Raw genomic sequence first — 56,585 nt, 5'->3', positions numbered from 1 at the left:
GCGACCTGGACGGCGTCAGCCTCGGCATGGCGGACGAGTTCTCGGACTGCACCAGCGACGGGCCGGCCAAGCTCACCTGCACCACACCCTGGGAGACCTGGATCAGCCCGGACGGTGCCATCGGTGACTTCGTGGTCGGCATCACCGCCACCAACGCCGCGCTCGGCAAGAACGGCACCGTCAAGGTCACCTTCTCTGCCGACGGTGTCGCTCCGATCACCCGCACGGCCGACGTCACCGTCGCCGAGGGCGTGGACCTCGCGGCCGGCGCACCCAAGGAAATCAGCGTCAAGCCTGGCAGGTCGTTCGAGGCCGCGCTGCAGGTCCACAACACCACCGACAAGGTGGTGCACGGGACCGCAGTCATCTTCGACACCGATTACCCGTTCCTGTCGACGAAACAGTTCGCCAACTGCTTCTACTCCCAGAGCCAGGTGAACGCGTGCACGTTTGACCAGGACCTGGAGCCCGGCGCGACCTACCAGATCGTCCTGCCGTACCGGCTGCGGGCGGACACGTACGCGCCCGGCACGGTGGCCGGCGAGTTCGAGTGGCTCACCGCGGGCGACTACGCCGACCTGATCAAGTTCCTCGACGACGCCGGCTACGAAGGCCCGGGGACCGTCGGCAGCGGCGGCACGCTCGAGATTCGGAAACTGCCGGCGGCCTCGTCGCTCGCGAGGCAGCAGCAGACCGACACCAATCCGGACAACAACTGGCAGTCGCTGACCATCAATGTTGCGGGCAAGCAGGGCACCGACTTCGCGGCGATCGGCGCCACCGTGTCCGGTGGAGCCGGCGACAACGTCAAGGTTCCTGTCGGCGTGCGCAACAACGGCCCGGCGACCCTGGACCGGAGCCGCAGCGGCAGCTCCGCCGTGGCCGCCATCATCACCATCCCGACCGGCACCACGGTCACCACCGTTGCGGACGGATGCAGCAAGTCCGAGGACGACAGCGTGAAGACCAAGCCCGATGCCTTGCAGTACGTCTGCTTCAGCAACCCGCTCTTCCCGGCGAAGACTCAGTTGATCTGGGAGTTCGGCCTGAAGATCACCAAGGTGGTGCCGAACGCTGTGGGCGCGGTCGAGGTCAACCCGGCATGCGAGTGCGACCGGTTCAGCCGCGACATCAACAAGTCCAACGACGCCGCCAAGATCGTCGTGAACCCCGCCGACACCGGCGGCTCGGGCGGCAGCCTGCCGATCACCGGCCCGCAGACCGGGTTCATCGGCGCAGCTGGGGCGCTTCTGCTGGCGGCGGGCATCGCCGGGTTCATCGTGGCCCGTCGGCGCCGCACCCGATTCGTAGCCTGATCATTGAGCGGGGGCGGGCCTTCACCCGCCCCCGTCAACCAGGCGCGCGAATGCCGTCTCATCAAACCGTTGCCTGTCGTATTCGTCGGTCGGCGAGCGGCCTGGCGAAACGGATCGAGAGCAATCCCGACACCGCGCCCCAGGCCGACTCAACCCTATGATGCAGCCGGTATCCAAACGGGGAGATTATTCGATGTCACGCAAAGTCTGGTCGGCCGTCATTCTCTCGGCCGCCACCACCATTGCTGCCACGGCCGTCGCCGGCCCCGCCGCGGCGTCGAGCTACGGACGGGTGACCGCGGGCGCCACCACGGTCTCGTTCGCGGCCGACACCAAGGTCAAGAACAAGGTCGTGATCACCCGTTCCGGCCGGACCGTCACGATCGACGATCGGGTGGCTGTCAAGCCTGGCAAGAACTGCAAGCAGGTCAAGGGCGACAAGACCCGGGTCCGCTGCAAGACCACGAAGACACCCGCCAAGGTGATCGTCGATCTCTACGACCGGGACGACTCGGTGGTCAACAAGAGCGACCTCAAGATGGAGGCGTACGGCGGCTCGGGCAACGACAAGCTCGTCGGCGGCCCGAAGGCCGATGCCCTGCACGGCGAGGACCCCTGCGATCGGTCGGCCGGCAACGACAAGATCTACGGCAAGGGCGGCAACGACCTCATCTACGCCGGTGACGGGTCCGACTACGTCTCCGCGGGTGACGGCAACGACCACGTCCTGGGCGACAGCGACTGCATCAACGCGCCCGACCGCGCCGGCAACGACGTGATCCACGGCGGCAACGGGAACGACAGCCTCTTCGGCGACAACGGCAACGACAAGCTGTACGGCGGCAACGGCAACGACTTCCTCGTCGCCTGGTCCGGCGCGGACCGCATCGAGGGTGGCCCCGGCAACGACGAGCTGTACGGCGACCCCGACGACCGCAAGCTCTACGCCGACGTGCTACTCGGTGGCGCGGGCCGGGACTCGGTCGACTACCAGCGCTACAAGAAGCCCCTCACCATCTCCCTGAACGGGGTGTCCCGCGACGACGGTGCGGCCGGCGAACACGACACCGTCGGCGCCGACGTCGAACACCTCACCGGCGGCTCGGGCAACGACCGCCTTGTCGGCAACGCGGCGGCCAACATGATCGACGGCTTCGGCGGCAACGACACCATCCTCGGTGGCAGCGGCAACGACGACTTGCGCGCCGGCGACGGCGACGGCCACCACGAGCTCTACGGCGAGGCCGGCGACGACATGCTCTCCGTCTACAACGGTGTCGGCCTCCTCGACGGCGGCGCCAACTACGACGTGTGCAACGGCCGATACGATTCCGTCACCCTGATCTCCTGCGAGACTCCAGCCTGATGACACGTCGCCGATAACCACTGCTCGGGGCCCGCACGTCAACGCCGGTGATGACTGCGGGCCCGTATCACGGCGCTGCCCCGGCACGCCCGCACCTCGCCCGGCAGCCGATGGCCGGCCGCGCTTGCGCGGGTGAGGTCAGCGGTGGGATCCGGTCCAAGCCGCGGTGTGGTCAGGGTCCGTACATCTTGGACGTGCGGGCGCCTCGCCGTCACCGGTCGCTGGCCAGTCTCGTTGCTCCGTGGTTGCTCGCAGCTTCGGCAATGGGCCTTCGTCATGCCGTTGAGGTTCAGGATGCTCGAGGGAGCGACGTTGGCCAGCAGTGTGCTCACGAGGTCCGCAGCCCTGCGACCAGCGCAAACATCGACGCGCCCGGGACGGGCTCTTGTCGTCAGCCCTGTGCAGGTACCGCGATCGTCGTGGGCTGCTAGCTCAATGGCAGAGCTGAGGATCTTTATCGTCGTTGCGGCGAATAACTCCGTGTCCGATACGCCAGTGAGCTGCACAAAACTTCGGAGCCTAATCCATTATGGACGTCGAATACTCCCTGGGCGCTCCGTTAACGGCCGGATGTCATGCCACGACTGCGGAGAAGCTAGTAACCCGCACGACTATCCCCTGAGGCGTCGGTAACGTTGATCGCTGGATGCCGGGCCCCGTCGAGAGCTAAGCCATTTCGGGCGTCATGCCGGCGGCTTCCGCGCATGACGGTCCGTTGCGCTGAGTGGTCCACCCTCGGTGTCCTCGCGCGGCCGTTCCTCTGGCCCGGGCGTGAAATTCCCAGGGCTACCCGGCACTGATCAAGCTAACGATCTCGTATCAGTCGATTTAAGTCTGGCGATGAACATGTGCACTTGATGCAAGATCTTTCATATATGCCGCGATCATTGATCTTGTGCTTGGAGAAATCTTGAAAACGGGGATTCGAACTCGCGCCGGTGTGCGAGCGTTTTCGCTGGCCACGGCGGCTGGCGTCCTATCCGGAGCGGTGGTGTTGGCGCCACTGCCCATGACTCCCGCGATGGCTGCATCGCCGGGGCCCGCCGTCGACGCCGACCTCGACGGCGACAATCTCACCGACCTGGTCGCCATCGGTGGTGACCACGACATCGCGTCCGGCCTCTGGCTCGCGTCGGGTAAGGGCAATGGGCGGATCGCGCCCGCCGCAGCCAACATCGGATCCCACGGTAACGGCGTGTTCAGCCCCGGCACCGTGGGAAGCCCGACTGACTTCGATGGCGCGCAGGTCCTCACCGGGCACTTCTCCGGCAGCGACCTGCAGGACGTTTTCGTCTACTACCCGCCCGCCCACACGAGAAATCCGGGTGGGGCAGTCGTCCTGCGCGGCAACGGGGACGGATCGACGATCGAGGCCGAATTCGACCAGAACTACCACAACATCAATGCGGGCACCTTCACCGGCTTTGACTGGGACGACTTCCAGACGATCAACAACCCGATCCAGCTCGCCAATGCCGGCGCTCATGACACGACCTATCCGGATCTGATCGGGATCGCTGGTAAGGACGACGGCAGCAGCTTCCTCACCTATTACCCGAACAACGGAACCACCGGCGGTTACGGCGAGGTCTTCGCCCTGTCGGTCCCGACGCCGACCGGCGGTACCGACTGGAACACCTGGACCATCGCAACGGCCCAGACCGGGTCCGGAACCGCGCTGTTCCTCCGGCAGGCCTCCACCGGCCAGCTATTTCTTTGGAACGATTTCACCCGGACGGCCGCCGGCACCGCCGGATACACGCCCTACCTGCTGTCCGACACCTTCCACACCGGCGAAGACGTCACCCTGTACGCCGCCGACGTGGACAGCGATGGCACCGGCGACCTCTGGACCGTCGGCGACCGCGGCGTAGCCGTCGCGTGGCTGGTGAACAACCTCGACAGCGGCGCGTCCACCGGTACCGTTACTGCGCAGAGGAGCCAGAAGTTGCGCACCGAATGCCTCGGCAAGCGCGTCAGGTCGAAGTTAAGAACCTGACGACGCGGGCAGAATCGGGCCGTGCCGCCGAGGGGCACGGCTCCGAGGTCAAGGCAGAGCAGCGTATCGACGGCAAATGTCTGCTGCCCTGCTCCGACCCGAACTGTCCGCCGAGGACATCGCCCTGGTGGTGTGCAGCACTCAGAGTCGAAGGCCGGGCACGCGCGGACGGCTCGAAGGTGCGTGGGGCCAACGGCGTGCCGCGCCCCACCAGGGGTTCAAATCCCCCTTCGGCCCGCAAGGTACTGTCTGCCGCGATCCGGCGCGATCTCAGGTCCACCGATTACACATCGTGAGTGGTGAATTTAGGTCGGCGGGCCCGCCGCCGAGCACACGGTGACCAGGAACGCGAGTACGTCGATGTCAAGGGTCGGTCGGCGGCGGCCGACCAGGTCGGTGAATCAGGTTGGATCCGGTCCAGGCCGCGGTGTGGTCGGGGTCCGGCGTGCAGCCGGCCTACTTCTTGGACGTGCGGGCGCCTCGCCGTCACCGGTCGCTGGCCAATCCAGTTGCTCCGTGGTTGCTCGCAGCTTCGGCAACGGGCCTCGTCACGCCGTAAAGGTTCGGAGATGCTCGAAGGAGCGACGTTGGCCAGCAGTGTGCTCACGAGTCCGCAGCCCTGCGACCAGCGTAAACATCGACGCGCCCGGGACGGGCTCTTGTCATCAGCCCCGTGCAGGTACCCTGATCGTCGCGGGCTGCTAGCTCAATGGCAGAGCTGAGGACTTTTAATCGTCGTTACGGCCGGTATTCTCATTGCAGCCATGCCCGTGAGCTGGCCAAACAATAGAGCCTTTGTCCCATGTGGATTTCCGTCGCTCCGTTACTGCTCCGTTGACGATGGGATGACGGGCCGGCGATGGCACTACAGTATCGGGGCATGGTTTCGACGCGACCAGCGGTTCAAGAGTCCCCTATGGGCCGTGCCGCCCGGTTAATTTCTGTGCCGTTTGGTGCCAGCATCTAGGGCTCTATAGGCTCACGGAAGTCGGGCTTCTGCCGACTAGTGCCGGGCAGGGGTGACCCGCGCCAGAACCGTCGATCACACATGGATCACGTCGTTGGGCAACGGAATCGTCAGCGGCGGGCACGACCTGGTGCTGCGACCTGTGTCCAGCGTCCTGGCACGGCGACTGCGTACGGACGTGTCGACCACGGATGCTGGTCGGGCGACCACCCTGCCGACGGACGAGGAGCCTCGACGTGTCCGCAACCACGGCGTTGTCTTTGCCTACGCGTTCATCTGCCGAGATGAGTGCGCCGCTCCATACTGGCGGACTGCATCTATGATGGCAACTGATGAAGCACTTCACTAGCGCTTTGGGGCAGGCGGGAGCTTTTGCATTGGACGAGTGGGGATTCAACCCCGCAAGTGTTGAAGCAGTGGCTACCGCATCTGCGGTATTTGCGGTTATCTTCGCCTGGTTGTCGTTGCGTGAATCGAAGGAGCAAAGGCGGGCAGTCGAGGACGAGATAGGCTCACGAATGCGGCCATGGATCGGCCTCTTCGCATTCGAGTTCTCCGAGAGTGAAGATCGTAAGCGGATCTTGCGAATCCAATTGCGCAACTTCGGAGCGCTACCTGCACAGAAGGCACGCCTAAGCTTGGTCATCTGCCCAAAAGTTCCACTGCAGGAGGAGGTATTTGACGCGATCACGCGCCAGGAGCCTGAGTATAAAGTGCTTATGCCGGGGGAAGAGGGAAATTACCCCATTGACTTTTCCTCAAGCCCGGAGCTCAGCGAGTGGATCGGCGCGGCTCGCGATGTTTTGGTGAAGGGATCGTTCGAATATGCCCTAGGTGACCGGGATTTCAAGTCCGAGTTCGAGGCAACGATTTGGTTCAGTCGCGCGCCGACGGTTGACACAAACTGGCGAAATACTATGAGTAGCTAAGGTGCCCCCCTCTCGTGCCGCCGACCGAGCGAGCGAGCTATTTAACCGGCGAGCACGCAGGTTGCCGACCTTCGGGCCTGCCCCGCGTGCTGAACTGCCGATGAGAGTGCGCTCATAGCGGTCCGTGATTTGCGAGGCAAACTTGCCCTAACAGGTGGCCACTTTAGCTGACAGCGCCAGAAGTGTACGCCGGTTGAGCGGTCCTAGCTGTAGACGCTCGACAAGTTGACGGCACAGCTCCGTCGCAGTGAATGCCTCGGGGGCTTGGTCGTCAGCCCGTCGTCGCTCAAAGTCACATACGGATGCCCTCGGCAACAGGCGTGCCTAATTGTCCCGCACCCATACAGTCAAACCACTTCAGACACGCCACACTATAACCCGCGGCTTCGGGGAGAAATGTTTAACCTGCCTCCTGGGCCCAAGTTTTGTTTTTGACACGAAGGGCCTCAGTTTCCATCCACCGTTGGGTTACCTTGTGGCTCGAACGCTTCCTGAGAAATGTCGACAAAGTGGTTTGAGCTCGCTCGGTAGCCAAGGCTTTTGCTTATGCGAAGTACAATGAAGAAAGAATCCCGCTGAAGGCGATATAAGGCACCATAATGAGTCGAAAGATAGTTGGCGCTAGCCAAGGTGCCGATTCCGTGATGACCCCAAAGCATGAACACCGGTCCGTCGAGGCCGGTCATCTTTGGGCTGAGCTTCACCAAGAACCCGTGTGCTGTGTCCTTGTCGTCCTGGAAGACACTGCCGCCACACTCGTAACGGATACTGTCGAAGTTTGTAAATTCATTTTGCCGGTTGATGACAATGAATCCTCGACAGTACACTCGAAGGAGGGAGTCGCTAACTGCGTTGCCTGACCATCCGCCTATGCATATGGCGTTAGCGCCGAGCTCCACACCGGTTGCCGACGTGACGAGGGGATCGCTCCCTGCTCGTCGCGAAACCTCAATCGCTAAGGCGGATGCAAAGAGATCGTCGGCGCCGATCATCGGAGTGGGTGGCAGCTCGTATGGTTGGGCGCCATACACGCCACCATGTAAGGGAAGGTTGAATGTCGCTGTGACAATGTGAGACGGTTTGCCGTTGAAAGCAAGAACACCGCGCAACTTTCGACGACCGGCCTCTCGACGCACTCGAAGGTAAATTTCAACCAAGGCGACAGCGATGAGGCTCGACAGTATGCCGGATGCCAGCTCAGTCCACTCTCCCGAGAGTAGAGATACTCAGCAACGCCACATGTCCCGGTGGCCCTTACTCGTACGTATGACCTCCTCGTGATCATCTTCCGGGCCAGCAGAATGATCTACCTGAGATCGCGCGATGCCCCGGAAACAGCCACGACGCTTGGCGGCTGCAAGGATCGCGGCCTCTCACCCTCAGGACGACCCCAACGGTTCGACCGCGCAGGTGACGGCGAGTTCAGCCGGTCGTAGCATTTTGATCTTGGTTGTTTGGTGGGACAGGATTCCTGCCGTGCGTGTGATGTAGACAGTGCTCGATCGTGAAGAAATATCTCGTGGTCTCGCGGAAGGTTTGCTGTACAAGGAAATCGGTGTGCGAGTAGATCGAGATCCGTCGGTCATCTCGCGGGAGGTGAGCCGGCACGGCGGCCGGGCCGGCTACCGCGCGACGGCCGCAAGCGCCCGCAAGATCCGGCCGGGAACGCCCGAAGCGCCACACGGTCGCACGGTCGGTGCGGCTGCGGGCGGTGGTCACCGGGCTGCTGCGTGCGGGCTGGTCACCGGCGTCGATCGCGGGCCGGTTGCCGTACGACTACCGTCACGATCAGGCTGTACGGGTGTCCCATGAAGCGATCTACCAGTGGATCTACGCCCAGCCGGTGTCGACCCTGGCCCGCGAGCTGATCCGGCTGCGGACCGGGCGCCCGGCACGCCGATCAGGGCCACGGCCAGTGCCCGCGCCACGGATCCGTGAGCCTCGCTACCTGGAAGAACGTCCCGCTGAGGTAGCCGGGCGGGCGGTCCCAGGACATTAGGAAGGTGACCTGGTCATCGGCAAGGGCGGCAAGAGCGCCGTCGCGACGCTGGTCGAACGCACGTCACGGTTCCTGATCCTGGTCCCGTTGATCGGCCGGGACTCGCTGAGCGTCGGCGAGGCCGTCATCGCCGCCACACATGGCCTGCCGACGCAGATCCGCCGGTCGCTGACCTGGGACTGCGGTGCGGAGATGGCCCGACACGCCACGATCACCGCGACCGGGCTGCCGGTGTTCTTCGCTTACCCGCACTCGCCATGGGAACGCGGCAGCAACGAAAACCTGAACCGGATCTTCCGGGAGTTCTTCCCGAAGGGCGTCCCGATCACCTCGGACCCCAACTATTTAGCGATGGTGGCTTCCGATATCAACGACCGACCCCGTAAGATCCATAATTGGAAGAAGCCCTCCGAGATATTCGCCGAACTCGTCGAGGCAAATGCTTCCACTGATTGAATTCGCCGTGTGGTGCTCTTGCTGTCCGTAACGCACCGTCAGTCATCACTATCTCTCTGTTTCCGATCGGCCTGCTGTCATCGTCGACGGTGATGTCTCCGCCATTGGACCGGACCGCCTTACCCAAGGAGGAGAAACCGGGCCATGCCGCCGAGGCACGCGCACAACCTGAGCGAGATCGATCAGCACTTGAGTCCATTCGAAGCTGTGAACGGACCTCGAGTCGGCCAGACACGCTGCGCGCCTGGAGGTCGATCACCCATGCCGCGGTAGCTGTGCCTGTGTGCACACAAGATCAATCATGGGTCGCGCTGAAGCCCCGATCCGACGACCACAGGCTGCCGAGCGCGGCCGATTAGGAAAGCACGTCGATGGCCAGTTGACGCAGGAGCTTTTGAGCCTCCACGATTGCCGTCACCGCGGCCTGAACAGTCTCCTTTGAGACCTCCTCGATGCCGTTGTCCTGCCGCTCCGCCGCGATCATGTCGTACCGGAGCAGCGCCTCCGACCATGCCTCCCGCAGCACCTCACTTCCGTACAAATCTACGCGGACGGTCAGTCGCTCACGCGGCGGGACCTCGGGAATCGAACCTAGGTTGCGGACGTCGTCATCGTCGGTAGTCAGTTGATTGAACAGGTTCTCGAGGTACTCCATCAGGTCCAGGTAGAGCTGCCCGCGGGTGTCGCGGAGCCGGTCGGCGCGTTGCCGCTGCCAGTTCTGTTCGTCGCGCTGGTTCGAACGGTGCTGGGTCAGCCAGGTGCCGCCGAGAGCGCCGGCCACGCCCATCGCCCCGGAGACGAGCGGGACCCACCATGAGCTGTCTGCCATCGGGCCATCGTGCCTTCATGTCATCTGGAGCGGAATGGCGGGTTCGCGGCGGACGGAACCCGACCGGGTGAGAAAGCAGTTCCTCGAGGGCATCGCACAGCCCTACAGCGACTCGTCGTCCAAGCCCAGCTTTGGAGCACGAGGTGAAGCGTCGGATACGGTGCCAGAGGTCTGACGGGAGATAGCCGATGCGGTTCACCATTGATGGCGATGTGGTCGAGCTCGACGCAGAAGCGGTGGCGGCGCTCCTGCGCGAGCAGGTCCCCGAGCCCGTACGGACACACTGGGTCGATGTCGCGGGCATCCGTTTCCCAGTTAAGCAGGCGCTGGAGGCGGGTTCAGGGATCTCCCGAGATCGCTTTAGGTCGCACGCCGCCAGCTCAGTGCTGACCCGGCTCGGGTTCGTGACCAGTTCCTCGCCTAACTCGCCGACCGGCGCATCAGGTCCAGAGCCACAAGCACGGCCGGCTCCGCACGTCAGCGCCGAACAAGCCGGCGCCGCATTCTCCACCCTGGTGACCTTCCTGCGGGGCAGCCCACTCACCGACGGAGTCAGCGCACTCGAACATCAGCTCGTCAACGCCGATCGGCACACCGTCGCCGCCGTCACCGCGCAGGCTGGCCTCACTGACGACCTGCTACGCGCGGCACTGATCGTCCGGCGGGACGTCGGCCGAGTTAGCGACGTCATACACGCCGCGGTAATCGCACTTGCGCTGCCCGCCATCCTCAACGAGGGCGAAACCGTGATCAACCGGCCATCGTTGGGGCCCGGCAATGACAAGTCGCGGCCCTACGACTTGGAGACGAATCTGCGCGTCGCTGAGTTCAAGGTCGCCGTATGGTCGGGCGGCGACATGATGCGCAAGCGGACCCTGACGGCAGATCTGGTGCACCTCGCGCTAGACGAGTCGGGCCGCCGTCCCGAATTGTGGGTCGCCGGCGAACAACCACTGCGGTTCCTGCGTACCAGCACCACGCCGGTCGCCGACCTACTATCCCGCTCGTCGAAGCACCTACGCGCCCGCTATCAGACCCACTACGGTTCAGAGCCGATCTCGCTGCAAACCTTCACCGCCACGCACGCCGGCCGGGTGCGATTGTTTGACCTAGCCGACGTCCTCCCAGCCATCGCCTCGGCATTGCTCTAGCAACCCGTCCTCACAGGGGAATGGGTCCCCCCGGTGATTCATGGTCAGCTCATCGCTCAAGTTGATGCCGGTCCGTCATCACTTCCAACAAAGCAGATCGAGGAACGGTCGGCCGTCCAAGCTGAGCCGCCTCAGCCTTGTACCTGCTGAAATGCATCAGCGCCGGTCAGCGGGGAGCGCATCGCGGAAGAGGCGATACGCGCTCAATTGCCGCGAGTTGCGCACCTTTGGCGTTGGCGGAAGCACGACACGCCGACGGCCGACGTTCCCGGACTTTCTACGAGCGCTCAACGAGTGCGCCTTCGGTGACGTTGAACGTCGTCCGGCCATCCTGGTCCTCGACATGGAAGTGCAGTCGGACGCGGGCAGTCCGCTTGCCACCCTGCTTCACCGTCCAGCCGAGCAGGTCGCACGGGATTTCAATACCTATCGGAAGATCGGTTCCCGGTTTCAACCGATCATCGGAGTCGAAAACCGGGATCTTGTCGACAAGCATTGCCACAGTGCCGTCCGACTCGGCGAGGCACACCTGCACCCGTCCCGGCCACTCTTCATCGACCCAACGGACCACCTCGGCGTGGACGTAGTACATGCGGAGATAATGAACGGTGCGGAGCGGCCGGACAAGCTCACGGGCGCCGCTTCGCGGCTTCCTCTTCTGCCGCAATCCGCGCATGAAGAGTCAGGGGCCCCGTCGACGGAGCTACCGAGGGTCGGCAGTGTCCCAGGCGTAGAGGAACTGGTACGGGTTCAGCAGCCACGCACGCACGATCGTCAAGAGCTCCGACTCATCGGCTGCGGCGTCACTTCGCAGCAGCACAGCTCCGATGTCGTAGTCGAATCCGTCAATCAGATCGGCGTCGTACTCCCAATGTTCGACCTGAAATGTCCGGGCAGTGCTCCTGTGGGTCCATCCTTCGCGGCGAGACTGCGCGTCGGTTGCGACTTTGCCCGGTGTGATGTCGATGAAGGCGCGTCGTCCTGGCTGCGTGGCCTGCACCTCGACCGCCAAACGCCTGCCCAGCCGTAGGGCGGACAGTTTCTCCAACGGCCAGGCGGGCTCGTCCGTCATGGTGATCCTCGATGCCTAGGGAACAGAACATCACGGTAGGGCAGGATCGTATGCGCACTGACGTGACGTCCTCTGCCGCATACCGGGCGCTATTGAGAGTCACCGCAGCAGTGGCACGGGTGACGTCCGTGGTGCCGACGAGAGTACATCGGGTCGCTCCGTCCGGGCGCCGTCGTATCGTGTCACCGGGCACGGGGAGGGTGATGCGGTGGTTCGGCTGGAACGAGGAGTGACAGGGTTCCGCTCTGGCAAGGAGCCGAAACTCCCGGAGGTCCCGGTCCGCACGTTCCGAGGTGGTTGCCACGAGGCCGCACGGGCCGCCGGTGGCGCCGTCGAACAGGTCGTCGAGAGCGCCTATCCGCGCAACTTTCACTCCGCTGTAATCGTCGCGCCGAATGAGCGGCTCGCGATCCTCTGCAACGCCATGTACCCGTGGATCGCCTTCGCGGGAGAGGACACCGGGGACCTTGAGCCGAAAGCCTTCGTTGACCCTCCGGCCTGGGCCGCCGCCTTCGCCGAGATCGGCTTCGTCGTGATGAGTCGTCATGTGCTCGACTCGCCGCTCGGCGCCGTGGACACTGCTGCGCTGGGAAAGGCGGATTGGCTGCAGATTGATTCGTGGCGCCCGGCAAGCGTGGGCGAAACGGTGTTCAACTTCTGCGATTGAGCTTGAAGCGCCGACGCACGCTCGTGCCGCCGATCGGACACGTTGGCCGGCGAAGGTCGTCACGCTTTGTGTGTCGGAAGGTGGCCGGCCAAATTCCGGTCCTGCCGGTGATGGCGAAGCGCAAGGCGTTGACGGCGGACGACATGCGGGCGCTGGGCTTGGTGACGAATCTCGTGACGGCTGGGCAGATCTCCGGCATCGGCAGCAGTTCGGCCTACAGGAGGGCCCGAACGACGCGTTCCCCGTCAAGATCAGCGAGTCGGTCGCTGCTGTCGCGTCGCGGTGCCTGCCAAGCTCGCTCACCTGGAGTTGGGCTGACACAAGTGCTACCAGCGCAGCCCCGCGTCGCGTCACCGCTCGTTCACTGCCGGAGGCGCACTCTTGGTGCCGTGGTGCCCGTACAGCGTGGTCGCCGCACGGCCTGGCGACGTGCCGCCCATCGACCAAGGCTCGGGGGCCTTCCGTCGCGGTCTTCACGTGTGGCGGGTAGAGCTTGTCGACACTGAGCACGCCTCGATGTGACGAATGACGTGTTCCGATCCGGGATTGCCTTGAGTTGACCGGGTGGCGGGCCGATTAGAGCAACTGGTACGTCCCGGCGAAGCCTGGCGGCCAGCAGACCCTGGAGAGCAACTCATGCCGAGCCGTCAGTTCGTGACTTTCGAGGTAGCGAACCAGTTCCTCGGGGTCCCCGTAGAAACCGTGCAGGAAGTCCTCCTCAACGAGATTTACACGCCGATGCCGCTCGCCCCGGACGAGTGCGGCGGACTGTTCAACCTGCGCGGCGAGGTCATCGGGACGGTGGACCTGCGGGTCCGGTTCGGGCTGCCGCCCAGGTCGATGTCGGGTTCGGTCATCAACGTGGTCGTGCTGACCGGCGGTGAACCGGTGAGCCTGCTGGTGGACCGGATCGGATTGGTCGCCGACCTGGACGATACGGCGTTCGAGCTCCCACCGGACACACTGACCGGGCCGACCCGGGCGATGATTGTCGGGTCGTACAAGACCGAGGATCGGCTGCTGCTGGTGCTCGATGTCGACGAGTGCGTCAATACCGCCCGTGCCGCAGTTTGAATGAGCCGGCGGGAGCGCCCGGACATCGACGTCGGCGACCGGAAGACATACGACGGTCGCCTCAGCCCGGGCCATTGACAAGCCGACCTACAAGCGACGGCGCAGAACCGGCGAATGGTGTTCAAGTGAACATCCGGCCACCCAAACTCATGGTCCGCTCCGGCCAATGTTGAGTTCACTCAACTGCCGCCGATAATGCGCGCACCCCAGAAACGCCGGCAGCACGTACGTGCTCGTCTGGGTCGCTGCTGGGTTCGGTCCGGCGTCACGGGCCACCCCGGCCTGTACGGTGTCGACTCGGCTCTGCACCATCACGCCGGGTCAGGCAGTAGATACGACGTCTAGGAGCGGATACGGCGCGTGTAGAAGACTTCGCAGGCCATGGTCACCATATGTTGTTTGATCCCCGATAGCTATCCGCTCATGACGGCCGAGCTCAGTGTTGCCCGCTTCCGTTGATGAGGATTTCGAGGGCGTGGCTGACGTCGGGGGCGGTCGAGGGTTTCTGGATGTAGAACTTCTTGGTGATGTTCTCGTTGACGTGCCCGAGCTGGGCGGCGGCTTCGGTGACCAGGCCCTGTCCGCTCAGGACGGTGGCGACGGTCTTGCGGAATACGTGGGGGCTTACCCATTTGAGATCGGCCTGTCGTTGCAGGGCGCAGCGTAGTGAGCGGCGCATGTTGTCCGGCTGTACGAACGTGCCGGCGCGGCTGGCGAAGAGGGGGTCTGCCCGCTGATGGGGTTCCTCGGATCGGCGGCGGCGAAGTATGGCTAGGGCGAACGGTGGTAGGTGGATCGTGCGTTGCCCCGCGAGGGTCTTGGGGAAGTCCTGGCGTTCCCAGCCGGTGTTCCTGAGATAGACCATGGTGCCGGCGACGGTGAGGGTCCCAGCGGGCAGGTCGATGTCCTGCCAGCGCAGAGCGCACGCTTCGCCGATACGGCAGCCCGTGGCCAACAACAGGTCGAACAGGTCGGTGCAGGCGCGGCTCTTCTTGGGCCCCACGGCCTTGGTGGTGCGCCACAGGTGCAGGGCGTGGCGGACCCTTTCGATCTCGTCGAAGGTCATGGCCTGGACGATCTTGTGTGGTTTCGGTAGCCGGCCGACGTCGCGAACGGGGTTGGCGGGGAGTGCGCCGTGGCGGACGGCCAGGCTGAACATCTGCAGCAGGGTGCCTTTACAGCGTTGCGCCCCAGCAGGATGGGTTCTGGCGAGGGTCTTGAGGTGGCGGTCGAGCGCACCGACGGTGGCCTCCCGGAGGGTCATGTCCCCGAGGGCAGGCAGGATCAAGTAGTGCAGGTTGTCGGAGTAGTGGCCAACGGTCTGTCGCTTGACCCGGTTCTCGACGAGGATCTCGTCGATCCAAGCGTCGGCGAGCTGCTCAACGGTCATGTCTGCAGTGACATCGCCGCTGACGTCGCGTGATGCTGATCGTAGGTGCTCGAGATGTTCATGCTCGCCGCGCAGCGCATTGCACAACACTTGGTTTGCGCCTCTGAGGAGGCGGCGCTGCTCATCAGTGAAGCCGTGGGCGCGCCTGGCGAGGGTGACGGTGGCTTTGAGCAGGTGGATGTGAGCGGGGCTCATATTAACAAGGGTCACTCCGGCAAGCTAACCACCCGCGAGGCACCAGGAGATGAGATTCCAGAACGTTGGCCACCCGCTTGTTGGGATCGTCTATGAACGCTGCGTCGACCCGAGCGCTGTTCTCCTTCGGCAGCACGGTCCCGATCCCGAACTCGCTTGGACGCGGTGCCGTCATGCAGCCGGTACCCTCTCGTCTCGGCTGACCACCAGCCGGCGGCAGAGCTTCGCCAACGACCTCACCCGACCGCAACTGATCGCCGTCACCGACAACATCAATCAGTCCAAGGGCGACCAGGACCCCTCGGCCTGGCAACCGTCGATCACCTCCTACCGGTGCACCCACGCCAAGATGTGGATCGCCGTGAAGTCGTACTGGGCGCTCACGCTGCAGGCTCGGAGGAGACGGCCCTGCAGGCAATGATCAAAACCTGCACGTCCTGAGCCCGTACCAGCGGGCCGGACCAACGGGGAGGGGCCGCTGAGCCCGCCTGACGTGACCGGGGCCGCTACCGTGTTCGCATGCCGCTGCCCGTGGTCCTGGTCGTCGTGGACGGTGGTGTCGAGTTCCGGTCTCTGCCGAACCGGCTGGGCAGGGTCGGCGCGATCCGCGTCGCCGAGACAGACGTGGCCACTCTGGCCGACTACTTCACCCAGGCTTTCGGGTTGCCGCAGACCGGCACGTTCGACCGGCTCCAGGCCGCATTGGCCGTGTTGGCCGAGCGGGGTGAGATCAAGGATCAGTACATCGGCAATGACGGGCAGGTCGCGACGCATTGCCGGCGGGCCGGTGTCGGCTACGAGCAACGGTGGTTCGATACCGAGCGGTGGCGCACGCTCCGGCGGCGGGTGCCGCTGTTCGCGGCGATCGAGCCGAACGGGTTCCGACGCACGCTGTCGGTGGAGCTCAAGGCGGCCGACGCCTACGACTCGGCTTTCGATGTGTTCCTCCAGGAGGAGTTCTCCGATCCGAGTGCCGGCTACCCGGATGTCGTCTACTCCGGGTACAGCAACCACGTCCACATCGACTACGACACCCTGGCAGCCGTCGCCGACCGGTTCGCACTGCGGCACACCGCCCAGCCTGATGAGAGCGCCGCGACGCTCCTGACGGAGCTGGTCGCGCGTGGCGAACTCGGGCCGCACCTACCGCCAGGTGGCAACCGGGACCGCCTCATCTCCTGGTGCGCGGACGTCGCCGTCGTCGCCCGCGGCGACGGCCGGCCCCGCAAACACGAGATCCTCCGGGCCGGTGGCATGGTTCTCGAGGTGGTGTTCTGGGCCGACTGGCGGCCCCCGGTCCTCTGGTTCACCGAGGCATACCGTGCGCCCGACGAACGGTGGGGCGGTACCGAGTACCGCGTCACCGTGCCCATCGAGGACCTGCCCGTACTGGTGGACCGTTTCGAGCAGCGGCTCGGCCTGTCACCCGGCACCGGACGCGTCGATGACCGGTTGATCGTCTGCTTCGACGCCATGGCCGCCCAAGGCCATCTTCATGGCGGGGACGCCAGGCAGGGCAATCGGTATCGGGTGGCGGCGTGGATCACCGATGCCGGCGTCACCGCCACGGTGGAGGGCTTCGCCCGCACCGAGGAGATCCTCAAGCTGTACCGGCCCGGCAGCGACTGCCTGTTCGAGTTGGTCCTGACCATGGACGCCTCCGTCCCCGGCGACCGCGGCGTCGTGTTCCGCGAGAAGTACGAGTACCTGCCGCAGACCGGCGACGCCGGACGCGAATACAGCTACAGCGTCATGACGCCCTACACGTCCTTGCCGGCCCTTGTCGCCGACCTCGAGACCAGCCCCGGCGAAGGGGATCTCGAAGAACGCCTGACACGATGCTTGAAGCACCTGGTCCAAACCGGTGAACTCTCCGGGGACCTCCACACCGAGGCAGCGCGGGACCGCGTCGCAGCCCGCTTCGTCCACGCCGGTGTCCCCGCCATCACCGACTCCTCACACTGGATCAACAGCGACTGAGCCACCGCGTTGTCGCTCCGCGCTCACCGGCACCGTCGGATCCAGGCGGACATGGGCTGACCGGCGGCTGATCACCACGTACGCCCTCCAGCAGCGGGATCGCAAACTGTAGTCGTCTGTCTATAGTCGTGTGCATGGCAGAGCGGTCGCTTCGGCTTATGGGCGCACACGAGATCCGGGTCCGGCTCGGCGGGGTCAGCAGACAGCGGGTCTATCAGATCACCAGTCGGGCGGATTTTCCGAAGCCGGTAGCTGATCTAGTTCAGGGCCAGGTCTGGCGGGCTGAAGACGTGGAGGGATGGATCACGGCAAAGCGGCCACAGGCCAGTGACTCCGGCCCGTGACAGTCACCGCCCTCGGCGGCTGACGGCCTATCGGGGCAGGTCGGGATGGCTGCGCGACCGATGGGGTGCGGGCAGGCGCATAGGGTCACGGCTCTGTGTGTCTGGGATCGGTGTTGTTGGTGCTGTGGGGGTGCAAGGTGGACCTACTCGCATTCTGGGTGGGCTGACCCAACTGGCCCGAAACTACGAGCATGACCGGCAGTGTCCGAAGAGATGGTCCGCTGCTTCGACGAACGGCAACGATCGCCCTGGGACGGAGATCCGGGCTGCGAGTATTCGGCGGGCTTTCAGAGGCGAAGTCAGTCGGCGGAACGGGCGCCCCAAAGCCATATCGCATCGTCGTGGCACTCGAGGCTCGGCGACCGGGCGGGAGGGGTCGACCGATCGTCATGCTGTTGCGTCGAGTCACCCGAGTAGGGACCCAGGTTCCTGCTGTGCGTTGCATGACGATCGGAGGCGGACCCGTCGATTTCAGCGGTTCTTGTGGAACGCCTCGACGACGGAGCTCGGGATCCGGCCGCGGTCGGACACCTCGTAGCCGTTCTTGCCGGCCCATTCGCGGATTGCCTGGTTCTGGTCGCGGTTCGACCGGCTCGTGGGGACGGCGCTACGAGCAGGGATACGGCTGGTGGTGCTGCGTCCGACGCGGGAGGCGACGTTCAGGTACGGCTCGAGGGCCTTGCGGAGTTTGCCGGCGTTCTTCTCCGATAGGTCGATGGTGTAGTTGATACCGTCGAGGCCGAACTCGATGGTGCTGTCGGCTTCGGTGCCGTCGAGGTCGTCGGTCAACAGGGTGACGATCTGTTTTGCCATGTGCGGTCTGCTCCTGGAAATCGGCATAGGCGCATCCGATGTATGCCCCGTGTCTCAATACGATAGCTGCTGGCAGGAATGGGATTGTCACGGGTGATCGAAAGCAGGCCCTTGGTATGAGCCGTATGGCCTGATCCATTCGCTGGCGTAACGGTGGGTGTCGGCTGGAACGCAGTTCGCAGTGGATGATGTTTTCGACGTCTGTGCTCGTGGCCCACCGATTTGCCGATGCAGCGGGCAGTGTCCGGGTATCCGATCGGCGGACCTTCAAGGAGTCAACTCTGACGAAGGGCCAGACCGCACTGCACGTTGACGGCGAGGGCAGGGTCACGTGACGGCTGCCAGGCCGCATGTGGTGACGGGTACGCGGGGCGGGTCGTGGGCGTGGTCGGGTGGGCTCCGCCGGGAGCGGTCGGCGCGTGGCGGGTCACGTGTGGGAGGGCGTCTGGGCCAGGCTGGCCTGCACGGTCTCCATGTCGTTGATGTCGTCGGGGACGAAGATTTCTGGTGCCCTTGCTCAGGTCGCGCTGGTGTGTCGGCACCCTGCACAGCAGGGACGAACCGTTGCCACTGGTGGAAGGTGTCGCTCCAGCCGGGCACCGCTACGAACTGTCGTCCGCCGTCCATCGCTGGTGGCGGTGTGCAGGTTCGCGAGCATCCCGGAGGACACAGCGAGAGGCGATCCGCTGACAGGCGGCGACGTGGCTACGGTCGGGGAATCCATTGTGCATTGGGCGATGAGATGATGGCGGCGAGGCGACGCCATTGGGGCAAGGGGAGGCCGCGGAAGTCGGGGTCGAGGACTTGCAGGCAGACGTGGTCGGCGCCGGCTTGCCGGTGCTGGCGTACCCGGTTCGCGATCGCTGTTTCGTCGCCCCAGACGATCAGGGCGTCCAGGAGACGGTCGCTGCCGGCGTGGTCGAAGTCTTCGGTGGTGTAGCCGAGCCGGCGCAAGTTGTCGGTGTAGTTCGGCAGGCTGAGGTATCGGCGCAGGTGGCGTCGGCCGATCTCGTGGGCTGTGGCTTTGTCGCTGTGCAGGACGACGGCCTGTTCGGGGACGAGTAGCCGGTCGGGGCCGAGGATGTGGCGAGCTCGGGCTGTGTGTTCCGGGGGCACTAGGTAGGTGTGTGCGCCGCCGGCCTTGTCGGCGGCCAGGCTCAGCATCCGGGGGCCGAGGGCGGCGAGCAGCCGGATCGGGTTGTCGGCCGGTGTGGCCCGGTAGCGCTGGGCGAGGGTGTCCATGGCGGTGAGGTAGTCACGCATGGCCTTCAGCGGCTGGTGGTAGTGCAGTCCGCGGGTTTCGTTGACGAGTTTCGGGTGGCTGACGCCGAGGCCGAGGATGAATCGGCCGGGGTATGCCTCGCTCAGGGTGTGGTGGGCTGCGGTCATGGACAGCGGGTCGCGGGCCCAGAGGTTGGCGACGGCGGTCGCGACGGTGAGGCGTCGGGTGGCGGCGAGAAGGATGCCGGATTGGCTGATGGGTTCGCGGCCGATGTTCTCACCGGTCCACAACGAGGTGTAGCCGAGGTCTTCGAGTTCCTGAACGGTGTCCCGTACAACGGCGGCGGGCTGGAAGTCGAACTGGGCGGTCCAGAGACCAAGACCGGTCAGCTTCATGATCTGTTCGCCCGGCTCGCGACGGTAGTCATAGCCTGGCTGAAGTCAAGCAGCGCGGCATCGAGGTGACCGCACTCTGCGGGACGACGTTGCGTGACGAGCCGCTGTATCCGGCGGCCTTGCTGCAGGATCGGCATGATGGGCTGCTCGACGGTGGATGTCAGGGCCTGTCGTGTGAGTTCGACGGCTTCGTCGATGTTGTCTTGCTGTACCGCGGCGTCGGCAAGGAACAGGCTCAGGACTGCCCGGGCTTTGGTGTGGGACTCGGGTAGGTCGGCCAAGGATCCGGTCAGTTCCGGCTCTGCCTTCTCCGGTTGTTGCAGCAGGAGTCGGCTGGTGCCGTGGTAGTACCGCAGGTCGAGGGCGCCGTGGGCGAAGTCCATGCCGTGGCGGCGGTCGCGCTCGTTGGAGTATTCGGCGGCTTCCTGCGCAAGGGCGTAGGCGGCTTCAAAGCCGCCGGTGTTACCCATTCCGGCGTGGCTGCGGGCGTGCAGCGCATGCAGCCAGGCACGGGTCGTTGCGTCCGACCCTTGGCTGGCGAAGTAGATTCCGCGCTCGATCAGTTTGACCGTGCGTCCGAGGTCACGACGGTGCCATGGGATCAGACTCTGGGCACCCAGCAGCCACGCGCCGAGCCCCCACGCTCTGGTCTGCTGTGCGGCAGTTACTGCTCCGTCGTACCAGCGTTCGGCTGTGCTGTGGTCGTCGATGTCGAAGCAGGCCCAGGCTCGCAATCCTGCGAGCCTGGCTGCTAGCCGGACGAGGCGTTCGTGGTGGCCGAGCGGTTGCGGCTCTGACAGACGGGCGCTGACGTGCCGGATTAGCATCCGTACCTTAGCGAGGAGTTCGTGCGGCGGTGTCCGCGCGAAGTCGTGATCGAGGCGTTCACAGGCCAGCTCGACGGCGGTCAGCTCGGCGGAACTGATTCCGTGCTGATCGAGCACTCTCGCGAACTCCACCAGGTCCAGATCCGGATGGTGCCCGTCTATGTGGTTGCTGGGTGCGCCCGGATCGGTGTCACCAGCCACGCGGTCGGGTTCTGCCGCGTCGCCATCGTGAGGACTCGCCGCCCGCGTGGGTTGAGGCAGATGTCGGAGGATGTCCGCGCTGGTGCCGCGTAACGCCACGCGGGGTTTGTACAGTCCGATTTCGTCGTCAGTGGCCGCACCGGTGACCGTGCGCAGTGCGGCCCGACGTTCGGCACTGGACCAGTGGTGCTCCCCGCGTTCGAGTTTGCCGACCCACCGGTCATCGACGTAGTGGCTCTTGATGCCTTTCCGATCAGGGTAGAGCCTCGCGAGGACGGTGTTGACGGCGTCGGCCATCTCGGAGCGGGACATGGGTTGTCCCCGATGGTGCGCAGACGTCAACCGTGCACGAGCAGCGATCAGCTTGCCGTTCGGTGTGTGGTTCGCCTTTGTCTCCGGGTGCTTCGGCATCACACCTCCGTTGATGCGCTTGGACCGTTTCGTTGGCGTCGTGGTGAGCGTTCGGTCGGACGGTGCGCGGCGAGCAGGGATACGGCGCTACAGCAGATGTCGACGTCTCCCGCGGACACGCGATGAAGTCGTACCATGCGCGGCCGGTGAAGTGCAGGGTGCTGTCGTTCCGATCCTTGCTGTCGCGCACGCCGCTACTGGCGTACCCGGCGTCAGCTTCGCCGCAGTTGCCGTCCGCGTCGCTGCGGGTGAACTGGCACCAGGTGATGTAGCCAAGCTCAGTCATGAGCGCGGGCCGCGGTCGCAGTGACCGGATCGAACTACTCGCTTTCGGCTGTGGCATCGCTGCGCATACGGTCCCAGGTAGTGCAATCTGGTGTCTGCAGAAAGACCGGAATCTGTGCCAAGGCGTACTTGACGATCACCTGCGTGCGCTTTCTCGGCCGGGGTAAGGAGCTTACGACTGTCCGAGACGAGCAGCATCGAGTTGCCACCCACCACCCAACCTCCGCACAGTTTCCAGGACGGCCCCGGGCGATATAAACCCAACCGGATGCGCCGAGTCTAGCCCTTGAATCCAGCAGCGGAAGCCCTGCGAGGATCCATGCTTGCCATCAAACTTGCAGCTAGAAGCCTGATCGGACATGCGGTCAGGACGGTAGGTCGGTCCCCGGGTCGGTATTCCCAGGCTTTCACCATTGCGTGACTGTTGTCTTGCCACGAGTCATCCATCAATGGACGACCGTCGGCGAAATACCCGCGGCCTCCCCGGCCGTACGGGCCATTCCATGGAATCGGACAGATCTGTCCGTTCATGCCACAAGATCTGAGGAGCGAAAGTCATGGCATCGGGGTTGATGTTATCGCTGGACACCATGAGTTGCCGTATCTGATGCGGGTTTCGCGTTGGTGGTCACTGAAGGCCTGCGCCGGTCGCTATTCGAGCGGCATCGGTACAGCGGCATCGGCCCGCCGCAGCGGCTGGCGGCGGTGTGTCGATGTAGGTGATGTGGCGCGACCCGAGCCGGTCGACCCTCTGTGAATTGCTCCCCCTGTGGTGCGGCACCCGAACCGCGGCACAGCGGGTGAGCCGGGCCACCTGGCCGTCACGGTCGGGTGGCCGGGGCTGGGCGTGCCTCCCTCCGATGCCCACCGCATGGCCCGCCCAGCCCACCCAATCACGAACCCGTTTGCCTGTCCGGACTCAATCGCTTGATCACATTGGAGTGCATCAGCATGGCGAAGCAACTACTGCCTTCCATCGCGCCAGGAGCGTCGGCCACGGCCCGGCCGAGGACGGCGTACCTGGTCGGGGTTGTCACGGCTGTGGTCACGCCGCTGACGGTGTTCGTCGAGAACGCCGGTCGTGCGTTCCGTGGCGGGCACCGCAGGAGGGCCCGTGTGCTGGCTGCCGCGCAGCGGGCGGACGCCGCGGAGCGTGCCCGGGCGTTCGGCCGGCTCCTCACCGCCTGTGGCGACCGGCCCGCCTGAGTTCCTCACCCGTCGTGTCGTCGCCCCCGTGAGGTGCGGCGAGTGAGGCCTGCGGTACCCGACCGACACCGGATTCACCGTGGTCGGTCAGGTCTCGGGCTAGGCGTGCCGCCTGGCGCCGCAACGTCGTCGGCTCGCCCCAGCTCTTCCTCTCGCCGCGCCCGGCCCGTCCTGGTGAGCGTCCGCAGCTTGCTCGTGACGCCCGGCAGCACCACCCGGCGATCGCCCGACGATGAGGGCCTTGTGCCTGGCCTGTTGACCCATTCAGGAACGGAGTGCACCGGTGACTGACCTGCAGCCGGGCGGTGGCGACACCATGGACATCGACACGCCGAACGTCGCGCGGGTCTGGGACTACCAGCTCGGTGGCAAGGACAATTTCCAGGTCGATCGGGTCGCCGCGGAGCAGCTGAACCAGGTGTGCCGGGCAGCGAACGCACCGACCGGGTGCGAGGTAGCTCGGGAGAACCGGGCGTTCATCCGCCGTGCGGTGACCTACCTGGCCCGGCAGGGCATCGATCAGTTCATCGACCTGGGCGCCGGTCTGCCCACCCGGGGCAACGTGCACGAGGTCGCCCAGGCGGTCAATCCCTGGGCGCGGACGGTGTACGTCGACTACGACGCGCTCGTCGCGGTGCATGGTCGTGCTCTTCTGGCTGACAATCCCGAGACCGTCATGGTCCGAGCCGACGTGCGCCAGCCGGACAGTGTTCTCGGTAATTCCCAGTTGAGGAGTCATATCGATCTGGGCAGGCCCGTCGCGGTGCTCATGGTGGCGCTGCTGCACCTGTTCACCGCCGACGAGGCACCGGCCGGGATCGTCGCGCGGTTCCGCGACGCGCTCGCGGTCGGCAGCTATGTGGTGATCACGCATGTGAGCGGTGACAGCCGGCCGGAGGCGGCCGGCGTGCTCGCTGCGGAGTTCACACGCCTGGGTGTCACCACGCCGCTGGTTCCCCGCACCGCGGCGCAGATCGGCGGGTTCTTCGACGGCCTGGAGCTGGTCGAGCCGGGCCTGGTGTCGCCGGCACGGTGGCGACCAGACCCGGCTGACGTCGACCCGGGCGAGGACACCCGGTGGATGTGGGCCGGCGTCGCCCGCCTGCCCGCCCGCTGAGCGCTCGGACAGGGGCACGTTCGGTCGGGCCCCGTTCGCGCTGTACCTGACCGCGAAATCCGTCACGGAGGAAAGGACCGATGTCATGTTGTCAGCGGAGTCGACGCGGCTCACCGACGATCTGTGGCTCGCCGCGCACGACGGTGTCAAAGGCGCTCGCCTGATCGGTGACTGGCCGCTCGGGGTCGGGCTGGCCGCCGGGCTGCTGGCCGAGCTGATCCACGGTGGATGTCTGGAGCTGCGTGATGGCGAGCTGTTCCGCACCACGAAGGCGGCGGCCGCCCTGCCGACAGACCCTGCGCTGCGGCCGCTGCTGGTCACGATGCACGCCGAAGAACAGACCCGGCCCGCCACGCCGGCGAGGGTGCGGGTGACAGCCCGGGCGCGCGAGGAGCAGTGGGGGCCACGGGCCTCGGAGTGCGGTGGCTGGCCACCGCCGGTCCTGCAGGAGACTCGGCACCGTCGGCCCGGCCACCAGCTCCACGCGTGGATTTCTTACCTGGCCTACGAACGGCGTGCGGAGGCCAGGGTCCTCGACCGGCTGTCGCGCACAGGTCTGGTGCAGCGTGAGGACCGCCGCCGGTTGTTCGGCGGCACCACGGTGCGATACGTGCCCTGTGATTCCAACGCCTCGGGGACACCGGCGAACACGATCACCCACACAGTGCAGGCCGGCCGCGCGTTGCCCTGCTCCGGTGTCGTGCTCGCCGGGCTGTTCCTGGCCACCGGGCTGCATCACCACGCGCTGGCCACGCTGAGCCCCTCCGAGCGGTCGATGCTCACCCGGCAGATCCAGCTCGGCCTGGACGACAAGGCCACGACCGGCATGCAGGCGATGCTGCGGGAGCTGCTGCGCGCCGCGGACGCCGCCGTCGGCGAGGCCGCCATGCGCTGACCCGTCCCGTACCGCCGGTGATCCCCCCTCACGGCATCGCCCCACCCCTCAACCCCCTATTCCAGGAGGAACCCCGGTGTCCGCACCTGCCTCTGTCCTACAGTCCAGCGTGTCGTACGCGCTCGCGCGTAACCGGCTCGGCCCGTTCGCGATCGGCTCGGCGATCGCCTCGTCGGTGGCGCCGCTGACGGTGATCACGCTGGTCGTGCCCCTCGCGCTGGCCGCGACCGGCCTGCTCGGTTTCCCGATCGCGATCATCGCGGTCGCCGCGATCCTGATGATCTACGCCGTCGGCTATCTGGCGATGGCCCGGCACATCCCCAACGCAGGGGCGTTCTACGCCTACGTCGCGCACGGCATCGGCCGGCCGTTCGGTGTCGGCACCGCCTGGCTGGCGCTGGCCACCTACACCAGTTTCCAGCTGTGCTGCTACGGCGCGTTCGGCGCCGCGATCGGCGCCCCGCTGCTCAGCGACTGGCTCGGCTTCACCGTGCCCTGGTTCATCCCCGCCCTGCTCGCCTGGGCCGTGGTCGCCCTGCTCGGCGCGAACGAGGTCAAACTGTCCGGCTACGTGCTGGTGTTCCTGGTCGTCGCCGAAACGATCCTGGTCGTGCTGTACAGCCTGGCGATCATGCTCACCTCCGGATTCGCCTTCTCCGGCGCGGCGATATCGGTCAAGGACCTGTCGGGGCCGAGCCTCGGGGTGCTGATCGTGCTGGGCGCGACCTCGTTCGCCGGCGTCGAGCAGGCCGTCGTGTACATCGAGGAGAGCAAGGACCCGCGACGGACCATCCCGACCGCCACCTACGTCACCATCGCCGTCATCGGTGCCGCGTACGCCCTCGCCTCATGGGTGCAGATCAGTGCCGCCGGCCCGAAGCCCATCGACCGGGCCGCGGCCGAGGGCGCCGACCTGTTCTTCAACGAGGCCGCGATCATGCTCGGCCAGAGCGCGGTCACGGTCGGAAAGGTGTTGCTCGGCACCGGGCTTGTCGCCGCGCTGCTGGCCTTCCACAACGCCATCACCCGCTACACCTTCGCCCTCGGCCGTGAAGGTGTCCTGCCCCGCATGTTCGGCCGCTGCACGATCAAGGGCGCACCCCGCAACGCCTCGATCGCCCAGACCACACTTGCCCTAGGCGTGCTGGCCGTCTACGCCGTCGCCGGCTGGGATCCCCTCGTGCAGTTGTTCTACTGGGGGTCCACCACCGGCGGCCTCGGTGTCCTGCTGCTCTACGCCCTGACCAGCATCGCCGTCCTCGGGTTCTTCGCCCGTACCCCTCACGGCGAGAACCTGTGGCGGCGACGCCTCGCCCCGCTGCTCGCCACCGCGGTCCTGCTGGTCGTGGCCTACCTCGCGGTCGACAACCTCGCCGCCCTCTACGGCGTCGCCCCCGGCACCGGCCCCGCCCGGATCGTCCCGATCGCCCTGCTGGCGATCTTCGTCGCCGGCACCGTCTGGGGCCTGATCCTCAAACACACCCGACCCGAGGTCTATGAGGGCATCGGTCGTGGTGCCCGCAGCGCCACCGCCTCCGCCTCCGGCCTGTCCGCCATCCTCTGAACCAAAGGAAGCCCTCCACCGATGAGCCCCAGCAACGACACCCCTGCCCTGCGTGTCGCCGGTCCCGACGACATCGACACCGTGGCCGACATCGTCACCGACGCCTTCGACCACCTCAAGGTCATCCACTACCTCGTCCCCGACGTATCCCGACGCCGGAGGCTCGCCCGGGACTGGTACCGGCTCCACATCGCCCATGCCATCAGCGGGGCCGGGCAGGTCGTCGTGACCTCAGATGCCGACGCCGCCGCGATCTGGTTCGACCGCACCGGTGAGGCGAGCGAGCCCGACGGCTACGACAAACACCTGGCCGAACTCGCCGCCGAGTACCTGCCGCGGTTTCAGCACCTCGACCTGCAGATGGAAGCCCACCACCCCACCGACGCGCACTGGCACCTGCTGTTCCTCGCCGTACGCCCCGACCGGTGGAACCACGGGCTGGGCAGCCGGCTCATGAACCACACCCACGCCCGTCTCGACGCCGACGGCATCCCCGCCTATCTGGAAGCCACCGGGCTGCAGAACCGGGCCCTCTACCGGCGGCACGGCTACACCGACATGAACCCGCCCACCATCGCCGTCACCGACGACACGGTGCTGTACCGCATGTGGCGACCCGCGGAGAACGGATAACACCGACCTCGTCCAGCCCGCCGAGTTCCACTACAGCCCAAGCACCAACCCCGGGCGCCTCCCGGTCATCGCGGACGGCTCCCTCCCGGGACGGGGTGACGGCGTCAAACCGACACGCGCAGCGATAGCCGGCTCATCTCGCTGCGAGCTCGGCAAGGACGTCCACGACCTGGCTGACGCCGCTCCTCAGCCCAGACGCACCTGCGCCGTCATCCCTGCCCACCTGCCAATACGGGCGCCCACGATGACCCCGCCGATGTCCAGGAAGGATCGACCACTCTGATGACCATGCCACCTGCCGTCTGCTCCCTGACCGTCGACGACATCGACGGCGTGCCCGACGCGGCAGCACTACTGACCGCGGCCCACCACACCCATCCGACCGGCCGGCTGCTGGGCAGCATCACCCTCCCGCGTACCGGCTACACCGCGGCGTCGTTCATGGCCGTCATCAGAATCAGCAGACGCCGCGGCCGCGTCGACCTGGTCCACCACCACGATCAGGTCATCGGTGTCGCCTGCTGGATCACCCACCACGCCCACCGGCGCGCCCACACACCCACCGTGCCGGTCCCACGGCTCAGACCGGCTGAATCACACCGGACCGGCGGGCTGTTCGACGACGTGCACCACAGCATCAACCGCCTCGACATGATCGACCTCGCCCTGGCCGTACCCGACGACCACACCCACACGCACCTGGCCTGTATGGGCACCCAGACCAGCCCCAGCGCCCGCATGATCGCCGACCTGCTGCTGCACCACCAGCACCAACGTGCCGACCGCGACGGCCACACCCTCTACCTCGAAGCCCACCACCAGCACGACCGGACCTGGCTCAACCGTCTCGGCTACAGCGACTGTGGCCCGTCACTGGGCCACCCACCAGCGCCGCAGTCCCACGCCCTGACCCGCACCCCGCTGCGACCGCCCCTCCCTGCGACGAAAAGGCACCACGTGGATAACGCGTAATCGGCTGTGGCCTCGTTCGCCGACTGAGCGCCGGGATGTTCGCGACCGTCGGCGCCGCTTCACCGGCGCCGCGTGCCGAGATGATCGTGAGAACCGGCACCACTTGTGGATCTTGACCGTCGGCGGTGCCACCGGAGCTCGTTCACCCTCCGCGCAAGCAACTGTGACGTGAGCCGGGTGGCGGTGCGTTGATCTAGCTGTTGAGAGCGATCCAATATCCCTATATCGGCAGGTCAATGGCTATGGCTATCCGCCCCGCGGGGAGCAGGTTTGGGAGGTATCCGGCCATCGAGGTCGCCCTGCACCTCGATCACGTTCGCGCAGGTCAACCCTGGAGTCCGACTGCCCTTGGGTCCGCGTCTCGCGACCTGAACCCGGGGCGCCAACCTGCCCCCTCGGCGCAGCTCACAGGATCCGAGCCTTCGGCCGACCTGCGAACCGCGACCAAGCGGAGGCCCTGGAGGATCTGCTGGCGCGGCGGGACGGCGGCCATCGTCACCGACGGGCTCAACGCGAGATCCTGCGGTCCATCCGGCTTTAACGGCTACGGCCACGGATGACCGCCTCCCGCCCTCGAAACAATCAGCACGTTGTGGACGCCACGCGTGCCTCTCGCTTCGCGGCGAGCAGCATGAACCCAAGGAGCGTGTGAAAGTTGTTCGCGCAGTCCTGCAGCTGGCTCTCGGGGGTGTCGGCGTAGAACATCGAGGCGTGCTGATCACCGGCCTGCGCACTCAGATGCGGAAGCATCCTGATGTACTCGGCCCGGCTCAGCCTGAACTCGTCGCGAGCGCGATTCAGGAACTCCACGTCAACGCGAGCATTACTGATCGCGCGGGCGCTGGCCAGGCGAGCCTCGATGTACGGAACGACGACATCGGCATTCACTGGCATCGTCGATGGTCCAGCGCCTCTGCGGACCGCGCCGAAGACGGTGGCGGGCTCGAAGACATCGCGCACGGCCCGCTGCAGGCCAGCCCGGTCGACGATCCGCCGATTCCTGGCTACTTCGGTCAGAGCCAGGTGAAGCCTGCGCCTGGCAGCCGGCGTGGCATCCGGATGGTCGAACTGCCTCATCATCGCGGTGGCGTCGCGGGTGGCCGTCTGGCGGCTCACCGAGTAGTCACCGAGCCAGGACTTCAAGGTGCGGGAAATCTGCCGAGTCGGCACCCAATTGTCGCCATGGTAGAGCCAGAGCCAGATCGGGATCCTGGCCAGGGACTTGATGTGCGTCGCGCCGTCGCGCCTCTTGTCGAGCAAGGCAAGAAAGAGGTCTCGCTGCTGCGGTGTGTAAAGGGCCGGCAAGGAACCCCGGCCGTGGCCCAGAGGTCGCTTCTCAGGATGGTCGAGCAGCCCGCGACTTATCCAGTCGGTCACCAGGCGCGCCCCCACGTCGTGGCCCCGGAGAGAAGCACCCGAGAGCAACTCGTCGATGGTGCACTGGTCCTGCGCCTCCACACTTAGAGATTACATCGAATTCGCGGCAGAGCAGTTAGCGACCGGCGCCGCCTCTCAACCATCCTCAGCGGAGAGAGCAGCAAGTTCTCGACCCACCACAGGAGGATCATCATGATCAACAGTTTGGTATCCGTCCCTGAAACAGGTAAGATCATCCGCTACGCCCTGGGCAGTAACGCCCGGACCGCCCGCCTGACGGTCCTGATGCTGATCGCGGTGATCAGCTGGCACCTGCTTCTGTAACCGCGTCGCCGCCCAGGTTGGCGGTAGATCCAGCGACCACCGACCCAGCCGTCAACCCCGGCCGACCGTCACCTCCGAGGCGATGGTCGGCTGCGGCGGCATTCGGCGTATCTACTGCACCCAGGGTGTTCGCGGCAGCACCATGAGCCCCGTTGAACCAGCTGGAACGATCCAGGGACCTTCCGGTTCGTGGGCCAATTCACCCGGTGGGGGACCGAGGATCGCCAACACAGGCTGAGGCGCTGCGCGGGGCTACCGTTCCCCACCCGGCGTTGGCCATCCATGCAAGCATCCGCTGCCGGCCACATCGTCGCGGAACTTCGCCGCGGGGCAGGCGGTTGCGCTACTGCCGGTACAACCCACCGTCGCTGCCGGGATAAAGATCGACACCGCGAAGATCAGCAGGCCGGGAGGTTGAGGCCCCCTCGATCCGGGCGGCGGATGAAGATTTCGGAGATGAAGACGTTGCGTGCGCCATGGCGTACGCCGTACCAGAGGGAAGAGGTGTGCAGGCCCGGGTTGGCGTCGTCGATGGTGGAGTTGTCCTGGCCGTTGGTCATGCGGTCGCCCTGGGTCTGGCAGGTTGCGGTCACGGTGCTGCCGCTGGGCATCTCGGTGCCTTCGACCTTGCAGTTGTTCAGCCGGCAGACCGGTCGTGTCGCGGTGGACAGGTACGCGGGCACGTCGTCTTCGCGCATGTCCGTTGCGCCGTTGGTCACCCGATTGTCGACCACGATGGCGTGGGCCGGCGGTGGTGGCGGCGGCGGTGTAGTAGAGGTCTGCGGCGTGTCGCCAGGTGGCGTGCTGCTGCTGGGGGCACGCCTGGTCGAGGTCGGTTGGGGCAGAGTCATCGACCAGTTGACCTTGTTGGACTCGACGCCGTCGACGAACACCCAGTGACCGCCGGGATCGCCCGATTTGCAGCCGTCCGCTCGGGCCGCAGTGCCCGCCGAGTCCACCGTCAACGTAAACTCGTGAAACACGTCAGAGGAGTCGGTCGCGTCCAGGCACTGTACGGTCGCCTGCCAGCCGGGCGGAAAGCCCGCCAGGGCGACGGCATAGAAGTACGCCCCCGTGGTCACGGCGCCGCGGGACAAGGTGACCTTGGCGTCGGCGAGCGGGTCCACCGGCTCGGTCATCGCGTCAGTGCACGCGGGAACCTCGATCTGATCCCAGACGAGGTCCGCCCAGACGTACCCGGTCTTGCCTGGATGCGGGCTACCGGTAGGCGCCTCGGCCAGCCAGAACCAGCGCCGTGAGGGTCCGTCGCCGGGGCCGCCCTGCGTCCAGCATTTCATCAGGACCTTGGCGCCTTGGTCGACGATGTCGATGATGCCGAAACCAGTGGTCTGGCCCGCTGCCGTGCCGGCCGGCCGATCTCGCAGTTTGACGGTGTCGGTGGAGCCGGTGGACTTGAGATAGCTGACGCCGGTCTTCGCCTGTTTGCCGTCCGCGTCGAGTAACCAGCGTTCGTTGACGGCAACCGCCGCCGGGGTTGTTGTCCCGGTCTGTGGATCGGCGAACGATCGGCCGTGGAACATGACACCAGCCGCCACCAGCCCGGTCGCCACGACCGCGCCGAGAATCACTTTGCGCACGTTGCTCATCTCCGCTTCGGTCGATGCTGATCAGCTTTTGCAGGCCGTTCGCGCCACGGGGCCGTGCTGGGGCCCCTCGGCGAAATAGACCTCGGCGCGGACGCAGGTGTCGCCGACCGAGATCATGTTGGAGAAGCCTTCCGTTCCGCCCTGCAGTGGCAGCACGTACCTGACTTGCGCATCGTCGGCGGGCCGGTACATGACGAGCACCACCTGCCGCCCCGCCAGGCTGGGTGCCACGCCTTGATCCAGGTAGACCTTCGCCCACATCGTGCCGCAGCCAGGGGATGCCCGCAGTTCCACGTGGCCGACCTTCTGTCCGCCCAGATCACGCAGCGCTGGACCGTCCGCACCGACGGGCGTCCGGACCGCCGCGTCCACGCATTTGGCCAACGCCGGGTCCTGACCGTCATAGGGCGAGGTGAAGGAGGGATCCGATCTCACCGCCAGTACGAACGCGACGACGGTCGCCGCGGCCAGGGCCGTCGTGGCGGTCAGACCGAGGTAGCTCCACAGCGGCGCGTCCACGGAGAAGGAGCCGGACCGGATAGGCACGTTGGCCGTCACTGCCGCCGTCCGCCGATGGGCCGCGAACAGCCACATCACCGCCCCGGTCCACAGGGCCACGCCGGCGCAGAACAGCGTGACCAGCAACCATCCGGGAACGGTCAGATCGCCGGTGAACTCAGCGGCGATACCGATCGCCGCCGCCGCAACAAACCCCGAGGCGACTTCATAAATTTCGACGCGCGGCGCGAACGGGTTGAAGGCGTGCCGCGGCATCGAGCCTCCCTAAAAGATCAAGAGGAACGGCGCACCGGCCACCCCAAGGGGAGACAAGTGTGCGTCAATGTGTGCCGAGCTGCACAACCAATATCACCCTTTCGTGGAACCGTGAACTGGCCTGGCCTTTATGCCCTGGCCAGGACCGAAGACGTCGCAAGATCAATTCGACGGTGAAAGCCCGGCGATGGTGGTACGCGAACGGCGCCCCGGCGTTGACCAGGTACCGCACGACGACACGTGGCCCGCGACTGGCTGAGCGTCCAACCCGGCCCGGGCGCAGTGTGGCTACGCACCGGAGCCGCCGGTATCGCCCCGGTCTACCTCGTCGAACACGACGTGGTGTTGCGCGGCTCCTGGGATGTCACCTACCTGCGCCCGTATCTGGCGGGGGCGCCGCTGTTGCAGTCGGTGCGGGCAGGCGCACGGCGGTGCCCGTCGCAGCGTGGGTATGGCCACCGCCGGCCCAATAGCCGGTGATCAGCCACAGCTCGTAGTGGATCAGCCATTCGCTCGTCCAGGGCACGATGGTGGAGGCCAGCAGCATGTGGTGGTGCCACTCGCCGGGGTAGTACAGGCACAGTTCGTCGCCTGGGTAGACGTGCGGTAGTGCGTCCGCGCCCGGGTGCAATTCGAGTGGTGGGTCGGTGACGGTAACCCGAGGGCGCCGGCCGTGCCGGTAGGTCAGGCGGACGGTATAGATCTGGCTGGCCGGTGACGGCCGGAGCCGGATGACGCAGTCCAGTTCGCCGTGGCGGACGGCACCCTCGGCGTCCGGCAGCAATGCGGTGATCGCGACGAGCTGCCGGGTGAGGTTAACCGCGCGGGTGGGGATGCTGGCCATAGAAGGTGTGCGGGCGGACGCGGGGCCCGGTTCCCGTGGTCGTGAGCAGGCCGCCGACGCCCATGCGATGTGCGCCGGTCACGGTCTGGCGGCGGCGGCGCTCGCCGTAGACCTGGACGGAGCGCTCGATCGCCTCGGGGGTGAAGCTTTCCGACAGCCGTGTGGCGAGCACCTTGAGCCCTTTTCCCTGCAGCCGGGCGAGGTCGTCTAGGAGGGCGCTGAGATCGTTGTGCCAGTGGACGAAGGCGGCACGTCGCTCGGGATACTCGTTCCACTTGTCGGCGAAGTTCTCCTCCTCGTGTGCGGGGTTGGGCACCCACAGTTTGCCGTCGCGGTTCTCGACGAAGTCACCCATCCGGCTGAGAACCTCGCGGGCACCGATGTACAGGTCGCGTTGCCCGGTGTAGGCGCGGGCGGCCAACGTGGTGACGAGGATCGAGGGGGGCCGGTTGTCCGGGTCGTCGACGAAGTACAGCATGCAGTGCCACTTGAGGATCTGCACCAGCCGTTGCAAGGTGCTGCGGGTGTCCCAGTCCGGCACATCCGCGACGTTCGGGTGCCGTTTGGCTTCGACCAAGTGGCGGTCGAGCTGCGAGCGGGTCTGGAACCAGGTCGCGTAGCCGATCGGGTTGCTGTGCTGCCACTCGTGCAGTTGCTTGTCGGTGAGCAGGATGCCGGTCGGTGGCTTCTCCAGGTCGGGGATGGTGGGCAGCACGTCGAGGTGGAAGCCGTCGTCGGGGTAGCCGAGGGTCCAGCAGCGCCGGGTGGCCTTGCAGCTGGCCGGCCCGTCGTCGTGACCTTGCTGCTGCTTCCAGCGCATGAAGGCGCGCAACATGCGGCCGACCCGCTCCTTCAGCTCGGCCTGGGTGGTGCTCTCCTTGGTGATCGGCAACCGGCACACGAGGTCGATGTCGTACTCCCCGGTGGGGGTGTTGGGCCGGATGACGGTGCCGAGCCGGAAAGAGCCCTGCGGGTAGATGCGCCAGCCGGGGCTGCCGTTCTCGGCGAGCCAGGAGCCGACCTCCTAGTACTTGTCGACGGCGAGCTGGTGCAGGTGCGGGGAGACGTCGAGGGTCTCGACGGCACCGTCGAGCAGCATCGAAAGCATTTCTTCCATGGTGTCCACGGGTCAGTCCTTCCGGGCCGGGTAGTGCGGGACGTACGCCGGCGCGGTGTGGTCGGCGAAGCAGCGGGTGAAGCTAGGTGCGGCGGCCCGACTCTCGTGCCCGGCCAGACCGATCAGGGCGTCCGCGTCGACCTTGTCCAGGGCGAGCGCGCCGGTCGGCACGGTGGGGTTGAGCCGCAGAACCCGGTCCTTACCCAGAAAATGGCGGACCTGTTTGTTGGCGCTCTCGCTCTGGGCACGCATGAGGACCTCGACCGCGTCACGCGCCCACGGAAGCAGGCCGCCGCGGTCGAGGCGGCGGCTGCGATGACGCCGGTCGGTCGTGGTGCCGAGGCTGAAGATCCGGATCTGGTCGAGCGGCACGCCGAGCGGACCGACGGCCTCGGTCAGCGCGACCATCGCCGGATTGTTCGCCCAGATGCCGCCGTCGATCAGCCGCGCACCGCCGAGCGGCATCCCGGGCAGATAGGTCGGTGCGGCGGCGGTGGCCATCGCGACGTCGACCGCTCGTTCGCGCCAGTCCCGCTTCAGCGTCTCCAGATGCGGCGTCCGGAACAGGTAGACGTCGTCCGCGCCGATGTTGTACGAGGTGATCAGGAGCCGCTTGGTGCTCTGGCCGAACATGCGCTGACCGAGCACCTCGGTCAGCGCGGCCCGCAGCGGCTCCGCCGCATACTTGGCGCGCAGCACCTGCCGCATGCTGCGCAACCGGCTGCGGTCGCGGAAGATCCGCGGACCGTGGTCGGTGTAGAAACGCAGGATGTCCCGAGGCGTCAGACCGAGCCCGAGACCCAGCGCGATGATCCCACCGGTCGATGTCCCCGCGATCAGGTCGAAGTGATCGGCGATCCGGACGTCGAGGTCCTCCTCAAGCCCGGCGAGCACCGCCGCGGAGAACATCCCTCGCAGCCCTCCGCCGTCCAACGACAGGATCTGGAACCGCCGCCCGGCCACCGGTTCGGGCTCACCACTCGCCACGTCTACGTCCTCCACGTCAGGCCGGCACCGATGTCGACCTTGCCCACTCACCATACTTGACCCCCCAGGCGTTCCATAAACCAGATAGGTATACGGAACGGTTTCGTAGGTCTGTCGCGTGCATGGAACGCTAGGATCCGGGGCAATGGACATCTGGTTCGGCGACGACGACACCGCCGAGTTGTGCAGCCGTACCACGAGCCTGACCGCTCGTTGGGGATTGAGGGGCGGCATGGCGGTCGGCCGCAGGCTCCTTCAGATCGAGGCGGCTCCAACCATGACGGCACTGCAGACCCTGCCCGGCGACCTGCGTCGCGACGCCACCGACGGCACCTGGATGATCAACGCGAGCGACGTGGCGATCATCAAGTTCGAGCTCGACGACGGCGCGGCGAACGGGACTCACGCCGTCCGTGTGCTCTCCGTCAGCGACCAACCAGCGGAAAGGAAACGCCGATGACAGGCACAAACAGCCCCCGGCGGTTCCGCCCCGACTACGCGATCCCGCCCGGCGAGACACTGGTGGAAGTCCTCACCGACCGCGGCATGAGCCAAGCCGACCTGGCCCGCCGGACCGGCTTGTCCACGAAACACATCAACCAAGTTGTCCTCGGCACGGCGACGTTAAGCGCCGAGACGGCCCTGCGATTCGAGCATGTGACCGGCGTGCCAGCGCAAGTATGGACGACCTTGGAGTCGACGTACCAGGTCGCACAGACACGTCAGGGCGAGTCCGTCCGCCTGGCGGCGCAGGTCGACTGGCTGCAACAACTGCCGATCGCCGAACTCGTCCGCCGAGGCTTCATCCGCAAAGACGTCCCGCCCGTCGAACGGCTGCGTGACGCACTCGCATTCTTCAAGGTCGCCTCGCCGGACGCGTGGGATCAGGTATGGGCCACCCCGACCGCCTACCGGCAATCACAGGTGTTCGACGTCGACTATGGCGCTTTGGCGGCTTGGCTGCGTATCGGCGAGATCCGTTCCGAAGAGGCCGACCTGCCGCCGTTCGACCGAATCGCCTTCAAAGACGCGATACCTCACATTCGAGACCTCACTACGGTAAACGACCCGAAGCAATGGCACCCGGAACTCGAGGCGCTTTGCGCCGCTGCCGGCGTCGCGCTTGTCATCGAACCGGAGATCGTCGGCGCGCGCATCAACGGTGCCGTCCGCTGGCTTCCTAGCGAGCGACCCCTCATTCAACTGAGCGTGCGCAACCGGTGGGCCGACATCTTCTGGTTCACCTTCTTTCATGAGGCGGCGCACGTCCTGCTGCACGACCGCAGACGGTTCACCATCGTCGACGGCATCGACCGCGCCGACTCCGACAACGTCATGGAGCAGGAGGCAGACGACTTCGCCGGCCGCGTCCTGCTCCCACGGGCCTTCGATAGCCAGCTAGCGAAAGTCCGGTCACAGGCCCAAGCCGTCGCCCTTGCCCGAGAAGCCGGCGTCCACCCAGGAATCGTCGTCGGCCGACTCCAGCACGACGGAACCATCCCGTACAGTCACTTCAACCGCCTCCGCACCCGACTCGCCTTCACCGGCGAGTGAGGGCCGGGCACCATGGCCGTCGACCACTCCATTGAACAGATCGCCGAAGGACTCGGCATGGACGCTATCGTCGGTCGATCTGGTCCGACCGTTGGTGAAAAGGTTCCAGAATGGCGGAAGCTGACGGATCGAAGCCGCGTCGCGAGGGCCGCGCCCTGCCTGGGACGCACGTACAGCGGCAAGCCGATCGCATGGCTGGCTATCGGTGAACCCGTTGCCGGCACCCTATACGGCGGCACAGGCCCATCGCCTACATGCATCTGCTGACCGTCGAACAGGCCACCGATCTGTGATCTGGACTGGCCATGCCCACAAGTGCGGCGCCGAACCAGGGCCGCCGATGCGACGGAGCGTCCAAGCACCGGGTCTGGCCCACTCTTGGGGAGACGAGGTCGCCTCGCTACCGAACCTTACTGTCCATTGTGTAGCTCTCAGGTTCGTGGATCTTGATCTGACGGTGCTTCTGCCCCATCTGAGTGGGTATTTGAGATGTTGATCAGGGCCAGATGAAGGTGCGGTGGCGTTGACGGCGGGCGGGGTGTCCGCGGGTGATCCGGCGCAGCATGCCGTTGATCGCCGCCCAGCGGATGACCGCTTCGGAGACTTCGGCCGCGATCATCTGCCGCGATCGGCGCGCTACCCAGCGTAACTGCGAGGCGAGCGGCCGACCCACGGACCGAATCATTTCTGGAGCTGCCATTTGGTAATGTCCAAACGACCCGACAAGATCAAGTAAGTCACTACTGCCATCGAAAAGATTGCCCATATCGCGGTTGCAATCTTCGCATACGTCTCCAGGTGCTCCGCTAGTCGCAGAACGGCGCCTCGGTCCATTCGACCAGAGGGGTTATCGCGTAGGCCGGACTGCGGCTTACCGTTGGCATCAATCGCTTCGACAGCGAGCGCTGCGGACCGGTAGTAGGACGTCCGACGTGGACCCACGATGACTGCTATTGCCTTGCGCTGCACCCCTTCAATTGCTGACGACATCGTTACCGACATTGAATCTACGTTTGATAGCCACGATCTCAAGGCCAACGACGTCGCCAGCAGGATAGAGGCAACGGGATGGAATGGTGACGATGCGTCGACACGACGGGCTAGGCGCGAAAGTAATTCGGCATTTCTATCCAGCGCCTTCCGGTCAGGTAGATGATCGTCCCGGATACCCGCATACGAATTGTCCTGACTCCGTAGGCTGAACGGCGAGTATCCACTGAGGTGCGCCACCGCCTTCGGCTTGATCATCAAGAAGTCTATGTATCGGAGCAGGGAGTATCTCAAAACGAATATTAAAAGGAAGTCGGCAATCACCAGTGCATCTCCGAGCGAAAACCCGCCTGGGTCACTGGCACGATCTCCTCCTGCCCATACACCGGTATAAAATGAGATCGGACCGATGACGACAGCAAGATTGACCGCGATGCGCATGTGCAAGTAGCTGTACACCTCGCGGGCTGCGCCCAAGCGCTGCCGATAGGAGACATCGCTTCCCCAAATCTCTAGCCTAGGCAGAGCGCCCATCAGTAACCGTCGCGGCCACAAGGCGTATCTAACACATTCGAAGAGCATGCCGACGCCGACGCCACCTCCAGCGATGATTACGAGGTAGCTGACAGATGCTGGCCGGTCGAGTAGCTGTCTGACCAGCACGTACGGAATTACAGCACCGAGCGCCGCGCCGATGCCCCCTATTGCGGCGGTCGCGACGGCGCAGACGAATACGAGTGGGTGAAGTATAAATCTCTTTAGCGAATGACGCCGTGAGATCCGCCAGATGGCCCGAGTTACTGACCACCATCGCAGAATCGAATGATGGAGCGTTCGAGCGTTGGCGTGGTAGGGCGGCGGCAAACGGTCGAGAAGCTCGGTGATCCAGTAGGTTGTAGAAATAGGGATGATCAGGCCCGAGAAAACGGCCAGAGCTGAAGCCGGGAACGAAAGAAGTAGCCACGCGAACTCAAGGGGAGCCATCTTCCAGATCTAGCATCGGAGTTGGAGCTGCGCCAGACACCCGCCAACTTGCGACTGCGCTCTACTTATCCTCCTCGTCGGTCACGTAAGCTGCCCAGGACCCACTGATTTGGCCGCGATCCGGGCGCGATCTTAGGTTCACCGATTACTCATCGTGAGTGGCGAACGTCGGCCGCGGGCCGCCGCCGAGCACACGGTGACAGGAACGCGAGCACGCCGATGTCAAGGGTCAGTCAGCGGCGGCCGACAGGTCGGTGAGTCAGGCTGCGATCCGGCCCAAGCCGCGGTCGGGGCCGGCGTGCGGCCGGCCTACTTCTTGACATACGGGCGCCACGCCGGCACCGGTTGCTGGCCAATCTCGTTGCTCCGTGGTTGCTCGCAACTTCGGCAATGGGGCCCTCGTCACGCAGTAGAGGTTTGAGGGATGCTCGAAGGAACGACTTGGCCAGCAGCGTGCTCACGAGGTTCGCAGCCCTCCGACCAGCGTAAACATCGACGCGCCAGGGACGGGGCTCTAGTCATCGTCTCTGTGCAGGTACCCTGATCGTCGCGGGCTGCTAGCTCAATGGCAGAGCTGAGGACTTTTAATCCTTAGGTTCCGGGTTCGAATCCCGGGCGGCCCACCTTTGACCTGGGGTTATGTCACTGAGTAACCGAAGCATTGCGCCGTCTTTGCCCTGGTTTGGGTGGGCAGGGGAGCAGTCAGCGAGCAACCACGACGGTCTGCATCACTGCAGCTCAGATGCCTTCCGCCGGCTCGTGGCCGGTGTCGACCAGTGACAGGGCCCTGGTTGGTTGGCTTGAGCATGGTGGAGAGTGTCGGCTTTCTACGTCTTTTCGTGAGCGATCTGTAGGCGTCCTTGGGGGTGCAGACCACCACTGGGACTATGCCGAGGGTGAGCGACCGTCCCGAATGCCTACGGGCGCTTGAGTGACCAGTCGGCGTCGCCGTCCTTCACCGTTGCGTCGTTGTACTGGCCGGTGTTGCTGTTGGGCCAGACGCCGTTGGGGAAGCTCGTCGGGTCCACGGCGTCTCCGTGGAGCGCGATCATGGCGTTGGCCTGGGCGGCAAGGAAGGCGGCGAGGGTGGATACGGCCGCCACGATGATGGCGGTGTTGACGCCGGCTTCCTCCAGGAACAGTGCGATGCCGGGGGCGGTGAAGATTCCCGAGCCCATTCCCGCGATCGATACCGCCAGGGCCGCGATCAGCTTGGCGAGAACGCCGGCGAGAACGATGTAGAACGCCAGCCCTGCACCGGCGCAGATCAGTAGGTTGCCTGAGGTGGTGCCGGCGATTGAGCCGACCCGGCCGGCGGCTGCGGACTGTGCGGCCGCCGCGGCGAGGTAGCTGTCGCGGGCTCTGCCGGACCAGTCCGACTCGTCAACGACGAGGTTCTGTGTTGTGAGGTCGGTGGAAATCCCGTTCAGCTTGCCCTTGATGTCTAGCCAGCGCCACGCGTCAACGAACATGAAGATGGGCGCGACGGCGCCTTTCAGGAGGTCGAGGAACCAGTCAAGGATGGCTTCGCCGACCTTGACGGTCTCCTCGGCGATCCACTTGAATGCCTGCGCCACGGGTGGTGGGACGTACCAGTGGGACGTGGCGCTGTTGGCGGTCGGGATGACCTGGGCGAGTTGACCCTCGAAGGTCTTGAGGCCTGCCTCGATCTCGCGGATGACGGCCTCGTACTGAGCCTGGCTGAACATCGATCGTCCCCGTTAGTAGATGTTGCGGATGCGATGCTCGGACGCCTTGTCCTCGGCGTCGTAGGTGTCGGCGACGCTGCGCAGCGTGCCGGCGATCTCGGTCATGGCTGCCGCACCTTCCTGGCAGCGTGCCGAGACCGTGTCGATCACGTCGTTGTACGGGCCGACCATGAGCTGGAAGAGCCCTGCTTCCAGGCGGCCGAACTCCATGTCGGCGGCCTTGGTGCCCTGCTCGCCGAGCTTGCTGCCCTGTTCGTCCCACTTGTCTGCTTCGCGGCGCAGGGCGTTGGTCGCGACGGTGACCTGTTCTCTGCCCGGGGGTTGCGTCATCTGGTGCCGCCTTGAAGAGGGGAGCGTGTCAGGGAGGTGAGCGTCGCGAGGGCATCACCGATGAGGTCGTCGGGCCCGGTGCCGATCATCGACGCCGGACGTTTCGCGATCGCTTGCTGCAGTGCCGTAGCCAGGGCCGTGTTGAGGGCGACGCCGTCCTGCTCCCGGGCCCAGTCCGCATCGATGGTGCAGGCGGTGAGGCCGACCGACGAGAGCTGAACCGCGACGTGTCGACCGTCGTCTCGGCCCTCGACCGCCGCGGGCGGTTTCACCGGTGGGGTCTGGGCGTCGTGGAGTCGCCCCAGGATTTTTTCGGCAAGTTCACTGCTGTCGCGAACCTGACCGGCCGGCAGCTGCGGCAAGGGCCGGCTCGCGAAAGGTTCTTCGTCGTCGGGGTTGACCTCAAGGTCCGTCCGGCGCCGCCACCAGCCGCCATCGTCCATTGCGGTGGTCCAGGTCCGCATGCAACGCCGCACCGCGTCGGAGTTCGCGTCGAGAACCGCACTCGCCAGCCGCTGGGGTGCCAGCCGCTGCCGCCATCCCTGCCGGACGCGGATCTGCGTGGGAAGCCCGTCACGGCCGAGAACGACGAGCACCCAGCCTGTCGCGTCGCGGCCTTCGACGTGTGCCGGTATCGCCCCTGCAAGATCGCGTGCGAGCTGCGCCAGTTCCGCTGTACGTCGCTGGAGCTGACTCCGGTGCTGGTTCTGGTCCTGCACCGTGCTCAGCGCTCCGAACCGCGTCGCGACTGAAGAACCGCGCGCCCGATCATCCCGATCGTGACCGCAGTGAGCACCAGCAGAATCGCGAAACCGGCTGCCGTACCACCGGCGACCATCAAGGAGAGCGCCATCAGCCCGACGATCCCCACCGCGATGAACACCACCACCGCAGCAACGTTGCGAACCGCAGCGCCCGCACCCCGCCACGCGACAACAGCTCCACCGGACGCCACGACGGCAATCACAGCTGTCACGACTGCCGTACCCGGCCATCCGAACGGCGAGGCATCGGCGACCTCATCGAAGCCCGCACTCGCGAAAGCCACCACGACCAGCTCGACCACCGTGATAACCCACAGCAGGAGCAGCGCGAACCCACTGGTCCGTGACCTGCCCGACGCCAGCTTCACCACATCAATACCCTCCGGCTACTGAAGGTCACCAGGGTGTCCCAGTCGAGCCGGCCGCGCAACGTGCGTGTCGCGTTTCAGATCTACGGCGCTCGATGGCGACATCGCTGGCGCAGCCCTGCGTACGGCGCGAGCGGTCCGCAAGCTCGTGCAGAATCTCGTCGCGGCATGCGGTCATGAGGCACCGCTGACGCTTTCCAGGTCTGCGGCAATGTGTACGGACCTGTCCTTCAGCACCGATGACTGGCCCCCTTGGGTGGCTGCCCGGACTCCGTCGGACAGGCACGGCCGGTTGCGAATGAGACGGAAGCTGAGCCGGGTGCGGACGCTGGGTTGCACGGGATTCGCTCGCCCGCCGGCCCTTAGCGTTCCGGCGCGGCTGCAATGACGCCAAGCACGCGAACGTGAACAAGGAGTGACCTTCCCGGTAGCTCGGGCGTCGCTGCCGAAAGGGAGCGTGGAGAAGCGCCTGGTGCCGGTGAATGGCCTGCTTGGTGAGTCTCGATCAGGAGGAGTGGGCGAGGCCCGGCTTTCTGGCGTTGTCGACAGACCTGTGCCCGGACGCGGACCACGGGAGCCTGTGACGTAACGGCCACCACCGTTTATTGCCTTAATAGCCAGTTCTGCGTCGTCTTGTGTGTTTCTGCGGCCATTCCGAGTGATGCCGTGGCAACGTCCTCCCCCTACCAAGGGAGCGGCATGCGAACGATCTTCAAGGCCGGGGCCGTCGTCGTGGCAGTCGTACTGACCGGCGCCGGTGTCGCATCGGCGAGCGTGCCGGACGCAGGTGGCGTGATCAGAGCCTGCTACGACAAGTCGAGCGGCAACGTGCGGATCATCGACACCGCCAAGACCGCGAGCTGCAAAAGCGCCGAGAAAAGCCTCAGCTGGAACCAGTCCGGGAAACCCGGGCCACGCGGGGCGCAAGGCAACCCCGGAGCGCCGGGGGAGCAAGGCCCGACCGGACCGCAAGGAGCGACCGGCGCTGACGGATCGCAAGGGCCGCGCGGCCAATCCGCCAAGGAGGAACGCAACGGCCACTGCATCCTGCGCCTGCCACCCGGGTCGCCTGCCGGTGACTACAAGGTCCGCTGCCTGTACGACACCCCGTTCCCCGCGACCGGGGCCTGCACTCCCACCGACAACATCGCCTCCCCGGCGTACCTCGGCGAATTCGCCGACGGGGACGGGACCGCGATGTGGCCCGTCAGGGACTTCGCGTGGCAGGTCGAGCACTCCTATGGCGGCTCGTGCATTGGTGACCCGGCCGCCATCACCATCCAGGTCAAGACATTCATCGCGATCCCGGACGGGGCCGGCGAATACACGGCCGGGTTCAACTACGTGTCGTACGCCTGGAACTAGTCCGCGGATGTCGTGGCGGTCCCGCCGGTTGGACCCGGCCCTTCGCCGTGCCCCGGTTGTTGGCCGTTGACCCGACCGCGATCAACGTGTGCACGGCCGCTTGCACGATGTCCGGCACCCCGCCGCTCTGCTGACCCTTGGCATCCAGGAGCGAGCCGCCCTGGACGTGACGGGATGGGCCCCGACCGGGACGGACGCGCGCTACGAGCACATGTCATATCTGGTGCGAGCCGGCATCGCCGAGCGGGTCGGTGGCCTCACGTGGAAGCCGGCAAACACCTGTGACCGCCTCGGACGAGGCTGACAGGCCACCGTCCGGGGTCAGCTGGCGGCCTGGAGCCCTCAGAATGCCGTCGGCACCCGACCCGCGTGCTGCATCGGCCTATCTCGGCCGCGGCGCGCCTCGTGCGTCCGTCCGCTGTTCGGGGCCCGCCTGGTTCTTGTCCTCAGCCGGCGCGTCGCTGTGCGCGGGGGACCAGGGCTACTGCGGCGTCGGCTTTGGCGCGTTCGGTCTGGAGTTCGAGGATGACCGAGGTGTAGGTGTCGGAGGTGATGGATATGGAGGAGTGGCCGAGGGTTTCCTGGATGTCTTTCATGTCGGCGCCGGAGGCTTTGAGGTAGGTCGCGGCGCAGTGCCGCAGGTCGTGCAGGCGGATGGGTGGCAGGCCGGATCCGGTGATGAGTTGTTCGAAGCGGTTGCTGACGGTGTCGGGGTGCCAGGCGGTGCCGTCGGGTTGGACGAACACCAGGCCGGTGTGCGGCCATGTGGCGCCGTTGACCAGTTGCCAGCGGGCCCGTCGGGCATAGTGGCTGCGCAGCAGGTTGATGGTGGCGGTGTCGAGGGTGATGTTGCGGTCGCCGGCGTCGCTTTTGACCTTCTTGGTGATCGGCCGGTATCCGTCGGTGGTGATCTGTTGGGTGATGACCGCGATGCCGGTGTCGAGGTCGACGTCGGCGTCGCGGAGTCCGACGGCTTCACCGCGGCGTAGCCCGCGGTGCAGGATGAGCGCGAACATCGGATACAGGGCGATGTCGTGGTCCTCGGCATAGTCGAGGAACGCTCCGGCCTGGGCCGGGGTCCACACCATGACGGCGCTGGGCCGCCGCCCGGTGGCCTTCCAGGCCGCGACCGCGGCGGCGGTCCAGACCCGGGCCTTGGGGCGTTTGCCGGAGGGTAGTTCGACGTGCGCGGCGGGGTTGAACTCGATCAGCCGGTGGGTGCGGATGGCGTCGTTGAGGGCTTTGCGCAGGGTGGCCCGGATGCGGTGCATCGTCGCTGCGGACGTCGTCCGGGCGCTTTTCACGTGGGCTCGGATTGTGGGGTCGTCGCTGCTGCGGGCGATCTCGATCTCGGTGCTGCGGTCGGTGATGGCCTCGAACATCGCCTGCAGGTGTGAGACGTGGAGCTGATCGATCGGTATGTGCCCGAGGTGCGGTATCAGGTGCACGCGGATGTGGCTTTCGTAGCCGCGCAGCGTGGTCGCTTCGATCTTGCGGCCGCGGTGCCATTGCTGCAGGTAGTCCGCGATGGTCATACCGGCGGTTGCGGACACGCCGGCACGGACGCGTCGCGCGACCTGATCGCGTGAGGGCAGCGGCTGGCCGGCTTTGACCTTCTTGAGCACGACGGCGATCTCGAAGCGCTGACCGGCGTCGGTGCCGGGCAGGTTGAGCAGAGACCGGGCGTGGTCGAGTTCGGCCAGGGCGTCGTCGCGGTCGTCGAAGCCCCGGCGGCGCAGCTGCCAGCGGTCACCGCCGGGTTTGTGGGGCAGCTCGAGCTGGTAGGCCCATCGGCCGTGGTGGGCACTCCATGCCCCGCCGGGCCGGTGCAGCCGCGGACAGCGCGCGCCGAGTCTTGTGCCGTGGGCGTCTCGGCAGGAGCAGTGTTTGCTCAGGGTTCCTTGCGCCATGCGTGGACGACTCCTTACCTGTCAGGGCCGGGTGCGGGGCGTGGGCTGCCAGGGATTTCGTGTCGTCGATCAACGCGTGGATCCACCCCGTCGATCAAGTCGTCGGCGACCCCCCGCGCGGGTGGCTCTGCGGGCATATGCAGCGCGGCCAGGACGGCTGGTACAGGTATCCGGTAGCGGGTGCCGAACCGCAGGACCGGTACGGGGAACTTCCCGGTGCGGATGAGGTCGTAGGCCACCGACCGGGACAGGCCGAAGATCGACGCGGCGACCGGCACGGTCGTGACGGTGCCCAGTGCGCGGATGCGCTCCGGCGTCCATGCCGGGCCGCCGGACGGGGCATCGGTCTGCACCGGCGGACTCACGGCGGGTTGGGGGTGAAGTGGGCTGGTCATGGTGATCCCTTCAGAACAGCGGTGTGCAGAGGCGGAACAAGGGGAGCGGGTGTGGATTCACTGATCTCGTCCGGTCCGACAGGCACCGGCCGGAGGTAGCGGTCATGCCACCACCTCGCCGCCGCTGATCTCGGGTAGTCCGATGGCGAACACGAGGACGTCCTCGTGCGCGATCAGGTGCATCGGCGTGCCGGCCCGGCGGGCCTTACGGACCGCCTGGAGTTGGAAGAAGCTGGGCCGGGCGACCAGCTGGTCGTCGCGGACCGCGGCGAGCAGGGCCACGCAGCGGTCCACGGGGGTGAGACCGGCCCGCAGCCCGGCGCCGATGACCGCGGACGGCAGGTCGACGAGCTGGCCGTGTTTGCGCCACGGCCGGGCGGTCACCACGACCACCCCGCCGGGACGCAGCAGCGTCGCGCAGCCGGAAAGGATCTGCGCGAACCCGTCGGTGAGGCCGGTCAGGTCGCGGTAGGCGAGGTTGCCCTTGTCGGTGCCGTCGTTGTAGGTGTTGTCGGACTTGCGCACGCCGCCGTCGCCGGGCTCGACCAGGCCGTGCACCGTCGGCCCGTACGGCGGTGACGTCACGACCAGGGCGACCTGTCCGGTCAGGGCCGCGGGGACCAGCGACAGGATGCTCGTGGAGTCGCCGCGGATCACCGCGGCCCGCCCGGTCGCGCCCCGGGTGTGGGCGTGCTTGATGTTGGCGTCGGCGATGTCGGACCAACGGGACTCGTACTCGATGCCGAGCGCGTCGCGGCCGGCGTGCACGGCCTCGACCAGGGTGGTGCCGATCCCGCACATCGGGTCGAGCACCAGGTCGCCGGGCTGGGTGTAGTGGGCGATGGCGTGCGCAGCGATCGCCGGCAGCATCCGCGCGGGGTGCTTGACCGACTCGGCCACGTAGCGGCCCTTGCGCTGTACCGGCCCGGTCGACTGGGCAGTCGCCCAAACCGACAGGCCGTCCGGCCCGACGCTGCGGTGCCGCCCGCCCGAGGGCGGCTGGGCATCGGGAGCGTCGGGCGGGTTGGCCGGCTCCTGCGGGGAACGGTGTTCAACCACGGCTACCACCCGCCCTGCCGGCCGCGCGAGCCCGAGCGCGGCGCGGGGAACTCGGTCTGGCTGAAGACGAGCAGGTCGGCGTGCACGCGCAGGTGCGCGGCCTGCCACTGGCCAGTGGTGTCGGCCAGCGCGAGCAGCTCTTCGTCGGTGACGTGGTAGATGAACGCGTCGCCGTCGGTGTCGGCGGCGATCGCGACGATGTGCTGCAGGTAGCCCAGTCGGACGCCAGCGGCGGCCTGCACGACCGGCGTGAAGTCCTCCGGGACCGGCGGGGCGCCTGCCGGGACGGCGACGACGAGGATGAGGCAGCCGCCCGGGCGCAGCAGTTGCCGGCAGGCGGTCAGCAGCCACGCGAGCCGAACCCGGTTAGCGGCGTCGCCGGTCTGGTCGAGCGGCCAGCGGGCGACCACCAGACTGGTCACCCCGCGCAGGGAGCCGTCGGCCGGAAGATCGGCGTCCGGTGCTGCCGGCTGTAGAGCGGGGTCGGTGAGGTCGTCACCGAACCAGGCGCCCAACTCGGGCGGGTTCTCCTCGGCCTCGTCCTCGCCGTCATCGGTCCCTACGGGCATGGTGCTGTCGGTGGAGTGTGCCGGGCTTGCCGGGCCGATGATCAGGCTGGCGGCGTCGGTGAACCAGGCCGGGTGGTGCCGACGCCCGCCGGCCGTGCAGGCCTGGGTGAGGGCGTGGCCGTCGGTGAGGTCGACGACGACCTCGCCGGAGCGGCAGTACGCGGCGATCAGCCGGGTCGCGAGCCGGGCGCCGATGGAACGGCCGGCGTCGGCCTCGGTCCGGGCGGTACGCCAGACAGTGATCGGCACCGGCGGGTCACCGGCGACCAGGTCGGTCGGGGCCGCGTCGATCGCGGCCGGGTCGGTGGAGGCGGACGGGTCGGTGTGGTGCTGCGGCGTGTGCTCGCTCATGAAGTGGTGGCTCCGCGCCGCGCCGTGATGCGCTGACACCCTCAAACCGGGTTCTGTCGGCTCTGGCGAACACTGCCCGACCTGACGGCCGTCTGACACGGTTCTGACACCACGCCGGCTGCAGGAACGGCCCGAGGTGCGCCGGACAAACCGGTGGAGGCTGTCAGCCGTCCGTCAGACGCTGTGAGGTCGCGAACCGTTCTGGCTGTCAGACCCGGCGGCCGCTGTCAGATTCCCGGTGGTCGTTGGCCCCCCAACGACTGACACGGCGCCGCGAGCAGAAACCCCAGCTCCACATGGGTGTGCCAGAAGGTCAGGTACGTGCGGGCCTGTCGGACGCGTCGTTTCGCCGGTGGGTCGCCGCGGCCATCCGCGCTGACCTGGACTGTCGGAGCGGTGTCAGCCACTCGTGGCCCAATCGGCGCGATGCCCTACACGGCGGGCTCGATTCTTGAGGCCACGACCGCGCGGCGAAGCCCACCGTCGATAAAGGAGTTCGTTGCATGACCGCCACCGACTGGCCCGACTCGCCGCTGGACGCCGTCGCCGCGGCCTTTGCCGCTCTGACCACCGGGCCACAGCCGCTGCTGCTCGACCTGGATTCGTTACGTACGGGCACCGACCTGCCCGAGGGCAGGGTCCGTCTACCCGCGTTGCGGAGCTGGCTGCTGCAGCACCCGCGTTCCTTCGAGGCCCGCGACGCGGTATGGCGCGAGCTGATCCGTCGCGCCCGCCTCAGCGGCCCGGCCTGGGTCATCGCCGCCACCGCCCTGGCGTTGCCGGCACTGCGCCGCTACGCCGGGCAGCTGCGTCGCGGCTGGGGCGGCGACGCCCACGACCTGGACGCGGAGATCCTCACCGGCTTCCTGACCGCGCTGCGTGACCGGGTCGACCTGGCCCGGCCCGCGCCGTACGCGTCGCTGTGCCGGGCAGCCTGGCGCGCCGGCCACGAGCTGCATCAGCGCGACGGCGCCGAAGCCATCCCGCTACCGGAGGAGATCCTCGAGCACGTCACCGGACCACGGACACCGAAACGCCCGTGGGGACATCCCGACCTGCTGGTGCGCCGCGCCGTCGAACTCGGCATCGTCGACCCGGACGACGAGCAGCCCTACATCGACCTACGGCTCGGGCACCGCGCGATCGAACCGATCGCTGCCCGCCTCGGCCTGCAGGTCGACACCCTGCGCCGCCGCATCGAACGTATCGACGCCCGCATCGCCGAGGCCGTCAGCGACGGCATGCTCACCGAGGCCATCTCACCGCAGGTACGTCAGCAATGGCAACGGCGAGCCGAGCAACGCCACCGGATCCGCGCCGGCCGCGGCGCCGCACCGGCGAAGCCGCCGCAGCAGCTCGTCGCCTGAACCCATCTGCGTCACCCTCCGCGGGCCCGACACCCTTCGTCGGGCCCGCTGTGTATTGCGGCGATGGCATGACTTCGCGCAGCCACCGCCAGTGAGCGATCGCGACAGTTACCGCACGATGCTTGCTGGGGACAGCCTTTCGGATGCCGCACGCGATCTGCGGCAGACGATTGAACGCGATCAAGACCACCAACCGGAACCGTTGCACGGCGGTGCTCACCGTTGTCGGAGGATAGAAAACATGGACCCCTCCGACGGGCGCTGCCCACCTGAACTGGCGGGCACATCCCATCACTTGCGTCGCCAGCGTTGAGATCACGCTGGCGATAGCTGTCACGGGCGTGGGATGGGCAGCTGAGGTCTGGCCATGATGCCGAAGAAGAACAGCGCTCGGTCCGGCAGAGCCTACATCGACGCTCCCAACGAGCGAGTGCATAACTCCAGTTCCCACCTCCCGGTTACACCTGAACGGTGGTCACCTGCCGAGGAGGCTATTTGCGCTGCTCACGGGTGTTTAGCTTGCCCGAGTGACACTCGTGAATCTGAGCCCTGCTCACATACACCTACTCAAAGCCAGCATCACCCTCGCCAGGCACGCCCACGGTTTCATCGACGAGCAGCGACGCCTCCTCAGTGGCGCTCACAAAGCGCTGTGCAACGCGCTGCGCGGCGAGCATGAACACTTCGGCCACCTACGAGCAGCATCGCGCGACGTCAGCGGCGATGTCACTGCAGACATGACCGTTGAACAACTCGCCGACGCCTGGATCGACGAAATACTCCTCGAGAACCGGGTCAAGCAACAGACCGTTGGCCACTACGCCGACAACCTGCGCTACCTGATCCCGCCCGCCGTCGGGGACATGCCCCTCCAGGACGCCACCGTCGGTGTGCTCGACCGCTACCTCAGAGGGCGGTAAGGGAGATTAGGTCCCTTTCTGGATGAGGGCGAAGATTCCGGGCTGGTTCTCGGTGAGGATCTGTCGGCTGACCATGCGTTTGAGCTTGGCTCGGGCGCCTTCGACGTGTTTCGGGAGCGGCTCGATGTCGAGGGCGAGGCAGATGTCCTTGGCCCGCATTCCGGTCGGTGCGGTGGCCAGGACGGTGAGGATCTGCTGGTAAGCGGAGCTGGTCACGGTCGGGTCGTCGGCGGTGAACTCGGTCGCGGCGAGGGCGCGCAGGGTGCTGCGGGTGGTCGTCAGGTCGGTCAGTTCGCCATCGACGCGGGTGAGTTCTTCGGTGAGCGCGGTGATCTGCGTGCGTAGCTGGCCGGCCCGTGCAGCAGCATCGGCTTCCCGGTCGGTGATCAGTGCGAGGATCGTCTCGAGGTGCACCGGCTGCCTCTATCCGTGTCGCCAGGTCGGTGTGCTGCTGCCTGTCAGCCGGCGGACCATGTTCGCCATCGACGCCCACAACGTGCGTGACACGCTCGATTCGGTCCGGCTCTCGTATTCGCGGACCAGGCGACGGTGCAGCATCAGGGTGCCGTTGACCTGCTCGACGATCCACCGTTTCTTGACCGGCACGAACCCAGGCCGGGCGTCAGATCGTCTGACGGCCTCAATATCGATGCCCAAGACCGCGCCATGCAGGGCGAAATCCTGTTTGAACCCGGCGTCGACCCAGGCGTGGGTGACGGTCGGGACGTGCTCGGCGACTCTGTCCAGCAGTGCGATGCCGATCGCGTTGTCCGTGACCGATGCCGCGGTCACGACCACCGCGATGATCAGGCCGAGCGCGTCCACCGCCAGGCCGCGCTTGCGGCCGGGGACCTTCTTGCCAGCGTCTTTGCCGGTCGTGGCGGCCGGGACGTGGTTCGCCGCGCGGATCGACTGGGTGTCCACCGCGACCGCGCTGGGATCCTCGGCCCGGCCGGCCTTCTCCCGCGTCTGGCAGCGCAGCAGGTCATGGATCGTCTGATCAGTGCCGTCGTCACGCCACAGGCCGAAGTAGTAGTACGTCACCGGCTTCTGCGGCAGGTCATGCGGGAGATACGCCCACTGACACCCGGTCCGGTTCTGATACAAGATCGCGTTCACGACCTCCCGAAGATCCTGCTCGCCCAGACGGCCCGCGACCGAGACCCGCTTCGCCCTCCAGGCATCCAGAAAGGGTCCGATCAACGCCCACTGCGCATCGGTCACGTCGCTCGGGTACGGCTGGCGATCATCCATGACCTGGCCAACGCCGCAGCCAGCAGACCAGGCGTGACCGGCATTCACCTTTCACGCCATTGAGTGATCACTATCCATCGTGAACCCACAGAACGATCTCCAAACGGACTCAACGCATAGATCAACCCGAAGGATCTCCAACCGCCCTCTGACAAGCCCGGCCGGCAGAGACGGCCACCCTTGCCCTCTTGCACCCGACCACTGCCGGTGACGTGGGCCTCCCCACGAGGTCCGTCCACGGCCTCACTTCAATGATCTGATCACTGGCACGACCCCGGCCGATCGCCCGGCCACCCGCGCACTGCCGCACCCCGGGCACGGCCGCACGGCCGTGCCCGGGCTCCCCACCCCTCGAGGGAGGAACCCGCCATGACGTCCAAGCCCGCCGTGCAGACCCGGCCTGTCACCTTGCCGCGCCGGCTTGATCGCGCTGCGCTGCGCCGCCTGCACGCCGCATACGCGGCGAGCCCCGCCTGACCGTCCATCAACGCTTTCCGCCTGATCCGCCGCCCTGCCGCCGCCCCGGCTCGCAGGGCTTCGTGCTGTCCGGCACCACATCACCCCCTTGTTTGAGAGGAGCCCGATCGTGGCTACCCGCATCACCAGGACCGTCATCGACGACCTCGACGGCGACGACGCCGCCGGCACCTACCGCTTCGCACTCGAGGACACCATCTTCGAGATCGACCTGTCGGCGGCCAACCTTGCCCGGCTGCGCGCCGCGCTCGCCCCGTTCATGTCCGCCGGCCGCCGCCTGCCCAAGAACCAGACCGTGCGCGGCGCCACCCGCCCCACCGCGACGTCGCCGGTCAAGCGGATGCGCCGCTGGTGGGCCGACAACCAGCACCGCGACGACATCCCCCCGTATCGGGCCAACGGGCGCCTCCCGCAGCAGGTCGTCGACGCCTACCAGCAGGCCACCACCCTGCAGCAGCCCTGACCGGCCGGGCGCCCGGCGCCGATCCCACACGCCGGGCGCACGACTTGCCTCACCTCGCTCATCGAAGCGTGCATCAGTGCACGCCACCTCCGGCAAACCCTCACGGCGGCCCGCTCCGACGGGCCGCCGCCACACCAGAAGGGACACCGCCACCATGACCACTGACACTCACGAGGCGCCGGCCGGGCCCGAACCGGCGCACAGCGCGTTCCGCGTCCTGGCCGGGCTCGCCGACCTCGGCGAAGCCACCGCCGCTGCCATCGCCCAGCACGCCGGACTCGCCTACTCCACCGTCACGCCGAAACTGCGCGCCTGGGAGACCAGCGGACACGCCCAGAAGTACCGCCACGCCGCCACCAACCAGACCTTGTGGCGGCTGACCCCGGCCGGGCGAGCCGCCACCGGCGTGCAGAGCGACGATCCGGCCCCGCCCACGGACACCGACGTGCCACAGACCGCGGACGACGCCCATCGCCCGACGGCGTCGCCGCCGGCAGAGCCGGCACCATCCGACGTGCCGCCCACCGAGCCCGACACGAACCCGCCGCACCCCGACGTCCGTCGCGACGACGAGCCGGCCCTGCCCGAGATCGCCGTAGCACAGCCCGTACCGAACCCGCTCGACGACGCCCCAGCCGCCGGCCCGCAGCCCGCCGACCCGCATTCCGCCGACCCGGCGCACGACGACGGCAGTGACCACGCCGCCGCGCCGGACAACGGCGACGAGTCCGCGGCGTCGGACGGCAGCGGTGCGGCGGCGACGCCGCAACCCGCCAAGCGCAAGCGGCCGGCCGGTGCGCTCGAGGCCAGCGTGCTGGCCATCCTGCGCGACCGCCGCGATGAGACGTTCACGGTCAACGACCTGCGCAAGCTGGTCGACAAAGCCGACGAAGGCACCGGCTATCCGGCCGCCAGTGCGGGCGCCCTCGCCAACGCGCTCACCAAGCTGACCGGCAAAGGTCAGGCCGACACGGTGCAGGACAGGCCCGCCACCTTCCAGGCGGCGCCAACCACCGACTGACCGCCCGACCGGCATTTCTTGTTCCAGGTAGCCCGGGACGGGCGTCAACTCGTCGGCGCGAGACGCCCGGCCCGGTGCTCCTTGCGTTGAAAGGAGCAACCCTCGTGTCTTCCATCCTGACCGCGTTCCTGACCGCGCTGGGCGGCCTGTTGGCCGGACTCGCCTGCGGCGCGGTGGCGCTGCACCGACAGTACGAGCAGCTCACGGAAGCCCGCCGGCAGACCGCCGCGGCGAACCGGCGCGCGGATCACGCCGAGTTCCTGGCCCTGCATGACGACACCACCGGCATCCCCAACCGGCGGGCGTTCCTGGCAGCCTGCGACCGGGCGCTGGCCACCGGCGAGCCGACCGGGGTCATCCTGCTCGACCTGGACAACTTCAAAAAGGTCAACGACACCTACAGCCACGAGCACGGCAACGACGTCCTGACCACCGTCGGGCTGCGCCTGACCGACCTGGGCGCGCCGGTGGCGCTGGTAGCACGGCTGTCCGGCGACGAGTTCGCCCTGCTGGTCACCGGCGACCACGAACAGACCCGCGCCTGCGCCCACACCGCCGCCACGGCGATCAGCGGCCAACCGATCCCGATCGTCGGCACCCACGACATCGCAATACGCGCCAGCGTCGGCTACGCCCACGCCACCGACGCCGGCACCGCCCGGGAGTTGCTGCACGCCGCGGATCTGGCCATGTACGAGGCCAAACGCAGCGGTACCGGCGTCACCGACACCACGCCGCCGCAGCTGCCGCCGCGGACGCGGTGCCGCGACGCCCGCCACCAGCCCCACAGCCACGCCACCGACACCACATGACGGAGCAACCGGCGGCCGGCGCGCCCACTTCCTGAGCCCGCCGACGGGTTCGGTCGCGGCGCAGCGCGCGCCGGCGGTCGGTGACCCCTCCTCCTCGACCGTCGGGCGCCCACGGGTCGCCGCGACGACGTCGCCTGCCCGGCCAGACCCCGCCACCCGGCTCCCGCGCCTGAACGCGCGGACCCGGGCCGTCGGCGTGCCCCGCACGCCGCCCTTCAGCCGTATCTCTGACGAAGGAGACAGCAGTGGACATCAGCGAACCCGCGACGCCATCCACCTCCACCACCGACACCCTCGCCTACCCGATCTCACCGGACTACGTGAAGTCGTGGACCCCCGTCCGTGCGGTCTGCGAGCTCATCGCCAACGCCCTCGACGAAGACCCCGCCGCCCAGGTCAGCTGGGCGAACGGGGTCCTGACCATCAGCGACAACGGACCGGGCATCCCCGAGGAAGGCCTCATCCTCGGCTACTCCACCAAGACCGTCCAGCAGATCGGCCAGTTCGGTGAGGGTAAGAAGCTCGCCGCGCTCGTCCTGGCCCGCAGCCCGCACATCGGGGCTGTGCGCTGCGAAACCGTCAGCTACGGATTCACCCCCAGCGTCGAACGCCGTCGCCTGCTCGGCGGCATGATCCCGTCCCGGTCCGCCCAGGGCGCCGAGGTGCTGGTCTACCACCTGTACCGCACCGACCGCACCCGCGGCACCGTCTTCACCGTCGCCTGCCCGCACGACCTCGCCGACGAGGCCATCGGACGATTCCGCGCCCTGACCGAACCCGGCTACACCCCACCGCCCGCACCCGGGTCGTGTGTGCTCGACGGTCACCCCGGCCACGTCTGGATCGGCGGCGTGCTCGTGTCCACGGTGCCCGGCCTGCTCGCCTCCTACGACCTGCCCCTGGACGACAAGGCGCTGCAGAACCGCGACCGCACCGTCATCGAGGCCGGCGCGCTGCGCACCGCGGTCCGCGCCATCCTCGCCGCCGGCGACGACCAGCAGGTCATCGACCGGTTCGCCACACATGTGCTGGCAGGCGGCACGCTGCGCGAACCGGAACAGTTCTTCACCACCGTCGGCCACCCACGCGCCCGCGCCGCCTGGCGCGGCTGGGCACGTGCCCACCTGCCCGCCGACATCTACTACACGGCGGCCCGCGACCGGGAGGCCGCACTGGATCTCGCCGACCGCGGCTACACCGAACTCACCGCCCGCGGCCTGTCCGAGCATCAGAAGCACGCCCTGATGGGGCTGCTCGGAGTTGAGGTCGCCCGCACCCGCCAACGCACCCACTACGACAGGACCCGCAACAAGACCACCTGGGTCGCCGACCGAGCGTTGAGCGAGCAGGAACGCGCGGTACTGGCCGAGGCCCGGCAGCTGGTCTGCCGGGCCATCGGCACGTTCGCCCTGGACCAGGTGCGGGTGTACACCGACAGCGAGCAGGAACCGTGCGCGGACGGCTTCTACAGCCCCGCCTCCGGCACCATCGCGATCCACCGCGACGTCCTGGCCGACCGGCAGCGGACGCTGCGCACCCTGGCCCACGAGGCGGCGCACCGGGTCGGGCACCGCGGCGGCGGCCGGTGGCTGCCGATCCCGGACTACGGCGACCGCAGCCGTGGCTTCGAGAGTGTGCTCAGCGACTTCGCCGCGCTCGTGCTCGGCTACCTCGCCGACGACCGCCCACTGCCACCGCCGACCGAACCCACGGATTCGGCCACCAGCACCACGGTGCGTCGCACGGCGGCGGACGATCCGGCGGTGCCGGCCAGCCGACGCGAGCTGGCGCACCTGCTCGCCGACCAGCTGCCGCACGCCCTCACGGCCGGCGGTTTCACCAGCGAGAAGGACCTGGTGGCCTCGACCGCGGTCTTCCCCGGGTACTGGCACACCCTGACCCACCCGCGGGTAGCCGGCTGGCGGCCCAGCCGAGGCGGAGTCGGAGCCTGGGACTACGACAAGGTCGCTGTGCTCGCCGAAGCCGTCGGCGTGCACCCGCCGGTCGTCTGGCTCGGCTACCACCTGTGCGAAGGCGCCATGCACGGCCGCCAACGCCGGCACTGGGGCAAACCCGGACGGTGGGCCAAGAGCATGCGCGACGCCGTGGACCGCGCCTGCACGGATCTCGCCAAGCTCGGCGGCGCGTACGCGCAGCAGATTCCCGCGCTGCGCGCCCTCGCCGACGGCACCACCGCCGCCCCGGTCGGCCACGACACCTGGCAGGCACCCGCCCACGCGCTGCTGGCCCTGGAACGCCAACGGCTGAACCTTGCCCCCGATTCCCGCTGAGCCCCCGGTGCCCACGGGCGCGACATGGCGGTCCGTGCCCGCCGTGCTGGGCGGCGCCGCTGTCCACGCCACCCAGCACGGCGGACCCATGACACAAACCGCGTTCGCCCGGCGACCGCGGCCATTCTTCGCCGCCGACTCGCGGGTGTGACCACAATCGTTAGTTGGCCATCCTGTAAAGGGTGAGCTGGGAGGCAGCGTCGGATTGCAACGCTGACCCGGCCAGAGTTGCAACGGCTAGTTGGTCGCTTTCAACAATCGATGGTGTCGTCGCGGCTCTCGGGACCGCTACTCCTTCATCCCGGCGGAGAAGCCGCCTTCTCCGTC

The 56,585-nt window shown here is 66.8% G+C and carries 55 protein-coding genes and 1 tRNA gene (1 of these 56 running past the window's edge); 29 read left to right on the top strand and 27 right to left on the bottom strand.

The features are described from left to right. The 4 genes from ACIBQZ_RS21510 to ACIBQZ_RS21495 all read left to right on the top strand — a co-directional run. Positions 1-1,316, top strand: the 3' portion of a protein-coding gene (locus ACIBQZ_RS21510) for an LPXTG cell wall anchor domain-containing protein (RefSeq protein ID WP_396090494.1). Its footprint begins 217 nt before the window's first position; the window shows 1,316 of its 1,533 coding nt (coding positions 218-1,533); the start codon falls outside the window, past its left edge; the stop codon is at positions 1,314-1,316. A gap of 193 nt (positions 1,317-1,509) precedes the next feature. Further along, positions 1,510-2,682, top strand: coding sequence for a calcium-binding protein (locus ACIBQZ_RS21505; protein WP_396090493.1), 1,173 nt, complete (start codon positions 1,510-1,512; stop codon positions 2,680-2,682). 1,021 nt (positions 2,683-3,703) lie between these two features. Beyond that, positions 3,704-4,681 (top strand): hypothetical protein, encoded by a 978-nt coding sequence (locus ACIBQZ_RS21500; protein WP_396090492.1) that lies wholly within the window; start codon positions 3,704-3,706, stop codon positions 4,679-4,681. Between the two features lie 1,299 nt (positions 4,682-5,980). Continuing rightward, positions 5,981-6,577 (top strand): hypothetical protein, encoded by a 597-nt coding sequence (locus tag ACIBQZ_RS21495; RefSeq protein WP_396090491.1) that lies wholly within the window; start codon positions 5,981-5,983, stop codon positions 6,575-6,577. A gap of 446 nt (positions 6,578-7,023) precedes the next feature. Here ACIBQZ_RS21495 and ACIBQZ_RS21490 read toward each other — a convergent pair whose 3' ends face one another. Further along, positions 7,024-7,713 (bottom strand): hypothetical protein, encoded by a 690-nt coding sequence (locus ACIBQZ_RS21490; RefSeq protein ID WP_396090490.1) that lies wholly within the window; start codon positions 7,711-7,713, stop codon positions 7,024-7,026. 358 nt (positions 7,714-8,071) lie between these two features. Between ACIBQZ_RS21490 and ACIBQZ_RS21485 the strand changes: the two genes are divergently transcribed. Together ACIBQZ_RS21485 and ACIBQZ_RS21480 are read left to right on the top strand one after the other, a co-directional pair. Continuing rightward, the gene (locus ACIBQZ_RS21485; protein ID WP_396090489.1) at positions 8,072-8,389 is read left to right on the top strand and encodes a helix-turn-helix domain-containing protein; all 318 of its coding nucleotides are present in this window, start codon (positions 8,072-8,074) and stop codon (positions 8,387-8,389) included. A gap of 196 nt (positions 8,390-8,585) precedes the next feature. Beyond that, positions 8,586-9,032, top strand: coding sequence for an IS30 family transposase (locus tag ACIBQZ_RS21480; RefSeq protein WP_396090526.1), 447 nt, complete (start codon positions 8,586-8,588; stop codon positions 9,030-9,032). Positions 9,033-9,387: 355 nt separating this feature from the next. Here the strand turns inward: ACIBQZ_RS21480 and ACIBQZ_RS21475 are convergent, their stop codons facing one another. Then, complete coding sequence (locus tag ACIBQZ_RS21475) at positions 9,388-9,861, bottom strand: hypothetical protein (RefSeq protein WP_396090488.1); 474 nt, start codon at positions 9,859-9,861, stop codon at positions 9,388-9,390. Between the two features lie 188 nt (positions 9,862-10,049). On the opposite strand from ACIBQZ_RS21475, the gene ACIBQZ_RS21470 reads away from it, so the two are divergent. After that, positions 10,050-11,012, top strand: a complete 963-nt coding sequence (locus tag ACIBQZ_RS21470; protein ID WP_396090487.1) for a hypothetical protein — start codon at positions 10,050-10,052, stop codon at positions 11,010-11,012. Positions 11,013-11,289: 277 nt separating this feature from the next. Here ACIBQZ_RS21470 and ACIBQZ_RS21465 read toward each other — a convergent pair whose 3' ends face one another. Then, positions 11,290-11,604, bottom strand: coding sequence for a hypothetical protein (locus ACIBQZ_RS21465; protein WP_396090486.1), 315 nt, complete (start codon positions 11,602-11,604; stop codon positions 11,290-11,292). Positions 11,605-11,715: 111 nt separating this feature from the next. Next, on the bottom strand, positions 11,716-12,084 hold the full coding sequence (locus tag ACIBQZ_RS21460; protein ID WP_396090485.1) for a hypothetical protein: 369 nt from the start codon (positions 12,082-12,084) through the stop codon (positions 11,716-11,718). Positions 12,085-12,292: 208 nt separating this feature from the next. Between ACIBQZ_RS21460 and ACIBQZ_RS21455 the strand changes: the two genes are divergently transcribed. Together ACIBQZ_RS21455 and ACIBQZ_RS21450 are read left to right on the top strand one after the other, a co-directional pair. Beyond that, a complete protein-coding gene (locus tag ACIBQZ_RS21455; protein ID WP_396090484.1) occupies positions 12,293-12,751 on the top strand; it encodes a hypothetical protein in 459 nt (152 codons plus the stop codon). A 636-nt stretch (positions 12,752-13,387) separates the two neighbouring features. Then, positions 13,388-13,825 (top strand): chemotaxis protein CheW, encoded by a 438-nt coding sequence (locus ACIBQZ_RS21450; RefSeq protein WP_396090483.1) that lies wholly within the window; start codon positions 13,388-13,390, stop codon positions 13,823-13,825. Between the two features lie 436 nt (positions 13,826-14,261). On the opposite strand, the gene ACIBQZ_RS21445 is transcribed toward ACIBQZ_RS21450, so the two are convergent. Further along, positions 14,262-15,410 carry a tyrosine-type recombinase/integrase gene (locus ACIBQZ_RS21445; protein ID WP_396090482.1) on the bottom strand — a complete coding sequence of 383 codons (1,149 nt, stop codon included), beginning with the start codon at positions 15,408-15,410 and terminating at the stop codon, positions 14,262-14,264. 49 nt (positions 15,411-15,459) lie between these two features. On the opposite strand from ACIBQZ_RS21445, the gene ACIBQZ_RS21440 reads away from it, so the two are divergent. From ACIBQZ_RS21440 to ACIBQZ_RS21430, 3 genes are all read left to right on the top strand, one after another. Continuing rightward, positions 15,460-15,831: a hypothetical protein gene (locus ACIBQZ_RS21440; RefSeq protein WP_396090481.1), complete on the top strand. Its 372-nt coding sequence runs from the start codon at positions 15,460-15,462 to the stop codon at positions 15,829-15,831. 98 nt (positions 15,832-15,929) lie between these two features. Next, a complete protein-coding gene (locus ACIBQZ_RS21435) occupies positions 15,930-17,390 on the top strand; it encodes a hypothetical protein (RefSeq protein WP_396090480.1) in 1,461 nt (486 codons plus the stop codon). Between the two features lie 134 nt (positions 17,391-17,524). After that, complete coding sequence (locus ACIBQZ_RS21430) at positions 17,525-17,734, top strand: helix-turn-helix transcriptional regulator (protein ID WP_396090479.1); 210 nt, start codon at positions 17,525-17,527, stop codon at positions 17,732-17,734. Positions 17,735-18,205: 471 nt separating this feature from the next. On the opposite strand, the gene ACIBQZ_RS21425 is transcribed toward ACIBQZ_RS21430, so the two are convergent. The 4 genes from ACIBQZ_RS21425 to ACIBQZ_RS21410 form a co-directional block, all read right to left on the bottom strand. Further along, positions 18,206-18,547 carry an Lsr2 family protein gene (locus tag ACIBQZ_RS21425; protein ID WP_396090525.1) on the bottom strand — a complete coding sequence of 114 codons (342 nt, stop codon included), beginning with the start codon at positions 18,545-18,547 and terminating at the stop codon, positions 18,206-18,208. 705 nt (positions 18,548-19,252) lie between these two features. Beyond that, positions 19,253-20,164 carry an LLM class F420-dependent oxidoreductase gene (locus ACIBQZ_RS21420; RefSeq protein ID WP_396090478.1) on the bottom strand — a complete coding sequence of 304 codons (912 nt, stop codon included), beginning with the start codon at positions 20,162-20,164 and terminating at the stop codon, positions 19,253-19,255. After that, positions 20,161-21,504 carry a hypothetical protein gene (locus tag ACIBQZ_RS21415; protein ID WP_396090477.1) on the bottom strand — a complete coding sequence of 448 codons (1,344 nt, stop codon included), beginning with the start codon at positions 21,502-21,504 and terminating at the stop codon, positions 20,161-20,163. The genes ACIBQZ_RS21420 and ACIBQZ_RS21415 overlap by 4 nt, the downstream gene beginning before the upstream one ends. Further along, positions 21,446-21,889 (bottom strand): DUF397 domain-containing protein, encoded by a 444-nt coding sequence (locus ACIBQZ_RS21410; protein ID WP_396090476.1) that lies wholly within the window; start codon positions 21,887-21,889, stop codon positions 21,446-21,448. The genes ACIBQZ_RS21415 and ACIBQZ_RS21410 overlap by 59 nt, the downstream gene beginning before the upstream one ends. Positions 21,890-22,839: 950 nt before the next feature. Between ACIBQZ_RS21410 and ACIBQZ_RS21405 the strand changes: the two genes are divergently transcribed. The 6 genes from ACIBQZ_RS21405 to ACIBQZ_RS21380 all read left to right on the top strand — a co-directional run bounded on the left by ACIBQZ_RS21405 (position 22,840) and on the right by ACIBQZ_RS21380 (position 28,275). Further along, positions 22,840-23,094, top strand: coding sequence for a hypothetical protein (locus ACIBQZ_RS21405; RefSeq protein ID WP_396090475.1), 255 nt, complete (start codon positions 22,840-22,842; stop codon positions 23,092-23,094). Positions 23,095-23,377: 283 nt separating this feature from the next. Continuing rightward, positions 23,378-24,211, top strand: a complete 834-nt coding sequence (locus tag ACIBQZ_RS21400; RefSeq protein WP_396090474.1) for an SAM-dependent methyltransferase — start codon at positions 23,378-23,380, stop codon at positions 24,209-24,211. Between the two features lie 85 nt (positions 24,212-24,296). Then, entirely contained in the window at positions 24,297-25,106 is an 810-nt protein-coding gene (locus ACIBQZ_RS21395; protein WP_396090473.1) for a GPP34 family phosphoprotein, read from the top strand. 109 nt (positions 25,107-25,215) lie between these two features. Continuing rightward, on the top strand, positions 25,216-26,670 hold the full coding sequence (locus ACIBQZ_RS21390) for an APC family permease (RefSeq protein ID WP_396090472.1): 1,455 nt from the start codon (positions 25,216-25,218) through the stop codon (positions 26,668-26,670). Between the two features lie 21 nt (positions 26,671-26,691). Beyond that, positions 26,692-27,303 carry a GNAT family N-acetyltransferase gene (locus ACIBQZ_RS21385; protein WP_396090471.1) on the top strand — a complete coding sequence of 204 codons (612 nt, stop codon included), beginning with the start codon at positions 26,692-26,694 and terminating at the stop codon, positions 27,301-27,303. 282 nt (positions 27,304-27,585) lie between these two features. Then, positions 27,586-28,275 (top strand): hypothetical protein, encoded by a 690-nt coding sequence (locus ACIBQZ_RS21380; RefSeq protein WP_396090470.1) that lies wholly within the window; start codon positions 27,586-27,588, stop codon positions 28,273-28,275. A gap of 582 nt (positions 28,276-28,857) precedes the next feature. On the opposite strand, the gene ACIBQZ_RS21375 is transcribed toward ACIBQZ_RS21380, so the two are convergent. Then, complete coding sequence (locus tag ACIBQZ_RS21375) at positions 28,858-29,733, bottom strand: hypothetical protein (RefSeq protein WP_396090469.1); 876 nt, start codon at positions 29,731-29,733, stop codon at positions 28,858-28,860. A 111-nt stretch (positions 29,734-29,844) separates the two neighbouring features. Between ACIBQZ_RS21375 and ACIBQZ_RS21370 the strand changes: the two genes are divergently transcribed. Beyond that, the gene (locus tag ACIBQZ_RS21370; protein ID WP_396090468.1) at positions 29,845-29,976 is read left to right on the top strand and encodes a hypothetical protein; all 132 of its coding nucleotides are present in this window, start codon (positions 29,845-29,847) and stop codon (positions 29,974-29,976) included. Between the two features lie 398 nt (positions 29,977-30,374). Here the strand turns inward: ACIBQZ_RS21370 and ACIBQZ_RS21365 are convergent, their stop codons facing one another. From ACIBQZ_RS21365 to ACIBQZ_RS21345, 5 genes are all read right to left on the bottom strand, one after another. Then, positions 30,375-31,583: a hypothetical protein gene (locus ACIBQZ_RS21365; RefSeq protein ID WP_396090467.1), complete on the bottom strand. Its 1,209-nt coding sequence runs from the start codon at positions 31,581-31,583 to the stop codon at positions 30,375-30,377. A 21-nt stretch (positions 31,584-31,604) separates the two neighbouring features. Beyond that, entirely contained in the window at positions 31,605-32,357 is a 753-nt protein-coding gene (locus ACIBQZ_RS21360) for a DUF2690 domain-containing protein (RefSeq protein ID WP_396090466.1), read from the bottom strand. Between the two features lie 364 nt (positions 32,358-32,721). Further along, a complete protein-coding gene (locus ACIBQZ_RS21355) occupies positions 32,722-33,201 on the bottom strand; it encodes a hypothetical protein (protein ID WP_396090465.1) in 480 nt (159 codons plus the stop codon). Further along, complete coding sequence (locus ACIBQZ_RS21350) at positions 33,173-34,180, bottom strand: cyclic GMP-AMP synthase DncV-like nucleotidyltransferase (RefSeq protein WP_396090524.1); 1,008 nt, start codon at positions 34,178-34,180, stop codon at positions 33,173-33,175. The genes ACIBQZ_RS21355 and ACIBQZ_RS21350 overlap by 29 nt, the downstream gene beginning before the upstream one ends. A gap of 150 nt (positions 34,181-34,330) precedes the next feature. Further along, complete coding sequence (locus ACIBQZ_RS21345) at positions 34,331-35,305, bottom strand: CBASS cGAMP-activated phospholipase (protein WP_396090464.1); 975 nt, start codon at positions 35,303-35,305, stop codon at positions 34,331-34,333. Between the two features lie 145 nt (positions 35,306-35,450). On the opposite strand from ACIBQZ_RS21345, the gene ACIBQZ_RS21340 reads away from it, so the two are divergent. Together ACIBQZ_RS21340 and ACIBQZ_RS21335 are read left to right on the top strand one after the other, a co-directional pair. Next, the gene (locus ACIBQZ_RS21340; RefSeq protein WP_396090463.1) at positions 35,451-35,765 is read left to right on the top strand and encodes a hypothetical protein; all 315 of its coding nucleotides are present in this window, start codon (positions 35,451-35,453) and stop codon (positions 35,763-35,765) included. Next, positions 35,762-36,859 (top strand): HigA family addiction module antitoxin, encoded by a 1,098-nt coding sequence (locus ACIBQZ_RS21335; RefSeq protein WP_396090462.1) that lies wholly within the window; start codon positions 35,762-35,764, stop codon positions 36,857-36,859. The genes ACIBQZ_RS21340 and ACIBQZ_RS21335 overlap by 4 nt, the downstream gene beginning before the upstream one ends. A 496-nt stretch (positions 36,860-37,355) precedes the next feature. Here ACIBQZ_RS21335 and ACIBQZ_RS21330 read toward each other — a convergent pair whose 3' ends face one another. Both ACIBQZ_RS21330 and ACIBQZ_RS21325 read right to left on the bottom strand, forming a co-directional pair. Continuing rightward, positions 37,356-37,532 carry a hypothetical protein gene (locus ACIBQZ_RS21330; RefSeq protein WP_396090461.1) on the bottom strand — a complete coding sequence of 59 codons (177 nt, stop codon included), beginning with the start codon at positions 37,530-37,532 and terminating at the stop codon, positions 37,356-37,358. 8 nt (positions 37,533-37,540) lie between these two features. Beyond that, entirely contained in the window at positions 37,541-38,833 is a 1,293-nt protein-coding gene (locus ACIBQZ_RS21325) for a hypothetical protein (protein ID WP_396090460.1), read from the bottom strand. A 551-nt stretch (positions 38,834-39,384) separates the two neighbouring features. Here ACIBQZ_RS21325 and ACIBQZ_RS21320 point away from each other — a divergent pair. Continuing rightward, positions 39,385-39,456 (top strand) — tRNA-Lys (locus ACIBQZ_RS21320). Positions 39,457-39,750: 294 nt separating this feature from the next. On the opposite strand, the gene ACIBQZ_RS21315 is transcribed toward ACIBQZ_RS21320, so the two are convergent. The 4 genes from ACIBQZ_RS21315 to ACIBQZ_RS21300 are packed head-to-tail and all read right to left on the bottom strand — an operon-like array spanning position 39,751 to position 42,007. Continuing rightward, positions 39,751-40,542 (bottom strand): hypothetical protein, encoded by a 792-nt coding sequence (locus ACIBQZ_RS21315; RefSeq protein WP_396090459.1) that lies wholly within the window; start codon positions 40,540-40,542, stop codon positions 39,751-39,753. A gap of 12 nt (positions 40,543-40,554) precedes the next feature. Continuing rightward, positions 40,555-40,872, bottom strand: a complete 318-nt coding sequence (locus ACIBQZ_RS21310; RefSeq protein ID WP_396090458.1) for a hypothetical protein — start codon at positions 40,870-40,872, stop codon at positions 40,555-40,557. Beyond that, positions 40,869-41,591 carry a hypothetical protein gene (locus ACIBQZ_RS21305; RefSeq protein ID WP_396090457.1) on the bottom strand — a complete coding sequence of 241 codons (723 nt, stop codon included), beginning with the start codon at positions 41,589-41,591 and terminating at the stop codon, positions 40,869-40,871. Before ACIBQZ_RS21305 ends, ACIBQZ_RS21310 begins: the two co-directional genes overlap by 4 nt. Positions 41,592-41,596: 5 nt before the next feature. Beyond that, the gene (locus ACIBQZ_RS21300; protein ID WP_396090456.1) at positions 41,597-42,007 is read right to left on the bottom strand and encodes a hypothetical protein; all 411 of its coding nucleotides are present in this window, start codon (positions 42,005-42,007) and stop codon (positions 41,597-41,599) included. Positions 42,008-42,703: 696 nt separating this feature from the next. Between ACIBQZ_RS21300 and ACIBQZ_RS21295 the strand changes: the two genes are divergently transcribed. Further along, complete coding sequence (locus ACIBQZ_RS21295) at positions 42,704-43,369, top strand: hypothetical protein (protein ID WP_396090455.1); 666 nt, start codon at positions 42,704-42,706, stop codon at positions 43,367-43,369. Between the two features lie 446 nt (positions 43,370-43,815). Here the strand turns inward: ACIBQZ_RS21295 and xerC are convergent, their stop codons facing one another. The 4 genes from xerC to ACIBQZ_RS21275 form a co-directional block, all read right to left on the bottom strand. Further along, the gene (gene xerC / locus ACIBQZ_RS21290) at positions 43,816-44,994 is read right to left on the bottom strand and encodes a tyrosine recombinase XerC (RefSeq protein ID WP_396090454.1); all 1,179 of its coding nucleotides are present in this window, start codon (positions 44,992-44,994) and stop codon (positions 43,816-43,818) included. Positions 44,995-45,293: 299 nt separating this feature from the next. Beyond that, positions 45,294-45,632, bottom strand: coding sequence for a helix-turn-helix domain-containing protein (locus ACIBQZ_RS21285; RefSeq protein WP_396090453.1), 339 nt, complete (start codon positions 45,630-45,632; stop codon positions 45,294-45,296). Positions 45,633-45,776: 144 nt separating this feature from the next. Then, positions 45,777-46,742 (bottom strand): TRM11 family SAM-dependent methyltransferase, encoded by a 966-nt coding sequence (locus tag ACIBQZ_RS21280; RefSeq protein ID WP_396090452.1) that lies wholly within the window; start codon positions 46,740-46,742, stop codon positions 45,777-45,779. Next, the gene (locus ACIBQZ_RS21275; protein WP_396090451.1) at positions 46,736-47,653 is read right to left on the bottom strand and encodes a hypothetical protein; all 918 of its coding nucleotides are present in this window, start codon (positions 47,651-47,653) and stop codon (positions 46,736-46,738) included. Before ACIBQZ_RS21275 ends, ACIBQZ_RS21280 begins: the two co-directional genes overlap by 7 nt. A 503-nt stretch (positions 47,654-48,156) precedes the next feature. On the opposite strand from ACIBQZ_RS21275, the gene ACIBQZ_RS21270 reads away from it, so the two are divergent. Next, positions 48,157-49,020 carry a hypothetical protein gene (locus ACIBQZ_RS21270; RefSeq protein ID WP_396090450.1) on the top strand — a complete coding sequence of 288 codons (864 nt, stop codon included), beginning with the start codon at positions 48,157-48,159 and terminating at the stop codon, positions 49,018-49,020. Positions 49,021-49,547: 527 nt separating this feature from the next. Continuing rightward, positions 49,548-49,940 carry a hypothetical protein gene (locus ACIBQZ_RS21265; RefSeq protein WP_396090449.1) on the top strand — a complete coding sequence of 131 codons (393 nt, stop codon included), beginning with the start codon at positions 49,548-49,550 and terminating at the stop codon, positions 49,938-49,940. 6 nt (positions 49,941-49,946) lie between these two features. Here ACIBQZ_RS21265 and ACIBQZ_RS21260 read toward each other — a convergent pair whose 3' ends face one another. Together ACIBQZ_RS21260 and ACIBQZ_RS21255 are read right to left on the bottom strand one after the other, a co-directional pair. Further along, the gene (locus tag ACIBQZ_RS21260) at positions 49,947-50,354 is read right to left on the bottom strand and encodes a hypothetical protein (protein ID WP_396090448.1); all 408 of its coding nucleotides are present in this window, start codon (positions 50,352-50,354) and stop codon (positions 49,947-49,949) included. A gap of 9 nt (positions 50,355-50,363) precedes the next feature. Further along, positions 50,364-51,194, bottom strand: a complete 831-nt coding sequence (locus ACIBQZ_RS21255) for an IS5 family transposase (RefSeq protein ID WP_396090523.1) — start codon at positions 51,192-51,194, stop codon at positions 50,364-50,366. Between the two features lie 586 nt (positions 51,195-51,780). On the opposite strand from ACIBQZ_RS21255, the gene ACIBQZ_RS21250 reads away from it, so the two are divergent. From ACIBQZ_RS21250 to ACIBQZ_RS21235, 4 genes are all read left to right on the top strand, one after another. Beyond that, positions 51,781-52,134 (top strand): histone-like nucleoid-structuring protein Lsr2, encoded by a 354-nt coding sequence (locus ACIBQZ_RS21250; protein WP_396090447.1) that lies wholly within the window; start codon positions 51,781-51,783, stop codon positions 52,132-52,134. A gap of 154 nt (positions 52,135-52,288) precedes the next feature. Continuing rightward, a complete protein-coding gene (locus ACIBQZ_RS21245; RefSeq protein ID WP_396090446.1) occupies positions 52,289-53,155 on the top strand; it encodes a hypothetical protein in 867 nt (288 codons plus the stop codon). 104 nt (positions 53,156-53,259) lie between these two features. After that, positions 53,260-53,967, top strand: coding sequence for a GGDEF domain-containing protein (locus tag ACIBQZ_RS21240; protein WP_396090445.1), 708 nt, complete (start codon positions 53,260-53,262; stop codon positions 53,965-53,967). Positions 53,968-54,212: 245 nt separating this feature from the next. Further along, positions 54,213-56,258, top strand: coding sequence for a hypothetical protein (locus ACIBQZ_RS21235; protein ID WP_396090444.1), 2,046 nt, complete (start codon positions 54,213-54,215; stop codon positions 56,256-56,258). Positions 56,259-56,585: the final 327 nt, after the last annotated feature.

It is taken from the genome of Actinoplanes sp. NPDC049599 (assembly GCF_044465625.1).
Taxonomy (GTDB): Bacteria; Actinomycetota; Actinomycetes; order Mycobacteriales; family Micromonosporaceae; genus Actinoplanes.
The sequence above is the reverse complement of the archived record's forward strand: the minus strand, read 5'-3'. Positions and strand labels throughout refer to the sequence as shown.

Coding starts and splice junctions, on each gene's coding strand:
- ACIBQZ_RS21275 (WP_396090451.1), bottom strand. CDS start 47,653: ATGAGCGAGCACACGCCGCAGCACCACACCGACCCGTCCGCCTCCACC.
- ACIBQZ_RS21460 (WP_396090485.1), bottom strand. CDS start 12,084: ATGACGGACGAGCCCGCCTGGCCGTTGGAGAAACTGTCCGCCCTACGG.
- ACIBQZ_RS21245 (WP_396090446.1), top strand. CDS start 52,289: ATGACCACTGACACTCACGAGGCGCCGGCCGGGCCCGAACCGGCGCAC.
- ACIBQZ_RS21340 (WP_396090463.1), top strand. CDS start 35,451: ATGGACATCTGGTTCGGCGACGACGACACCGCCGAGTTGTGCAGCCGT.
- ACIBQZ_RS21440 (WP_396090481.1), top strand. CDS start 15,460: ATGAGATTCCAGAACGTTGGCCACCCGCTTGTTGGGATCGTCTATGAA.
- ACIBQZ_RS21380 (WP_396090470.1), top strand. CDS start 27,586: ATGACCATGCCACCTGCCGTCTGCTCCCTGACCGTCGACGACATCGAC.
- ACIBQZ_RS21255 (WP_396090523.1), bottom strand. CDS start 51,194: ATGGATGATCGCCAGCCGTACCCGAGCGACGTGACCGATGCGCAGTGG.
- ACIBQZ_RS21370 (WP_396090468.1), top strand. CDS start 29,845: ATGATCAACAGTTTGGTATCCGTCCCTGAAACAGGTAAGATCATCCGC.
- ACIBQZ_RS21430 (WP_396090479.1), top strand. CDS start 17,525: ATGGCAGAGCGGTCGCTTCGGCTTATGGGCGCACACGAGATCCGGGTC.
- ACIBQZ_RS21365 (WP_396090467.1), bottom strand. CDS start 31,583: ATGAGCAACGTGCGCAAAGTGATTCTCGGCGCGGTCGTGGCGACCGGG.
- ACIBQZ_RS21270 (WP_396090450.1), top strand. CDS start 48,157: ATGACCGCCACCGACTGGCCCGACTCGCCGCTGGACGCCGTCGCCGCG.
- ACIBQZ_RS21415 (WP_396090477.1), bottom strand. CDS start 21,504: ATGTCCCGCTCCGAGATGGCCGACGCCGTCAACACCGTCCTCGCGAGG.
- ACIBQZ_RS21325 (WP_396090460.1), bottom strand. CDS start 38,833: ATGGCTCCCCTTGAGTTCGCGTGGCTACTTCTTTCGTTCCCGGCTTCA.
- ACIBQZ_RS21355 (WP_396090465.1), bottom strand. CDS start 33,201: ATGGCCAGCATCCCCACCCGCGCGGTTAACCTCACCCGGCAGCTCGTC.
- ACIBQZ_RS21465 (WP_396090486.1), bottom strand. CDS start 11,604: ATGTACTACGTCCACGCCGAGGTGGTCCGTTGGGTCGATGAAGAGTGG.
- ACIBQZ_RS21360 (WP_396090466.1), bottom strand. CDS start 32,357: ATGCCGCGGCACGCCTTCAACCCGTTCGCGCCGCGCGTCGAAATTTAT.
- ACIBQZ_RS21310 (WP_396090458.1), bottom strand. CDS start 40,872: ATGACGCAACCCCCGGGCAGAGAACAGGTCACCGTCGCGACCAACGCC.
- ACIBQZ_RS21385 (WP_396090471.1), top strand. CDS start 26,692: ATGAGCCCCAGCAACGACACCCCTGCCCTGCGTGTCGCCGGTCCCGAC.
- ACIBQZ_RS21410 (WP_396090476.1), bottom strand. CDS start 21,889: ATGACTGAGCTTGGCTACATCACCTGGTGCCAGTTCACCCGCAGCGAC.
- ACIBQZ_RS21445 (WP_396090482.1), bottom strand. CDS start 15,410: ATGAGCCCCGCTCACATCCACCTGCTCAAAGCCACCGTCACCCTCGCC.
- ACIBQZ_RS21395 (WP_396090473.1), top strand. CDS start 24,297: ATGTTGTCAGCGGAGTCGACGCGGCTCACCGACGATCTGTGGCTCGCC.
- ACIBQZ_RS21505 (WP_396090493.1), top strand. CDS start 1,510: ATGTCACGCAAAGTCTGGTCGGCCGTCATTCTCTCGGCCGCCACCACC.
- ACIBQZ_RS21470 (WP_396090487.1), top strand. CDS start 10,050: ATGCGGTTCACCATTGATGGCGATGTGGTCGAGCTCGACGCAGAAGCG.
- ACIBQZ_RS21420 (WP_396090478.1), bottom strand. CDS start 20,164: ATGAAGCTGACCGGTCTTGGTCTCTGGACCGCCCAGTTCGACTTCCAG.
- ACIBQZ_RS21500 (WP_396090492.1), top strand. CDS start 3,704: ATGGCTGCATCGCCGGGGCCCGCCGTCGACGCCGACCTCGACGGCGAC.
- ACIBQZ_RS21425 (WP_396090525.1), bottom strand. CDS start 18,547: ATGGCAAAACAGATCGTCACCCTGTTGACCGACGACCTCGACGGCACC.
- ACIBQZ_RS21450 (WP_396090483.1), top strand. CDS start 13,388: ATGCCGAGCCGTCAGTTCGTGACTTTCGAGGTAGCGAACCAGTTCCTC.
- ACIBQZ_RS21475 (WP_396090488.1), bottom strand. CDS start 9,861: ATGGCAGACAGCTCATGGTGGGTCCCGCTCGTCTCCGGGGCGATGGGC.
- ACIBQZ_RS21335 (WP_396090462.1), top strand. CDS start 35,762: ATGACAGGCACAAACAGCCCCCGGCGGTTCCGCCCCGACTACGCGATC.
- ACIBQZ_RS21495 (WP_396090491.1), top strand. CDS start 5,981: ATGAAGCACTTCACTAGCGCTTTGGGGCAGGCGGGAGCTTTTGCATTG.
- ACIBQZ_RS21315 (WP_396090459.1), bottom strand. CDS start 40,542: ATGTTCAGCCAGGCTCAGTACGAGGCCGTCATCCGCGAGATCGAGGCA.
- ACIBQZ_RS21435 (WP_396090480.1), top strand. CDS start 15,930: ATGCCGCTGCCCGTGGTCCTGGTCGTCGTGGACGGTGGTGTCGAGTTC.
- ACIBQZ_RS21405 (WP_396090475.1), top strand. CDS start 22,840: ATGGCGAAGCAACTACTGCCTTCCATCGCGCCAGGAGCGTCGGCCACG.
- ACIBQZ_RS21295 (WP_396090455.1), top strand. CDS start 42,704: ATGCGAACGATCTTCAAGGCCGGGGCCGTCGTCGTGGCAGTCGTACTG.